Annotated in this window: 48 protein-coding genes (2 of these 48 running past the window's edge); 27 read left to right on the top strand and 21 right to left on the bottom strand. The window is 34.3% G+C overall.

Annotation, left to right across the window (positions count from 1 at the left end; genetic code table 11):
- The 6 genes from J7574_RS15685 to J7574_RS15660 form a co-directional block, all read right to left on the bottom strand.
- A protein-coding gene (locus J7574_RS15685; protein WP_290970427.1) for a DUF5107 domain-containing protein crosses the window boundary here: on the bottom strand, positions 1-2,725 show its 5' portion. The gene continues 371 nt to the left of window position 1, outside the view; only the first 2,725 of its 3,096 coding nucleotides appear in the window; it begins with the start codon at positions 2,723-2,725; the stop codon falls past the left edge of the window.
- 150 nt (positions 2,726-2,875) lie between these two features.
- Positions 2,876-5,878: a glycoside hydrolase domain-containing protein gene (locus J7574_RS15680; protein ID WP_290970424.1), complete on the bottom strand. Its 3,003-nt coding sequence runs from the start codon at positions 5,876-5,878 to the stop codon at positions 2,876-2,878.
- A 35-nt stretch (positions 5,879-5,913) separates the two neighbouring features.
- Complete coding sequence (locus J7574_RS15675; protein ID WP_290970422.1) at positions 5,914-6,915, bottom strand: c-type cytochrome; 1,002 nt, start codon at positions 6,913-6,915, stop codon at positions 5,914-5,916.
- 12 nt (positions 6,916-6,927) lie between these two features.
- On the bottom strand, positions 6,928-8,334 hold the full coding sequence (locus J7574_RS15670; protein ID WP_290970420.1) for an aryl-sulfate sulfotransferase: 1,407 nt from the start codon (positions 8,332-8,334) through the stop codon (positions 6,928-6,930).
- A gap of 92 nt (positions 8,335-8,426) precedes the next feature.
- Positions 8,427-9,938, bottom strand: a complete 1,512-nt coding sequence (locus tag J7574_RS15665) for a RagB/SusD family nutrient uptake outer membrane protein (RefSeq protein WP_290970418.1) — start codon at positions 9,936-9,938, stop codon at positions 8,427-8,429.
- 31 nt (positions 9,939-9,969) lie between these two features.
- Positions 9,970-13,068, bottom strand: a complete 3,099-nt coding sequence (locus J7574_RS15660; RefSeq protein WP_290970415.1) for a TonB-dependent receptor — start codon at positions 13,066-13,068, stop codon at positions 9,970-9,972.
- Between the two features lie 680 nt (positions 13,069-13,748).
- Here J7574_RS15660 and J7574_RS15655 point away from each other — a divergent pair.
- The gene (locus J7574_RS15655; RefSeq protein ID WP_290970412.1) at positions 13,749-14,387 is read left to right on the top strand and encodes a sugar-binding protein; all 639 of its coding nucleotides are present in this window, start codon (positions 13,749-13,751) and stop codon (positions 14,385-14,387) included.
- A 185-nt stretch (positions 14,388-14,572) separates the two neighbouring features.
- Here the strand turns inward: J7574_RS15655 and J7574_RS15650 are convergent, their stop codons facing one another.
- Entirely contained in the window at positions 14,573-15,613 is a 1,041-nt protein-coding gene (locus J7574_RS15650) for a LacI family DNA-binding transcriptional regulator (protein WP_290970410.1), read from the bottom strand.
- 232 nt (positions 15,614-15,845) lie between these two features.
- Between J7574_RS15650 and J7574_RS15645 the strand changes: the two genes are divergently transcribed.
- The 9 genes from J7574_RS15645 (at position 15,846) to J7574_RS15605 (ending at position 27,154) form a co-directional block, all read left to right on the top strand.
- The gene (locus tag J7574_RS15645) at positions 15,846-16,937 is read left to right on the top strand and encodes a galactokinase family protein (RefSeq protein ID WP_290970408.1); all 1,092 of its coding nucleotides are present in this window, start codon (positions 15,846-15,848) and stop codon (positions 16,935-16,937) included.
- A 6-nt stretch (positions 16,938-16,943) separates the two neighbouring features.
- Entirely contained in the window at positions 16,944-17,825 is an 882-nt protein-coding gene (locus tag J7574_RS15640; RefSeq protein ID WP_290970406.1) for a sugar phosphate nucleotidyltransferase, read from the top strand.
- Positions 17,826-17,990: 165 nt separating this feature from the next.
- Positions 17,991-19,367 (top strand): sugar MFS transporter, encoded by a 1,377-nt coding sequence (locus tag J7574_RS15635; protein WP_290970404.1) that lies wholly within the window; start codon positions 17,991-17,993, stop codon positions 19,365-19,367.
- A 29-nt stretch (positions 19,368-19,396) separates the two neighbouring features.
- Complete coding sequence (nagB, locus tag J7574_RS15630; protein WP_290970401.1) at positions 19,397-21,325, top strand: glucosamine-6-phosphate deaminase; 1,929 nt, start codon at positions 19,397-19,399, stop codon at positions 21,323-21,325.
- A 292-nt stretch (positions 21,326-21,617) separates the two neighbouring features.
- Complete coding sequence (locus tag J7574_RS15625; protein ID WP_290970398.1) at positions 21,618-21,848, top strand: DUF3820 family protein; 231 nt, start codon at positions 21,618-21,620, stop codon at positions 21,846-21,848.
- Positions 21,849-22,071: 223 nt separating this feature from the next.
- Positions 22,072-23,688, top strand: coding sequence for a CTP synthase (locus J7574_RS15620; protein ID WP_290970395.1), 1,617 nt, complete (start codon positions 22,072-22,074; stop codon positions 23,686-23,688).
- A 79-nt stretch (positions 23,689-23,767) separates the two neighbouring features.
- Positions 23,768-25,684 (top strand): membrane protein insertase YidC, encoded by a 1,917-nt coding sequence (gene yidC, locus J7574_RS15615; protein ID WP_290970392.1) that lies wholly within the window; start codon positions 23,768-23,770, stop codon positions 25,682-25,684.
- Between the two features lie 97 nt (positions 25,685-25,781).
- Positions 25,782-26,510: a hypothetical protein gene (locus J7574_RS15610; protein ID WP_290970390.1), complete on the top strand. Its 729-nt coding sequence runs from the start codon at positions 25,782-25,784 to the stop codon at positions 26,508-26,510.
- A gap of 86 nt (positions 26,511-26,596) precedes the next feature.
- Complete coding sequence (locus tag J7574_RS15605) at positions 26,597-27,154, top strand: DUF4956 domain-containing protein (protein ID WP_290970388.1); 558 nt, start codon at positions 26,597-26,599, stop codon at positions 27,152-27,154.
- Here J7574_RS15605 and J7574_RS15600 read toward each other — a convergent pair.
- Positions 27,151-29,028: a PEP/pyruvate-binding domain-containing protein gene (locus J7574_RS15600; RefSeq protein WP_290970385.1), complete on the bottom strand. Its 1,878-nt coding sequence runs from the start codon at positions 29,026-29,028 to the stop codon at positions 27,151-27,153. The genes J7574_RS15605 and J7574_RS15600 overlap by 4 nt on opposite strands.
- 127 nt (positions 29,029-29,155) lie before the next feature.
- On the opposite strand from J7574_RS15600, the gene mnmA reads away from it, so the two are divergent.
- Genes mnmA through J7574_RS15580 form a run of 4 tightly spaced genes read left to right on the top strand, consistent with a single transcriptional unit; the run spans position 29,156 to position 33,391 of the window.
- Positions 29,156-30,358, top strand: coding sequence for a tRNA 2-thiouridine(34) synthase MnmA (gene mnmA, locus J7574_RS15595; RefSeq protein WP_290971158.1), 1,203 nt, complete (start codon positions 29,156-29,158; stop codon positions 30,356-30,358).
- A 44-nt stretch (positions 30,359-30,402) separates the two neighbouring features.
- Positions 30,403-32,010, top strand: a complete 1,608-nt coding sequence (locus J7574_RS15590; protein WP_290970382.1) for a S8 family serine peptidase — start codon at positions 30,403-30,405, stop codon at positions 32,008-32,010.
- 5 nt (positions 32,011-32,015) lie between these two features.
- On the top strand, positions 32,016-32,960 hold the full coding sequence (locus J7574_RS15585) for a nitronate monooxygenase (protein WP_290970379.1): 945 nt from the start codon (positions 32,016-32,018) through the stop codon (positions 32,958-32,960).
- A gap of 20 nt (positions 32,961-32,980) precedes the next feature.
- Complete coding sequence (locus J7574_RS15580) at positions 32,981-33,391, top strand: hypothetical protein (RefSeq protein WP_290970376.1); 411 nt, start codon at positions 32,981-32,983, stop codon at positions 33,389-33,391.
- A 166-nt stretch (positions 33,392-33,557) separates the two neighbouring features.
- Here the strand turns inward: J7574_RS15580 and J7574_RS15575 are convergent, their stop codons facing one another.
- The gene (locus J7574_RS15575) at positions 33,558-33,995 is read right to left on the bottom strand and encodes a DUF4268 domain-containing protein (RefSeq protein ID WP_290970374.1); all 438 of its coding nucleotides are present in this window, start codon (positions 33,993-33,995) and stop codon (positions 33,558-33,560) included.
- 92 nt (positions 33,996-34,087) lie between these two features.
- On the opposite strand from J7574_RS15575, the gene J7574_RS15570 reads away from it, so the two are divergent.
- Positions 34,088-34,732: a CoA pyrophosphatase gene (locus J7574_RS15570; RefSeq protein WP_290970371.1), complete on the top strand. Its 645-nt coding sequence runs from the start codon at positions 34,088-34,090 to the stop codon at positions 34,730-34,732.
- A 133-nt stretch (positions 34,733-34,865) separates the two neighbouring features.
- Positions 34,866-35,675 (top strand): 1-acyl-sn-glycerol-3-phosphate acyltransferase, encoded by an 810-nt coding sequence (locus tag J7574_RS15565; RefSeq protein ID WP_111366850.1) that lies wholly within the window; start codon positions 34,866-34,868, stop codon positions 35,673-35,675.
- Between the two features lie 115 nt (positions 35,676-35,790).
- Here the strand turns inward: J7574_RS15565 and J7574_RS15560 are convergent, their stop codons facing one another.
- The 3 genes from J7574_RS15560 to J7574_RS15550 form a co-directional block, all read right to left on the bottom strand.
- Positions 35,791-36,423: a hypothetical protein gene (locus J7574_RS15560; RefSeq protein WP_290970365.1), complete on the bottom strand. Its 633-nt coding sequence runs from the start codon at positions 36,421-36,423 to the stop codon at positions 35,791-35,793.
- An 8-nt stretch (positions 36,424-36,431) separates the two neighbouring features.
- Positions 36,432-36,926, bottom strand: coding sequence for a sigma-70 family RNA polymerase sigma factor (locus J7574_RS15555; RefSeq protein WP_290970362.1), 495 nt, complete (start codon positions 36,924-36,926; stop codon positions 36,432-36,434).
- Between the two features lie 153 nt (positions 36,927-37,079).
- Complete coding sequence (locus J7574_RS15550; RefSeq protein ID WP_290970359.1) at positions 37,080-38,141, bottom strand: DUF3810 domain-containing protein; 1,062 nt, start codon at positions 38,139-38,141, stop codon at positions 37,080-37,082.
- Positions 38,142-38,378: 237 nt separating this feature from the next.
- Between J7574_RS15550 and J7574_RS15545 the strand changes: the two genes are divergently transcribed.
- Complete coding sequence (locus J7574_RS15545; protein ID WP_290970357.1) at positions 38,379-39,839, top strand: aminoacyl-histidine dipeptidase; 1,461 nt, start codon at positions 38,379-38,381, stop codon at positions 39,837-39,839.
- Between the two features lie 73 nt (positions 39,840-39,912).
- Here J7574_RS15545 and J7574_RS15540 read toward each other — a convergent pair whose 3' ends face one another.
- The 5 genes from J7574_RS15540 to J7574_RS15520 form a co-directional block, all read right to left on the bottom strand.
- On the bottom strand, positions 39,913-40,251 hold the full coding sequence (locus tag J7574_RS15540) for a DHCW motif cupin fold protein (protein WP_290970354.1): 339 nt from the start codon (positions 40,249-40,251) through the stop codon (positions 39,913-39,915).
- Between the two features lie 90 nt (positions 40,252-40,341).
- Positions 40,342-41,115 carry a carboxypeptidase-like regulatory domain-containing protein gene (locus J7574_RS15535; RefSeq protein WP_290970351.1) on the bottom strand — a complete coding sequence of 258 codons (774 nt, stop codon included), beginning with the start codon at positions 41,113-41,115 and terminating at the stop codon, positions 40,342-40,344.
- Positions 41,116-41,366: 251 nt separating this feature from the next.
- Entirely contained in the window at positions 41,367-43,283 is a 1,917-nt protein-coding gene (locus tag J7574_RS15530; RefSeq protein WP_290970348.1) for a DEAD/DEAH box helicase, read from the bottom strand.
- Between the two features lie 204 nt (positions 43,284-43,487).
- Positions 43,488-44,066, bottom strand: coding sequence for a non-canonical purine NTP diphosphatase (locus J7574_RS15525; protein ID WP_290970346.1), 579 nt, complete (start codon positions 44,064-44,066; stop codon positions 43,488-43,490).
- Between the two features lie 7 nt (positions 44,067-44,073).
- Complete coding sequence (locus tag J7574_RS15520; RefSeq protein ID WP_290970344.1) at positions 44,074-44,436, bottom strand: DUF2809 domain-containing protein; 363 nt, start codon at positions 44,434-44,436, stop codon at positions 44,074-44,076.
- A 119-nt stretch (positions 44,437-44,555) separates the two neighbouring features.
- On the opposite strand from J7574_RS15520, the gene J7574_RS15515 reads away from it, so the two are divergent.
- From J7574_RS15515 to J7574_RS15505, 3 genes are all read left to right on the top strand, one after another.
- Positions 44,556-45,734, top strand: coding sequence for a glycoside hydrolase family 88 protein (locus tag J7574_RS15515; RefSeq protein ID WP_290970341.1), 1,179 nt, complete (start codon positions 44,556-44,558; stop codon positions 45,732-45,734).
- 6 nt (positions 45,735-45,740) lie between these two features.
- Positions 45,741-46,148 carry a hypothetical protein gene (locus tag J7574_RS15510; protein ID WP_290970338.1) on the top strand — a complete coding sequence of 136 codons (408 nt, stop codon included), beginning with the start codon at positions 45,741-45,743 and terminating at the stop codon, positions 46,146-46,148.
- Between the two features lie 265 nt (positions 46,149-46,413).
- On the top strand, positions 46,414-46,845 hold the full coding sequence (locus J7574_RS15505; protein WP_290970335.1) for a hypothetical protein: 432 nt from the start codon (positions 46,414-46,416) through the stop codon (positions 46,843-46,845).
- Positions 46,846-46,894: 49 nt separating this feature from the next.
- Here J7574_RS15505 and J7574_RS15500 read toward each other — a convergent pair whose 3' ends face one another.
- Both J7574_RS15500 and J7574_RS15495 read right to left on the bottom strand, forming a co-directional pair.
- Entirely contained in the window at positions 46,895-48,409 is a 1,515-nt protein-coding gene (locus tag J7574_RS15500) for an FMN-binding glutamate synthase family protein (RefSeq protein WP_290970332.1), read from the bottom strand.
- Between the two features lie 36 nt (positions 48,410-48,445).
- Positions 48,446-49,225, bottom strand: a complete 780-nt coding sequence (locus J7574_RS15495; protein WP_290970329.1) for an NYN domain-containing protein — start codon at positions 49,223-49,225, stop codon at positions 48,446-48,448.
- Positions 49,226-49,604: 379 nt separating this feature from the next.
- Between J7574_RS15495 and J7574_RS15490 the strand changes: the two genes are divergently transcribed.
- Positions 49,605-50,864 carry an aminotransferase class I/II-fold pyridoxal phosphate-dependent enzyme gene (locus J7574_RS15490; RefSeq protein WP_290970326.1) on the top strand — a complete coding sequence of 420 codons (1,260 nt, stop codon included), beginning with the start codon at positions 49,605-49,607 and terminating at the stop codon, positions 50,862-50,864.
- Between the two features lie 122 nt (positions 50,865-50,986).
- On the top strand, positions 50,987-51,472 hold the full coding sequence (locus tag J7574_RS15485; protein ID WP_290970323.1) for a hypothetical protein: 486 nt from the start codon (positions 50,987-50,989) through the stop codon (positions 51,470-51,472).
- 78 nt (positions 51,473-51,550) lie between these two features.
- On the opposite strand, the gene J7574_RS15480 is transcribed toward J7574_RS15485, so the two are convergent.
- Both J7574_RS15480 and J7574_RS15475 read right to left on the bottom strand, forming a co-directional pair.
- Positions 51,551-52,669, bottom strand: coding sequence for a GTP cyclohydrolase (locus tag J7574_RS15480; protein ID WP_290970321.1), 1,119 nt, complete (start codon positions 52,667-52,669; stop codon positions 51,551-51,553).
- A 46-nt stretch (positions 52,670-52,715) separates the two neighbouring features.
- Positions 52,716-53,684 (bottom strand): transporter, encoded by a 969-nt coding sequence (locus J7574_RS15475; RefSeq protein ID WP_290970318.1) that lies wholly within the window; start codon positions 53,682-53,684, stop codon positions 52,716-52,718.
- Positions 53,685-53,807: 123 nt separating this feature from the next.
- On the opposite strand from J7574_RS15475, the gene J7574_RS15470 reads away from it, so the two are divergent.
- From J7574_RS15470 to J7574_RS15450, 5 genes are all read left to right on the top strand, one after another.
- Positions 53,808-54,101 carry a DUF4834 family protein gene (locus J7574_RS15470; protein ID WP_290970315.1) on the top strand — a complete coding sequence of 98 codons (294 nt, stop codon included), beginning with the start codon at positions 53,808-53,810 and terminating at the stop codon, positions 54,099-54,101.
- Positions 54,102-54,150: 49 nt separating this feature from the next.
- Entirely contained in the window at positions 54,151-56,580 is a 2,430-nt protein-coding gene (locus tag J7574_RS15465) for a YfhO family protein (RefSeq protein ID WP_290970312.1), read from the top strand.
- 75 nt (positions 56,581-56,655) lie between these two features.
- The gene (locus tag J7574_RS15460) at positions 56,656-56,823 is read left to right on the top strand and encodes a hypothetical protein (protein ID WP_290970309.1); all 168 of its coding nucleotides are present in this window, start codon (positions 56,656-56,658) and stop codon (positions 56,821-56,823) included.
- The gene (locus J7574_RS15455; protein WP_290970306.1) at positions 56,820-57,293 is read left to right on the top strand and encodes a nucleotidyltransferase; all 474 of its coding nucleotides are present in this window, start codon (positions 56,820-56,822) and stop codon (positions 57,291-57,293) included. Before J7574_RS15460 ends, J7574_RS15455 begins: the two co-directional genes overlap by 4 nt.
- A gap of 31 nt (positions 57,294-57,324) precedes the next feature.
- A protein-coding gene (locus J7574_RS15450) for a glycosyltransferase family 4 protein (RefSeq protein ID WP_290970304.1) crosses the window boundary here: on the top strand, positions 57,325-57,671 show its beginning. Its footprint extends 940 nt past the window's final position; only the first 347 of its 1,287 coding nucleotides appear in the window; its start codon is at positions 57,325-57,327; its stop codon lies beyond the right edge, outside the window.

The following is a 57,671-nucleotide window of genomic DNA, read 5'->3' as shown; positions in this document are numbered from 1 at the left end:
TCTCTGGAAACAGTTTGGCATCGGCAATAAGCTGTAAAGCTTTTTTATACTGCTTGTTTTTCATTTCAGCCAAAGCTTGCATCAATTTCGCTTCGTGATACAATTGTCGTCCTGCAGTTGCTCCTTCAAAAGGAAGAATCTGCAGTTTGCTTAAAAAGACATCTGCTTCACGATATTTTTTGTTCAGCAATAAAGTTTTAGCGTAAAGCATTCCAATCAAATAATTGTCTGGATGTTTTTTATAGAAAGATTCGGCTGTTGCAAGTGCTTTGTCAAATTGTTTTTGAACGATGTAATATTCTGCTAACATTTTATGGTATCTCCAGCCTTGCGGATCCAATTTAATAGCTTGCTGCAAACTTGCCAATACGATTGCAGCATCATCTTTAAATAATGAAGCTTTGGCTCCATAAAAAGCAGGATCATTTGGTTTTGTGCCACATTGCAAGAACAATTCTTTTGCTTCCGAAATAGCATTTCGATTCCATTCAATCAAACCTAAATGATATTTTAATTGGTATTGATCGTTTGTTTTAATTAATGATTTTAGGATTTCAGCCGTTTCATTTCTAAAAGGAAAACTTGTTCCGGGTTTAATTTTACTTACATCAACCGATTTGTTTTCTAAGAAAGCTTTCCAATAAATGATTTCTGCACTTGGTTCAGCGATGGAGAATACTTTTAAAGCCTCTTCTTTTCGGCTGATATTACTGTACCAAATTCCTAGTTCCAGAAAAGTCTGTTCTGGCATTTCGTTTCGAATTGCAGCAATAAACTCATTTTTCGAATCGTTTGAATTGCTCCAAAGATATTTTTCAAAATCAGCAAAATGATTCAGTGGATCAAGAGCTGTAAGTGTTTTTAAAACCGAATTTGCTTTTTCAGAGTTGTTTTGAAGACGATATAAAACCGCTAATACCTGTAAACTTTCCGTATTGTATTGGTTGTTTACCAAACTTTTTTCAGCATATTCAACAGCTTTTGGCCAATCATTTTCTGCTAAATAAATTTTACTTAATGCGGTATAAGCTGGACTTCTAAATTCAACACTTGCAGTGGCGATATCAAAACCGTCTTTTGCATCGGTGTTATTTCCTAAATGAAAGTTCGCTAAAGCGTAAAAATAATTGGCAGCAGGATCGTAAGTGTCAATCGCCAAAGCTTTGCTTGCTGAAATTACAGCGCCTTTGTAATCTAATTTTCTAATTTGTAAAGAAGCCAATGCGGAAAGAGCAGGAGCGTAGTTAGCATCTAATTTTAAACAGGCATTTAGTTTTTGTTCGGAAAGTACATAATCTTTAAAACTGATGTAATTTTTCCCCTGCAAATACAATCCGTATATCGAATTATGATCGAAATCTTTTGGAATTTCTACAGGACGATTGATGTTTCCGTCTTCTGGAGCAGAATTCCAAACGAGTTTATTTCCGCCCAAAACAAATTTTAATTTATTTGAATCGACTTTTACTTGAATCGAATCTTTGAAAGTTTGCATCGTATTTAATGCAATATCTTTAGAGTATACTTTTTTGTCGTTTTCAAAAACTTCAATTTTTTCGTTCAATTTTTGAAGCGGAGAAAAATAGATTTTCAGCCAGCCGTTTTCGTTTTTAATGTTGACTGAACCGTAATTATTGGCTTTTACAAAACCTTTGGTTTGTTTTACAGGAAACCAGTATTCTGTCCAAGTGTCGGTCTGATATGGTGCAAACGAACGTTGTTTGAAAGGCGTAAGATTACTGCCTTCGCTCGCCTGATTGAATAATCTTCCACTTTGCACTTCTACATATTGTCCATCAGTGTCGGTTAATAATTTTTCCCAAATCATGCCTTGGTGAGACAATCCCCAAATCCAGATTTTTTTACCTGGTTTATCATCGTGATTGCCGTATCTTCCCATTCCGAAATCTTCATCATGGTAATATCCTCCAAAGAAATCATCGTATTTTCCGAAAACGTGATACGATTTGTAACCACCAAAATTGTTGTTTTTGTAGAAAGATAAATCTTTGCCATTTTCTTTATCAATCGGCCACGAATTGTATTCTCCGTTATGGCCAATGTAAGTTTGTCCGGGATAAATAAATTGCAGATTTTCACCTGCTTTTATTCCCGTATTCATCCAAGTATAATAAGGCTGTTCAAATTCGGTTGTGTTAGACCAAAACGAATTTGTAGTAAAATAGGCTTTGTCTTTTGGCAAATTGATGTCTAATTTCCAAGATGTTCTCGTTAATAAATCCAAAACTCCAATAACGCAACTAATACTTCCGTCTTCACGGTTTATGATTTTATAATCTACAGGAGTGGCACAGTTTGGGGTGTGTCCGATGATTCCATAATTGCCTTCAACACCGCCACTTGTCCATGGTCCGCGCATGGCAATATCTCTAAATTTGACAACGTGATTATTGTAAACGATGTCTTTTCCTGTTGATTTTTCGATAGCTGACCAAACTTTTCCGCCAATTTCTGGCAAAATCATCAGTTTGATATAATCATTTTCGATTTCAATTACTTTCCATTCTTTTTGAACTGGTTTGTCTGTAAAACCATCAAAACGGAAATACGGATAAAACTTTGTGTCAGGTTTCGGAATCGGATCAGGATCTGAAAACGGATAGGTGGTAAATACTTTTTTGTATTCTTTTACGGTTGGTTTGTTTTGTGCGGTGACAAAGAGGCTTCCAAGGAGTAGAATCGATAAGAAAGGTTTAAGTTTCATTGGAGAAGCTGTTTTTTGTAGTTATTTTTTTGCGTTTTTTGTCATTGCGAGGAACGAAGCAATCTCACTAACAATAAGACGCAAAGTTTGATTTAGCAAATGTGGTTGCTTCGTTCCTCGCAATGACAAACAGAATGGTTATTTTTTTAATTACTTCACAATCAACAACCAGCCTTTTCCTTTAGAAACTGGAATTTCATCATTTGCGGTAAAAGTCTGTGCAGGTTGGAAATTAAGCACTTCTGGAGCTGTAATTGTAGCTTTTGAAGGATTGATTCCTAATTTTTTCCAGTCAATAGTCAGTTTTACTTTTGTATCTGTATCTGCCCAGCTTGCAATCGAAATTAAAGCCGTTCCGTTCTTTTTGTAAACCGTTGCCAAAACTTTGTCGTTGTTTGTTTTTACAGGACAGTTTGCGCTCCAATATCCAATCATTTCAGAACCTTTGATTCCAAACGAATCCCATAATTTCCAGATTTGTCTTGGGTCTGCACCGTCGCTCCAAGGCAATCTGTTTGTCATTCCGTAAACCATTCCTCTCCACGGATTTCCGCCATCTTGAAGCATTTCTCCCATTAGTCCAAACGGAATTCCGCTTACTTCTGTCAAGAAAAAGTCAGGCTGATTTTTCTCATAATCAAAATATTCACCAAACCATAATTTATTGATGTATGGAAAATGCTCCATGTACAAATTGGCGCTATTGTTAAATCCGTCGCTTTTGTTGTATTGGTTTGCACTGTGCAAATCGATAATTCCAGGGTGACCGTCTTTTGTAAGCACTCGCTTGATACGTTTCATCGTGATTCTGTCGAAAGCAACGTCATCTAAATAGATTCCGTCAATACCAACATTTTGCGTTAGCCAGTTCATTCCTTCTACATAGTAATTGTGCCAACGGTTCATTCCGCTATTTACGATTGCCGCATCTTTGATTTCAGGCACAAACCAAGCTGCGATATAATCGTCGCCAACATGTTCTTGCAACCAAGAGAATCCGCCTCCTTTTCCTGGAGAATAAATTTCGTGACCCAAACTTCTTAAAGCGAAAGTTTCGTACGCTTTGTTTGAAACCTCTCTAACCGTATTGTAGATTTTTACTTTTAAACCTTTTTCATGCGCTTCATCGATATAGGTTTTCATCTTTTTAAATTCAATAAAAGGATAATTGATATAAGGATTGATTGCATTTGCATGGTGAATATTGATTACCGTTGCACCAGTTTTGGCAATAGAATCGATTGGACTGTATTTGTGATAAAACTTGGTATCCCATTGAAAATCGGTATTGATTGTGTGGAACGGCGTGATTAACAAGTTGAAGTTATAGTACAAAACATCGCCTTTTTTCATTGTTCTAGCACCGCTATACGCATTTACAACCACTGATTTTTGGTTTGGCGTTATAGTAATACCGCCCTTATTTTCGTTACCCCATGAAGTTGGCAGTAATAAAGGTTTTTGTAAATAGAAATTAGTATTTAAAGGGCGGCTATATTTTTCGTCTCTTAAAGAAAATTGCAATCCAGAATTTACAGCACCGATCCAAGCGCCGTCTTGGTTTTTATGTGCTACATCCCATTTCCAGTCGAAAGTTGCAGGACGATCGCCACCTTTTTGACCTAATCCCATCATGTATTTTGCAGAGGCCGGCTGCATTGGCATTTGGAAATTGATATCATTAAAAGAAACATCCTCAAGAGCAGTAACTTTTACGGTATAATGAACAAAACCATCAAATTCAACAGAAGCGTTAACCTCCATTTGAACCGATTTTGAAGTTGAGGTACTTTCCCAAGTCACAGTTCCGGCTTCTTTTTTAGTGAATTTTACGCCGTTGTTTTTCCATTGCACTTCTTTTCCTGAAGCATCCACAAAATGAAAATCGATTGGAGAACTTAAAATATCATTAGCTTTTGTTGATACCGAAGTCATTTCTGGAGTAAAATACGTTTGGATTTGAGCAGGAAATCCGTTTGGAGCTACAATCAGTTTTCTTCCTAATAAAGAAATTTCAGAATTGTTTACTGCTAATGGAGCATAAGGCGCAATAACTGTATTTTCTTGTGCTAAAGTGGAATTTAACCATTTTAGGCGTGTCATTTTTTCGGGAGAATCAATTCCGCCGTTTTTGGTTACTTCGTTAGAAACGGTTATCTGCAGTGTAATTTCTTTTGATTTTCCATCAGCGGTAACTGTTGCTTTTCCTGCATAAGTTCCCGCTGCTGCAGTTTGCGGAACGTCAATTCCACACCACATTGCTTGAATTCCTCCTTTTGAAACTGAAACGGTATTACTGAAAGGAGTACCGTCATATTTTGTACCTTCAGTATTAAGACAGTCAATGTCTTTTGCCTCAATTGTTGCTCCTGTTGTGCTTACTAAATTGGTAAACGATACTTTAATATTTTTTAAATCTTCAAGCGCATAAACACCCAATTGAAAAGCTAAATATTCGCCTTTCATTGCTGTATCAGCAAAACTATTTTGAACGCCTTTCTGAATCCATCTTTGAGGCAAATCAGATTTTAGTTTGATAGAATGCAATCTGTCTTCTGGAAAAACTAAGAAAGAATTTCCGCTGTTTTTCGCAATCAAATCTTTGGTTTCTGCAGCAGTTGCAATTACTTCCATAGGGTAGAAGCTATTGAAAGCATTTACACTTTGAATTTCTGTAACCGAACCGTTGTCTTTTATATTAGATTTAATTTTAGAAAGCCATTGCGCATCTGCCTTGTCTTCAGGTTTTGCATAAATTCCTTTTGGGTAATTGGCAGTTCCTTCGTCGATATAAGGCATGTAATAAACGTAGTAGGTTCCTTTTCCTGAAATAGGTTCAAAGAAAATAGTGCCGTTTTCTCTATTGATGTTTTCGGTTTTGATGTTTTGTATTTCTTTTCCGGAGGCATCCTGAACGATAATTTTTTTAAGTTCTGGATTGTTGTCTCTTCTTCGCCATTCGATTGTCGTTTTAGCAACATTTCCTGAACCAGAAAAGGCAATTACAGCACGATGGTTTCCTAATTGGTTCGGATTCCAGCTGTCATTTCCGTCAGAATATTTTATTTGCGCGCTTAACGAAATACTGATAGCGAAAAAACATGTTATCATTATTCGGCTAAAAAGCGCTCTGTTTTTTAAGTTTAGTTTCATTGTATTGTTAATCAGGTTAAATAGTATTTTTTAGTTTAGTAAACTGCTTTCCATCCTTGTTTTTTCCAGTAAGCGATAATCGGTTTGTAAGGCCCATATTTGTGTTGCGCTTCCGAAAAATTATCGTTAAACGGACTGTGTGCATAATCAATAGGTTTGCCTTTTTTATCTGGATAATCAAACGTTTTTGGGTTTGGCCTTGTATGAACAGAATCATCGTTTACATAAGCCGCAATATCAAGCGCTTGTTTATCTGTAAGGTACGGTTTTCCTAAAAGTACTTTATCATACGGCATATTGCTTTTTAACCACTGCGCTTGTTTGATTACGCGGTGCATGCTCGAACCTGGTTGATAGCCGTATTGTCCCCAAAGAGGAGGATAGACATAGCCTGATTTATCAGCATTATAAACTCCTTCACCATTATTTCCGTGGCATCTTGCGCAGTTTTCGGCAAACAATACTTTTCCTCTTTCTGGACTCGCTGCAACATCTGGAAATTCGATTTCTAAATTTTTAGCTCCTTTAAAATTACCATCTTTTGGCACAAATTTGCTAATCCATTTAAAATAAGATAAAAACGCCACCATTTCTTTACTATCCAACGGAAGCGGTTTTCCAGAATGCGGACGCATAATGCAGTTATTAACTCTTTCTGCAAGTGTAAGCACTTTGTTTTCGCGTCCGCGGTATTGTGGATAATTATCGTGTGAAGACATTAAATTAAAGGCATGAGGTTTTGTTCCTGCGTCTTGATGGCAGTTGGTGCAGTTCATTTTATTGCCTAAATATTTTCCATTGATTCCGTTTGGACCAATATAATAAGCGGTTTTCATCATTAATTCTCTCCCGTAGCGAACCGATTCTCCAAACTGATCGTCTGGAATTTCTGAAGTATCAATTGTAATATAGCCTTCTTCATCTTCTTTTTCTTCAGATGCTTTTGAAGCTAAATTTTGAGAATTGGATTTGGTGCACGAATTGAAAACAACAATTGGCATTGCTGAAAAAAGTCCGATAAGAATTAGTTTTTTCATGTTTGCTATTTTTTAATTTAGAAGAAAAGGTTTCATATTTTCTTCTGGAATAAACTGTGTACGATAAGGCGGAATTTCAGATTCTAAAGCCCAAAGCAAAATGCCTTTTCTGTTAGTTAAAACGGTAATATGTCTTTTAGAACAGCAGCATAATATGGCATCTTTATCGATCATATAAGCGCTTCCCATCCTGTCGTTGTATATTTCTTTTGGTAATTTGATATGAAAATCCAGTTTTACCGCATTATTTTTTTCATCCACATTTAAAGCAAAAACAGACGACTGTTTTATATCTACACCATTATCAAAAAAGAGTAAACTTCCTTCTTGATCGATGTGTGCGGCGTGAGCTTGAGAAAAATTAGTTTCTGGAGCCATCTTCATTGTTCCTCCTTTTCCTAATTTCCAGATTACTTTTCCGGTTTTAGCATTTACTTTCCAAATCTGACCATTGTTGTAGAAAGAAATTAAGAAGTTTCCATCTGTATCATAATTCAAACTGTTGGCGTGTGTCCAATCTTTTTTGGTTTTCAATAGATTTTTATCTTTTAGCGGATCTAGATCATCAAATACGCTCCATTTCCAAAGCTGTTTTCCTTTATTATCTAAAATCAGGATTCCGTCTCCGTTGATAGTGTCTTGTTTTTTTCCTCCAATAGAAGTTAAATCCATTATTTTTTGATCGACTGTTATAGTGACAATTTCGTTAGCCGATTTTTTTATGATTTCGTGGTGAATGACTTGTTTTAGATCGCCTTGCCCTTTTTTAATATGTGTTAAAGTATCGCCTTGAAGATTGATTTCTAGAATTTCACTTCCGTAGCTTGTTGGTTCATCGTTTGTGCCAAGAATGGAAATAATAGTCTGCTCTTTTGTAAAATGAGCCACTTTAAAGCCAGTTCCTTCAAGCGTATGATACCATCTTAAATTTCCTTTATAATCTACAATATAAGCTGTTCCAGGAGTTTCTCTTTTGGCTAAAAGCATAAAACCTTTTTTGAAATTTTCTGGCAGTAATTCTGGTTTCGGACAGTTGGCTTTGAATTGTTTTTGAAGCCATTCTGGAAGTTTTCTGGATTTAAAAGTATAAACTTTGCTCGTTGTTTTATTTCCATCTTGAATGGTAACCAATTGAAAACTATAATTGGTTTCTGGAATAATATTGCAAAGCACCAGCGAATGTTTAAGACCAGAATTTGAAATAGGAGAGCTAATTTTATTTTCAATTCCCTTTTTGTCCGACCAATATTCTGCATATACCTGAGCTTGGTCATTCGTAGCAACATCGATCTGAATTTTCAATTCGTTGTTGCCATGAGTGCCAATATTGATATTAGAGATTATTTGGCTTTTAGAACAGCTCACCAATGCAAGTAGAACTAAAATAAAACTTCCTTTTAAAATTATTTTTTTGATCATCTGAAAAGCTTCTTTTGTGAAACAGAAAAGTACTTTTTTATAAATAATCAAGAACAGACAGACCATTTTGCTGTCTGTTCTTGATTACAGTTTTATTGTCGGTCGGCGTTGCTTAATTTTGGATTAAGGTCTACCTGACTTTGTGGATACGTGTAATATTTGTTTTGTGGCATTTTAATTAATGCAGCTTCGCCAACTCTAAGGTGATAGGCATTTACCAAAACATCATATTTGTTCATTCTAATTAAATCTGCACGGCGTTTTCCTTCATAGAAAAGTTCCCAGCCTCTTTCTTGCAAAATAGCATCTCTTAAACTAGATTGAGTAAGACCAGATAAAACTAGAAGTTTTGCATGCGATCTGCCTTTTACCTGATTAATAAGGTCGATGGCTTCTTGAGTTGGACCACTAATTTCGTTTATTGCCTCTGCTCTGCTCAATAAAACATCAGCGTAGCGAAGAATGTTTACACTATGACCATCATAATACGTTGTAGTTTCGTCATCTGCATATTTTCTAGTCGAAACGTCTGGCATATAAAATTCTCCTTTTGGTGGCTGAGCACCCAATGATGGAGCTTGTTTATGCAATAAACCATCTGTTCCTTCAAATTCAGGGAAGAAACATTGTTTTCTTTCGTCTTCATCTCCAAAAGTGTTATAGAAATCCCAGTTTACAGTATAGTACTGCCATCTGTTTTGAACAACAGGGTGATCAATAGGGCCAAAGTGGTTTAATAATTCGGTTCCGTTTGTGTTGGCATCACTCAACGAAGAGAAGATGTTTTCGCTACACCATTTGTTACTTTCTTTAAACAAACCTAAATAAGAAGGATAAAGATGATATTCATTTAAATCCATTACTTGTTGGGTAAGTGTAACCACTTTTTGCCAGTCGTGATTGCGTAAATATAATTTAGCTAATAAAGTAAGAGTCGCACCTTTTGTAGCGCGACCAACATCGTTGCTGTTATAAATTGAATTTACCTTGTAATTTACAGGTAAAATGTTTGCTATTTCTGTAAGGTCTTTGGTAATAAAAGCATCAATATCTTCAACAGATGTTGGAGGTGTTTGAGCTAAATAATTAGGATTTGCGATGTTCTCTTCGGTCATTAAAATAACAGGTCCCCAAGAATCAGTCAGATCCATATAGGCAGATGCTCTCAAGAATTTGGCTTCAGAAATAAATTGTGCTTTTTCAGCATCTGAAATAGAAGTCATTTTTCCGATGTAGTAAATAGCATTATTCGCATTAGAAATTAATTTATACATCGCATTCCAATCTTCTAGCAATAAACCATTTGTAGAACTCCATGCGCCCAAAGACAATTGTCCTGGATCTCCTCCGTATTGACAATGTCCTAAATCTGTAGCAATATCAGTCAATGCAAAATGTCTGGTAGCCCAATACGAAAAGTTATCGCCTACAGCTGGGCCTTTTAGTCTGCCGTAAATAGAATTTACTGCAGCAATAGCATCAGATTTGGTTTGATATCCATTCGTAGTCGTCAAACTGCTATATACCGTAGGATCAAGGTCCTCATTGCAGGAATATTGAAGACCTGCAGCAAGTAAAAGCAATAGAATTGTATATTTTTTCATTTTGATAAATTTAATGTTATTGAAAAAGCTATTAATGAATTGCTATTTTAATCCCTAATATAAACGTTCTAGAAGCTGGGAATGAGTTAAAATCAATTCCTCCGCCAAGATTTTGCGCTCTAGCAGTATTTGTATGTCCATTTATTTCAGGATCATTTCCAGAATATTTTGTAATTGTCAATAAATTTTGACCAATAGCATATAACCTTATATTGTCAATAAATTTTGTTGGTTTTAAAAGACTTTCAGGAATTGAATATCCGATAGATAAATTTTTAAGACGTAAATAAGAAGCATCTTCAACAAATTTTGAATTTACGTAACTTCCGTATGCACTTTTGTAATAACCGTCTCTAGGAATGTCAGTGTTTTCGTTTGTGCCAGCAACCCATCTATTCAAAGCATCTGTGCTTGTACTTGATTCTCCAACCATTCTGGTCATATTATATACAGAGTAATCAAGTGCACCTTGGAAAAACAGATTCACATCAAAATCTCCGAATCTAAAATCATTGTTGAAACCAACAATGTAATGAGGAGTAGAGTTTCCTAAATAAGTTCTGTCTTTAGCTGTAACCAATCCATCACCATCCAAATCTTCATATTTCGGATCTCCAGGTTTAGATCCTGGTTGTGCAGCATAAGTTTCTCCTGTTTTTATTACGCCAGCATACTTAAATCCGTACAGCAATCCCATTTCTTTTCCTGGCTCCAATCTTGTAAATTCACGTCCAGAAACGGTACCGCTTGGGTTAGAGGTGTTTACACTGATTATTTTTACGTTATCAGCAAGCGAAATAACTTCTTGTTTGTTATATGCAAGATTTAAGGACGTTCTCCAGTAAAATTTGTCAGTTTTGAAGTTTTCACTGCTGATGCCTAATTCAATTCCTTTATTGTCAACCGTACCCGAGTTAAGTGTTTGGGTATTAAATCCCCACCATCCTCCAACAGGCACATCCAAAAGAGCATCTGTTGTTCTCTTTTTGTATACATCAATTGTAGCTGTAAGTCTATCATTGAAGAATCCCATATCCAAACCAATATTGGTTTGAGCTTGCTGCTCCCATTTCAAATCTGGATTTGATAAATTGTTAGGTTCTGTACCGCCTACAAAAGAGCCATCAGAAATGGTAACATTCCAAGGAGATAAGTTTGACATGTATTGATAGTCTAAAATTCCATCATTTCCTGTAATACCATAACTTACTCTTAGTTTTAACTCTGAAAGGGTCTCCAAATTTTGCATAAATGCCTCTTTAGATATTCTCCATGCAACTGCTCCAGAAGGGAAAGTTCCATATTTGTTATTTGGACCAAAACGAGAAGAACCATCACGTCTAATCGTAAAAGAAGCTAAATATCTATCGTCAAAAGCGTAACCTAGCCTTCCAAAATACGAAGTCAATTTTGTTTCTTGTTTTTGAGTTTCAGGTCTCAAGTAAACTGCAGCGCTTTCAAGCTTATAATAAGTTAATATATCATTTGAAAAACCAGAACCCGACGCTTTCATTCTTTCATAAGTGTCCTTTTGGTTTGATGTTCCAATCATTGCTGTAAATGAATGCTGCTCTTTGATATTGAATTTATAAGTTAAATATTGTTCTGTACTCCATCTGAAGTAAGTTTTGTTTTCTTCCGATCCAGTACCGTTTAATGCAGCTCCTGCAACAAGAGTTCGCGGAGTATATTTACCTTGAATATTTTCCTGCCATTCTGCTCCAGCTCCAAAATGATAGGTCAAACCTTTTATGATTTCATAATCCATAAACATGTTCCCATTTACCAATCTGTTGATCGTGTGGTCAGTTGGTTCAAGTAAAAGTGCCAAAGCATTATCTTTTCCTTGGTATTTATAGTACGAACCATCGGCATTGTAAATTGGAATTGCAGGTGGTGCCGTTTGGATAGAAAACATTGGAGACAGAATGTTGTCACCAAAGTCGCTATTGTGCCCTTCGCTGGCTGCTCCATACACATTAACACCCACAGTTACTTTGTCGGAGAATTTTTTCTCAGCTCCAATACGAACGCTATATCTTGTGAAGTCAGTATTTTCGATAGCTCCCGTTTGTTTTAAGTAATTTCCAGACAAGAAAAATTTAGATGTTTTATCGCTTCCGCTAAAAGTCAATGTTCTGTTTAGAACTTCTCCTGGACGAGTTGCCGCTTCAAACCAATTGGTGTTGGCAATAGGAAAACTCGAAGGAAAAACCGCTGGTCTACCGTTTTCAGCAGCGATAGCATTTTGAATAGAAGCGTACTGTTGGCCCGTTAGCAATGATGGCTCCTGAATAATGTTTTGGAAACCATCAGAGATTTCCCCTTCAATCTGCATTTTTCCAGATTTTCCTTTTTTAGTCGTAATCATGATAACCCCATTTCCACCTCGAGAACCGTAGATTGCAGTTGAGGCAGCATCTTTTAAAATCTGAATGCTTTCAATATCATTCGGACTAATAGAAGCTCCAGTTGAAGTAATAAAACCGTCAACTACATATAGTGGTGCATTTGATGTTGTAATAGAGTTTCCTCCTCTAACAACTATAGTAGGAGTTGTTCCAGGAGCATAACTGTTCTGTTGAACTTGAACCCCAGACGCACGTCCTTGCAACGCTTGTCCAACGTTTGAAACAGTACCACCTAAGTTTAAGTTGTCTTTTCCAACAGAAGCTACAGAACCAGTAAGGTCTTTTTTCTTTGCTTTTCCGTATCCGATTACTACTTCTTCTAGTTTTTGTCCTGCTTCTTTCATGACAATTTTTAGAGGAGCGCTTCCAATAGTTACTTCTTGATCTTCCATACCAATGTAAGTAATCACCAATTTGGTAGCATTATCTGGAACGGTAATAACAAAACTTCCGTCTACATCAGTCTGAACACCTTTGTTACTGCCTTTTACCAGAACATTGGCGCCAGGAAGAGGCATGCCTTTTTCGTCTGTTACTTTTCCTTTTATTGTTTTTTCAAAATACAGCGCTGTTTTGCTTTTGTCTGAAATATTTATTGAAGAAGCTGCAGAAGCTTGAAATGTAAAAACTAATAACGAGAGAACCGTTATTCCGATTTCTTTACGGGATAAATTGTTAATCCGAAAATCTCTTGGCTTTTTTTGGGTTAATAATTTCATACTGTTAATTGGTTTTGGTTAATGTTTAATTGTTTTTTTCTTGTTTGTAGGTTTTAGATTTCTTTTTTGATCGTGGAATTCATTTTGTTTTTTTTAGTTGTGTGTTGATTGAATTGTTTTTTATACGAATCGGAGACTTCGTTTTTTGCTCTAAACACAGTTTGTTTAGTTTGATTTTCCTCTTTTTTAAAGCTTAAAAATCACCCGATTTTTTGCATAATTAACTTAGTTTTAAGATTAATCTCTGACGAAACTAGAGATTATATTTTTATAAAACAAGAAAAAACACAAAAAATGTGCTCGAACACACAAAATTTATGTTCTCGAGCACATAAAATTGTGCAAAACGTTTTTTTACACTTAAAAAGATGTGATATTTTTAAAATATTTTGCAAATGGGAGAGTCCTTAAAAGAGAAGATATTTTGAATAATAAATGTATATTTTGCAAAAACCTGAGAATTTCGCAAATACTAATTGCAAAACGTAAAAATTAAACAGTCTTTTCTTATGGTGGCTAAGCGAGAAATTTTGGTTTTTATTTTGTAAAAGTGTGCTGTTTCTTATTTAATTTTAGATTAACTTGGCCAATTCAAAAAATGATAAAATCCTCAATTGGATTTGAGAAGATTTTGAGGTTTTTCAAAAATCAAAAATTAACAAATTTTAAGAAGTATTATTTTGAAAGAATATCAAGTAGTTTTAATCGATAAAAGCCATAAAAACGAGAGTGAAATTTTAAATCCAGTTTTTTGGGAAAAAGCATATTGTCTTACTGATTTTTGTTCGCCTTGGAAAAGCGATTCGTTTTCAAAAATTGAATTTCGAGCACTTTGGGATTCGGATTATCTTTATTTTAATTTTCAAGTTTTTGATTCGGAAGTTTACATTGATCGAAAAGATAATTCGACAGATAGTATTTGCAATTCAGATAGAGTGGAGCTGTTTTTTAGAAAAGACGACAAACTTAGTCCGTATTATTGTTTGGAAATGGATGTAGATGCTCGAGTTCTAGATTTTGAAGCGTACCCGAAATGGAATTTTGATTACGATTGGAAATGGCCTGAAGGGCAATTGGAAATACAATCGGTAAAAAAGCAAAATGCGTTTACAGTTCTAGGGAAAATAAGTATTGCCTCTTTGAAAGAGTTGGATTTAATTCATAACAATACTATTGAAACCGGAGTTTACAGAGCCAAATTCTCTAAAGATGAAAAAGGAGAATACCAGCCAACATGGATTACGTGGGTAAATCCAAATACGGAAGAGCCAAATTTTCATATTGCTTCTTCTTTTGGAAAGTTTGTGTTAATGAAGTAGTAGTTTGATCGGATATTTCCTCTCGAAGATTTAGCAGATCTTGCGGATAAAAAAAATCATTTAATCTGCTGAAATCTCTAGGATCTGCGTGAAATATTTTGCATCAAGTACAAAAAAAATCCATTTAATCTGCTAAATCTGCGAGAAAAAAAAACTTTGCTTCTTTGTGTCTTTGCGGCAAACCATTAGTTGGTGTAAAAAGAAGCATTTTCGACATTGATAATATCAATCGGAAGTAAAATAGTCTCCGGAATGTCTTTTCTAAATATAAAATGATCGGCCAAAGTGCTCACTCCCAAATAAGCCTGTCTTTTCTGATTTTGGTGAATTAAGAAATGAACCAGTCCCTGATTTAAAAAGCTGACGTTTTTATCAATTAAGTCGTAGCCAATTAAAGCAATTTTTTTATCAGTAATAGAAGATAGGATAGAAGCAATTTGATACGCTTTGGAAGTCGTAATAAAGATGCCGCTTAAGTCTGGGTTTTCGTCCAAGAAAGCTGTAAGCTTGTTTTCTATGTTCGAATATTTCAGTTTTAATGTAGTCAAAGAGAAGTCAGGAAGATTTTTTTCGTCAAAATAGCTTCTAAAACCACGCTCTTTTTCCTGCATGTGTACAGCGTTTTTCAAACTTTCGTCAATATGGATAATGGCGATTTGTCCTTTTGGCAAAATCAGATTCATTAAGCTCGCCGCTACACGGCCACTTTTGTATAGATCTTGTCCGACAAAACTTTTAATAGATGAAGATTCTACCTGGTTGTTAAAAGTATTCACCATAATTCCCAGCTCGTCATATTGCTTTATGATTTCGATAGTTTCTTTATGGAAAAGCGGAGTCAATAGTACGGCATCTGGCGATTGTGTAATAATAGTCTCGTTTGTTTTTAAAAAAGATTTAGTGCTTTCTGGATTAAAGTAATGTGTCTCTATAACAACATTGTAAGCTTTGAATTCTTTAATCGCATCCTGAATTCCATTAACGCACGGAAGCCAATATGGGTCAAATACAGGATCTGGAAGCAAAACGCAAATGCGATATACTTTTGTGCTTTTTAAATTACGTGCAATTAAGTTCGGTTCGTAGTCAATAACATTTAAAACCTCGTTGATTTTTTCGAGTGCAGCAGGAGAGACTTTTCCTCTATTATGCAGAACACGGTCTACAGTTCCTTTAGAAACTCCAGCCATTTGTGCAATATCCTTAATTGTGTACTTTTTATCCATATAGACAAATATAAAAACTTTGATTAAATAAATGCATTTTTTCTATAAGAATTAATAAATGTGCTCGAGAACACAAAAATGGTGTGTTCGAGCACATTTATTAATTTTTTTCTTGTTTTATAAAAATATAATCTCTAGTTTCGTGAAATCAAAACCAAAAAACTAAAATAAATTTATAACTAAGCAACGTTTTAATTTCTTGAAATTAAGCGTTTTAATACCAAATTCTTAAGTGGAAAAAATTACGTCATTAGCTCCTGGCCGAACCTGTCTTTTTGGAGATCATCAAGATTATTTAGGTTTGCCTGTTATAGCCTGTGCGATAGATCGAAATATTAAATTAATTGCAGAAGAAAATCAGACCGGGACATTTGTTTTGAATATGATTGACATTAATGAAATTAGAGTTATCGATATAAATGAGGCTTTCGAAAAATTAGAACCAAGAGATTATTTTGCTTCCTCGCTTCGTGTATTGCGTAGATATGGCTGTAGGCCAACCTCTGGCTATGATATTACCATTACAGGAGATATTCCAATTAATTCAGGAACATCGAGTTCGTCGGCTTTGTTAATGGCTTGGATTCGTTTTCTGGTAGAAGCTTTCGGAATCGATCATGAAGTTACGCCTGAGTTTCTCTCAAAACTAGGGTATGAATCTGAGGTTTTAGAGCATGGAGAGCCTGGCGGAATGATGGATCATTTTAGTATTGGCGTTGGAAATATCGTATATATCAATACCAAAAAACCATTCTCGTTTAATGTAATTGGGAAAGAGTTAAAAGGTCTTATTACGGGAGTTTCAGGAGTTCCTAAAGAAACAATTGGTTTGCTTGGCGAACTGAAAGGAAATGCTTTAATGGCAATCGATCTGGTAAAACGAAATTATCCGCAGTTCAATTTAAATGCATCTGAAATTGAGGATGTAGACAAATATAAAAACTGTCTTCCAGACCGTCTGGTTCCGTTTTTTGAGGCAGCAGTCAAAAACTTTTATTATACCAAAGAAGCTTTAAAGGAATTTGAAAAGCCAGTTTTAGATCTTAAAAAAATTGGTGCTTTAATGAATGGTCATCATGAAATTTTGCGTGATTTATTGAAAATTACAGTTCCAAGAATTGATGCAATGGTAAATGCTGCACTAAAAGCAGGTGCATACGGAGCTAAAATCGTGGGTTCAGGCGGCGGCGGAAGCATCGTTGTGATTGCCGATCCTAAAAATGAAGATGCAGTTATAAAAGCGATTTTGGATGCTGGTGCGCAAGAAGCTTATGCAGTAAATGTGGATCCTGGAGTACGAATTATTGATAATATTGAAAATTAAAACAAAATGCACGACAGTTTAGTGATTTTAGCAGGTGGTGCTTCTTCTCGTATGAAAAAAGAAGCAGTTACAAATAATCTATCTCAAGAAGAGATTGCGCAGGCTAATGAAAGAAGTAAAGGTTTAATAGGTGTTGGCGCAAGCGGAAGACCATTGATGGATTATCTTTTATGGAATGCGAAAAAAGCAGGTTATAAAAACATCTATATTATAATAGGAGAACAAGGCGAATTGTTTAAAGAGTTTTACGGAAGTAAAATGAAGGATAATGATTTTCATGGATTGAATATTTCATTTGCAATTCAGTACATTCCTGGGGGAAGAGTAAAGCCTTTTGGAACAGCAGATGCTTTGTTTCAGGCAGTAGAACAATATCCTGAATTGAACTCGCAGTTTTATTCGGTTTGCAATAGCGATAATTTGTATTCGGCAGAAGCGTTGCGTGCGTTGAGAGAAACTGAAAGTCCAAACGCTTTTATTAGTTACGATCGCGATGCAATGGATTTTCCATTAGAGCGTATTTCGCGTTTTGCAATTGCTAAATTGGATGCAAATAATCAGCTTTTGGATATTTTAGAAAAACCTTCAGAAGAGGTTTTGGATCAATATAAAGATGCGGAAGGGAAAATACGTGTGAGTATGAATGCTTTTAAATTTAATGGCAAGACCTTATATGTACATCTGAAAAATTGTCCCGTTCATCCAGAGCGTGACGAGAAAGAGTTGCCAACCGTACTTTTGAATTCGGTAAAAGAAAATCCGAATACTACTGTCGGAATTCCATTTTCTGAGCACGTTCCAGACCTAACAGCCAAAGAAGATATTGCCGATGTAAAAACATATTTGGTAAAATATTATCCTGATTTAAATTGGAATAATAAAAATTAACAAAACTTTCATATCTAAATTAGAGAATAAGGAAATTTAATGATGTACTTTTGTTTTGCAAAAAAAATGCAGATATTTGCATAAATTACGCAATCAATAATGTGAGAGTTGATTCTAATTTAGATTTTGAATTAAATAAATCTATAAACTAATCAACCAAAAATTATGACAAACATTCAAAGTACATTACAGGTAGAGAAAAAAAGTGCCATTGTTCCGATGGTCATTTTAACCTTATTGTTTTTTATTCTAGGATTCGTAACCTGGCTTAACGGACCGCTAATTCCGTTTTTTGAATTAGCTTGTGAATTGACTTCTTCGCAAGCTTATTTTGTGACTTTCGCTTTTTACATTGCTTATTTTGTAATGGCAGTTCCTTCTTCTTATATTATTGAAAAAGTAGGATATAAAAACGGAATTTCTTTAGGATTATTGATTATCGCTGCTGGAGCTTTTATGTTTTATCCAGCGGCATCAAGCCGTACTTTTCTTTTGTTCTTATTGGCATTGTTTGTAATGGGGACTGGCTTGGCGGTTTTGCAGACAGCTTCAAATCCGTATGTGGTGGTAATTGGACCAAGAGAAAGTGCTGCGGCCAGAATCAGTGTTTTAGGAATTGCCAATAAACTAGCTGGATTTGTAGCGCCAATCGTGCTTACCATTTTGGTTTTGTCTAATATGCAGGATTTTACAGCAGACAAAATTGCTTTGATGGATGAAGCTGCAAAAACCAATGCATTAAATTCTCTTGCTTTACAATTGCAAACACCGTATCTTTATATGGGGTTGATTATTACTGTTTTAGCTTTGATTGTGAAGTTTTCTCCTCTACCAGAAATTGATTTGGACGAAGAAGGAAATGTGTCGAATCTAAGTGTTTTTCAACAGATTAAAAATGCTTTCAAATACCCGCAGCTGGTTTTAGGAGTAATTACTTTAATGTTGTATTTGTCTGCCGAAGTTTTGGCGGGAGATTCTATCGGAGCTTTCGGGAAACAGCTTGGAGTTTATGGTGAAGAAGGGAATTTCTACCTTAAATTAACCTCATTTACCATGTCGGCAATGGTTATCGGATACGTTCTTGGAATAGTGCTGATTCCTAAATATGTTTCGCAAGTAACTGCTTTAAAAGTGTCTGGAATGCTTGGTTTGGTGCTGGTTTTGGCTATTGTTTTGATTTCGCCAAAAATAACGATCGCTTTGCCTGGAACTCCAAATATACCAGTTGTGATATTTTTAGTGGCGCTTTTAGGATTGGCAAATGCCTTATGCTGGCCGGCAATTTGGCCAATGGCATTGCAGGATTTAGGAGGTTATACAAAGATTGCAAGTGCCATTTTGATTATGGGAATTATCGGTGGAGCAGTTTTTCCACTTTTTTACGGAATGATCACAGAAAGCATCAATTCTGCAAATATTGCAAAAAATATGCAAGATGTTTCGAAAAGCGGAAATCAGTTGGCGTATTTAATGTTATTGCCTTCTTATGCAATGATTTTGTTTTATGCTGTAAAAGGGCATAAGTACAGGAAATGGAATTAGTTGAACAAAAAATAAAAAATTAATATATCATGTTAAAAAGTAAATTCGACAAAGCAACAGGTTTCGAAAAACGATTCGAAAACATCAATACAGTTGTTTTTGAAAACTCAACAGATGCTTCAAAAGAGGTGGCGCAAGAAATTGCAGCTTTAATCAAAGAAAAAGAAAAAGAAGGAAAACCATGTATTTTGGGTTTGGCAACAGGTTCTTCTCCAAAAGGATTGTATGCTGAATTAGTGCGTTTGCACAAAGAAGAAGGTTTGAGTTTCAAGAATGTAATCAGTTTTAACTTGGATGAGTATTATCCAATGGAACCAAATTCAATCAATAGCTACGTTCGTTTCATGAAAGAGCTTTTGTTTGATCATGTCGATATTTTACCTGAAAACGCTCACGTTCCTGACGGACTTTTAACAAAGGAGCAAATTGCAGATTATTGCCACGAATATGAAGCTAAAATTGAAGCTTTAGGCGGAATTGATCTTCAAATTCTTGGAATTGGAGGTAACGGACATATTGGTTTTAATGAATCAGGTTCGCTTCAAAACTCTAAAACACGTTTAGTGGCTTTAGATCACATTACAAGAGTAGCGGCAAGTAAAGATTTCTTTGGGTTGAATAATACGCCAAGAACGGCTATTACACTTGGTGTTAAAAAAATCATGGAAGCAAAAAGAGTAATCTTATTAGCTTGGGGAGAAGGAAAAGCAAGTATTGTAAAAAAATCTGTTGAAGATGAAGTTACAAACAGAGTTCCTGCTTCATTTTTGCAAGAGCACAACAATGCAGTTTTTGTTTTAGATAAAGAAGCGGCTTCTAAACTAACAAGAATCAATAAACCTTGGTTGGTAGAGAAAATCGTTTGGACAGATAAATTAACTCGTAAAGCGGTTTTAGGATTGGCATTGGATCTTAAAAAACCAATTTTGATGCTTACAGATGCAGATTATATCGAAAACGGTATGAGTGATTTGTTGGCAGATTCAGGTCCGGCTTACGATACCAATATTAAAATTTTCAATAAACTGCAAAACACCATTACGGGCTGGCCAGGCGGAAAACCAAATGCAGACGATTCAAACCGTCCAGAAAGAGCTGAGCCGGCTAAAAAACGCGTACTGATTTTCTCTCCGCATCCAGATGATGATATTATCAGCATGGGAGGAACTTTCATGCGTCTGCAAGAGCAAGGACATGAAGTGCACGTGGCTTACCAAACATCTGGAAACATTGCAGTTGCAGATGATGAAGCATTACGTTTTGCAAGATTCGTAATTGATTACAACGAGAAATTCGGAATCAAAAGTCCAGAAGCAGATGATATTTACAAAAAAGCAGAAGCTTTCTTAGAGAATAAAAAGAATAGTGAAATTGATATTCCAGAGGTTCGTTACATTAAAGGTTTAATTAGAAAAGGAGAGGCGAGAGCGACAAGTTATTTCGTAGGTCTTCCAGATTCTCAGATTCACTTTATGGAATTGCCTTTTTATGAAACAGGAACAATTGAGAAAAAACCAATCGGACCAGAAGATGTTCAGCTGACAGTTGATTTAATTGAGAAAATTAAACCACATCAAATATATGCGGCTGGAGATTTAGCAGATCCACACGGAACACACAAAGTTTGTTTGGATGCTATTTTTGAAGCGGTAAAAGTTTTAAAACCAAAAGAATTTATGAACGACTGCTGGTTGTGGTTATACCGTGGAGCTTGGCAAGAATGGGGAATTGACGAAGTTGAAATGGCAGTTCCGATGAGCCCTGATCAGGTTTTAGCAAAACGTCACGGAATCTTTAAACACCAATCTCAAAAAGATGGAGTGGTTTTTCAAGGAACAGACGCAAGAGAGTTCTGGCAGAGAGCTGAAGACAGAAACCGCGAAACAGCCGAATTGTACCATCAATTAGGTCTAGCGACTTATGCGGCTATGGAGGCTTTCGTGAGATGGCATTATTAAGATGCTAAGGTTCTAAGTTGTTAAGACTCTAAGTTTTTTTTAGTTTCTTCGATAATTAGAATAAATAATATTTTTGAAGCAGGAAGAGGGAACGGAAATTGGTTCTTTTTTCTTGCTTCTTTTTTATTTAAGTTCTAAGATGCTAAGATACTAAGGTTCTAAGTTTTTTTATTTTGGTAAATAATCAGTGTGAATCATTTTAATCTGTGGCAAATTAATAATAGCTTTGCATATAATTGAAGCAAGAAGAAGACAGCGTCTTTCTTCTTGCTTCTTTTTTCTTAAAAAAAACATGGATCAAGACAAAAAACAACTCATAAAATTAGCGCACACCAAAATGCCTTTCGGAAAGTATGAAGGAAAATATTTAATTGATCTTCCAGAATATTACGTGGTTTGGTATCATAATAAAGGATTTCCAAAAGGAGAGCTTGGCCAGCAATTGCAGCTTATTTACGAATTAAAACTTAATGGATTAGAGGAATTAATTCGTACGATTAAGAAACAATATCCGAAACCTTAAAATAATTAAGATAATGAGAAAATAAGAAAATTAGATAATGTTTAAGGAGATGACATTAAAATGTTGTTTTAAAGTGAATTTAATTCATTGTTTTCTAATATCACTTATCTATTTCTTAAATTTTCTAATTGACACATTTTCTAATTTTCTAATTAGCAAATTGTCTAATTAAATTTGTACTTTTGCCAAGTTTTTTACACAACTACTTACAAACAACAACAGAATGAATCAAACAAAATATATTTTTGTTACAGGAGGTGTGACCTCTTCATTAGGAAAAGGGATTATCGCGGCATCTTTGGCAAAATTGTTACAAGGAAGAGGGTACCGCACGACTATTCAGAAATTTGATCCATACATTAACGTAGATCCGGGGACACTAAACCCGTACGAACACGGAGAATGTTATGTGACAGATGATGGAGCTGAAACGGACTTAGACTTAGGACACTACGAGCGTTTCTTGAACGTTCCTACTTCTCAAGCTAATAATGTTACTACAGGAAGAGTTTATCTTTCGGTTATTGAAAAAGAAAGAAGAGGAGAATTTTTAGGAAAAACGGTTCAAGTTGTTCCTCATATCACAAACGAAATCAAAGACAGAATGCAATTGCTAGGAAAATCTGGCGATTATGATATTGTTATTACTGAAATTGGTGGTACTGTTGGTGATATCGAATCTCTACCTTATATAGAATCTGTTCGTCAATTGGTTTGGGAATTAGGTGAAAATAACGGAATCGTTATTCATTTGACATTAGTTCCTTATTTGGCTGCAGCAGGTGAATTAAAAACAAAACCAACACAGCACTCTGTTAAAACTTTAATGGAGAGTGGTATTAAAGCCGATATTTTGGTTTGCAGAACAGAGCACGAATTGTCTCAGGAATTGCGCCAAAAATTAGCTTTATTCTGTAATGTAAAGAAAGAAGCAGTTATTCAGTCAATTGATGCTTCTACTATATATGAAGTTCCAAATTTAATGCTTGAAGAAGGATTAGATGTTGTGGCTTTAAAGAAATTAGATCTTCCTAAAAAAGCATCTCCAGATTTAAAAACTTGGAATACTTTCTTAAAAAGATTAAAAAGTCCAAAACAAACGGTAAACATTGGTTTAGTTGGAAAATATGTAGAAATGCAGGATTGCTACAAATCTATTTTAGAGGCGTTTATTCATGCAGGTGCTGCAAATGAGACTAAAGTAAATGTAATTTCTATTCACTCAGAGCATATTAATGCTGAAAATGTAGAAGAGAAATTAGGAACTCTTGATGGAGTTTTAGTTGCTCCAGGTTTTGGAGAAAGAGGTATTGAAGGAAAAATTGAAGCAGTTCGTTTTGTGCGTGAAAACAATATTCCTTTCTTCGGAATTTGTTTAGGAATGCAAATGTCTGTTATCGAATATTCTAGAAATATTTTAGGTTACGCTGAAGCCAATTCTACAGAGATGAACGATAAAACGACTCATCCGGTTGTGAGTTTAATGGAAGAGCAGAAAAATGTGACGGATAAAGGAGGAACAATGCGTTTAGGTGCTTGGAAATGTGATATTAAACCAGACACTTTAGCGTATAGAATTTACGGAGAAAAAACTATTTCGGAGCGTCACCGCCACCGTTATGAGTATAACAATAAATATGCTGATGAATTGCAAAAAGCAGGTTTAAAAGCGTCTGGGGTTAACCCAGATACAGGTTTAGTAGAAATCGTAGAGCTTGAAAACCACCCATTCTTCATTGGTGTACAATACCATCCAGAATACAAGAGTACAGTTGCAAATCCGCACCCTATTTTTGTAAACTTTGTGGCAGCCGCTGTAAATGCGCACAAAAAACAGTAATTAATATTTGGAGAAGTTTGTAACTTTTGAGATAGACTCAGTACTAATAGACTTCAATGAATAACTTTTTTAAATTATAATGGAAGAAAAAAAATTAGACCTTAATTCGATCATCGGTTTTGTATTGATATTCGGAATTTTGATTTGGATTATGTACCAAAATCAGCCTTCTGAAAAAGAAATCGCTGCTGAAAAAGCGAAGAAAGAATTAGTTGCTAAACAAGAAGCACAAGCAAAAGCAGACAAAGCTAAAACTGCGTCATTACCAGCTGCAGCTGTAACTCCTGGAGATACAGTTCAATTGGCACAATTGCAAAAAACTTTAGGAGGATTTGCTTATTCTGCAACGCTTCCTTCTGCAAAAGAAGCTTTTACTACAATCGAAAACGAAAAATTAAGATTGAAGATTGCTAATAAAGGTGGATATATTGTTGAAGCGACTTTAAAAGAATTCGAGAGATTAAAAAAAGGTTCTGGTCAATTAGTTGAGTTAATCAAAAACAACAACTCAAATTTAAATTTACAGCTACTTACTACAGACAATAGAACATTAAATTCTAAAGATTTGTATTTTGAGCCAACATTAGAAAAAATTGGTGCAGACCAAGTTTTGTCTATGCGTTTGAAAGCAGGAGCTAACGAATTTTTAGAATACAAATACATTCTTAAACCAAACGATTATTTAGTTGGTTTTGATATTCGTTCTCAAGGTTTAAGCAGAGTTTTAAATGCTGCTAAACCAGTTGATATGCAATGGGATTTAAAAACATACAGAAACGAAAAAAGCGTTGCGTATGAAAATCGTTATGCGCAAATCGATTACAAATACGAAGAATCTAAATACAATAACGTAAGCTCACACGGGCAAGGAAAAGAAGAAACGCCTACAAAATTAAGTTATGTAGCTTTCAAACAGCACTTCTTTACCACGATTTTATCTACAGATAAACCTTTTGAAACTTCAAAATTACAATCTGATGATTTAGTTAAAGACGATAAAATCGACACTGTTTTTACAAAACAGTTTAGAGCTAATTTGCCTTTAGCATTTTCAAATGGAGAGATCGATTACAAAATGAATTTGTATATGGGTCCTGCAGATTACAAAACATTAAAAGCTTACGATAAAAACTTCGAAAAGATTATCCCACTAGGATGGGGAATCTTCGGATGGATCAATAAATGGATTTTCATTCCTTTATTCGGTTTCTTGAGCTCAACAATCGGATTGTCATTAGGAATCGCGATTATTATTTTTACGATCATTATCAAATTGGCAATGTCGCCAATTACGTATAAATCATTCTTGTCTCAGGCAAAAATGAAAGTTTTAAGACCTGATATTGCAGAGTTGGGAGAAAAATTCAAAAAAGACCCAATGAAGAAACAGCAGGAAACAATGAAACTGTACAATAAAGCAGGTGTAAACCCAATGGCAGGATGTATTCCGGCATTGATTCAGTTGCCTTTTATGTATGCATCGTTCCAGTTCTTCCCTGCAGCGTTTGAACTAAGACAAAAAAGCTTCCTTTGGGCAGACGATTTATCTTCTTTTGACTCGGTAGTAAAACTGCCATTCAACATTCCAATGTACGGAGATCACATCAGTTTGTTCCCAATTTTGGCTGCAATTGCGATTTTCTTCTACATGAAAATGACTTCTGGAGATCAGCAAATGGCCGCTCCTCAGCAAGAAGGAATGCCAGATATGGCAAAAATGATGAAAATCATGATTTATGTTTCGCCATTAATGATGTTAATTTTCTTCAACAACTACGGTTCAGGATTGTCTTTATACAACTTCATTTCGAACTTAATTACGATCGGAATTATGTTTGTGATCAAGAATTATATTGTAGATAGTGATAAAATTCACGCTCAAATTCAAGAAAACAAACAAAGAGAGCCTAAAAAGCCAAGCAAGTTTCAGCAACGTCTTCAAGAAGTGATGGAACAACAAGAGGCAGCAAAAGCTCAGAACAAGAAAAAGAAATAATTCTTAATAAAAAAAATCTCGATTTAATCGGGATTTTTTTATACCATTATACTTTATAATTTAGATTTTCGTTAAGCTTATAAAAATAGAATTTACCATGATCTCAAAAAAAATCACATTTGGAGTATTATTACTAGCAACATTATTTTCGAATGCGCAAACAGATATTAATAAAACAGATGCAACAGGAAAAAAAGACGGACTTTGGAAAGGAACTTATGCCGAATCTAAACGTCCTCGCTACGAAGGAACTTTTGACCATGGAAAAGAAACGGGTGTTTTTAAATTCTTTGATGATACAAAAAAAGGAGATGTTATTGCGACAAGAGATTTTAGTGCAAATGATGGAAGTTCGTACACCATCTTTTTCGATCAAAATAAAAACAAAGTAAGTGAAGGAAAAGAAATTGGAAAAGTTCGCGAAGGAGAATGGAAATATTATCATAAAGCTTCTAAAGTTTTAATGACGGTAGAAAATTATAAAAATGGGAAATTAGAAGGTTTAAAAACGATTTATTATCCAAATGGTCAAACTGCTGAAGAAATGACTTATAAAAACGGTTTAAAAGAAGGACCGTATAAAAAAATAGGTATTGACGGAACGCTTCTAGAAGAATCTTACTTTAAAAATAACGAATACAACGGAGAAACTGTTTTTTATGATTCAGACAAATCAATTGCTTCTAAAGGAAAGTTTGTCAATGGTAAAAAAGCTGGAATGTGGCAGTTTTATCAAAAAGGGAAATTGGTGAAAGAAGTCAATATGAGTGACCCTAAAAACACGAATAAAGCTTCTGAAAAAGTAGGATCAACAAAAAAACAGTAATGTAAAAAGTTGCGAATTGATTCCTTAGAAAAATAAAAAGGTTAAGTATAAATTGTTTACATTTGATTAACCAATTATGCTAACAAATGGATTTAAATGAGCTTTTAGGACGATTTTTATTGCTGTTTTTCTCGATTTTGGTTTTGTATTTTTTCTCTAACAGAAAAGACAACGCCACCATAAATCCGTTGATGGTTATTGTTGGACTTTGTACTTTTTCTCTCTGTTATCTTTTTACGAAAATAGAAATCGGAGTTGGAATTGGTTTTGGACTTTTTGCAATTTTTTCGATACTTCGATTTAGAACGCAATCTTTTACGGTTAACGCTATAATCTTTCTCTTTGCAACGATAACCTTGTCAATTCTAGACATTATGTATCCGTTTGAAAAGATCGAATTATTGTTGTTCTTTCAAATCATAATCATCGGATTTTATATAGCAGCTTCAATTATTGTCAATAAAAAAGCTTCAAAATATCTTAATTCTGTAGATATGAAAATTCCGCTTGACGAAAACTTTTCTTTAAATTCGGAAGTAATTCGAAAGTCAATTCAAGAGAAAATTAAGATTGAAGATTTTGATTTTAGAATTGTTTTAATCAATACATCTGCCAACGAAATAGACTTATTAGTTTTCTATTAATCGTTAAACGGACGAACTTGTTTAATATATAAATCTCTTTTTTCGCCCACAATTTTAAACTCAATATCTACAGGGTGAAATTGATTTTTGCGCCAATAGCGATACATCTTGCTTTCAATTTTTTTACTGACATCATACAAATTGCTCATTTCTTTTCGGGTCAATAACGGTTCGTTATCGTTCAAATTGGAATTGGAGGTATAGTCGATATCAAAATCGGTTTCGTCTTTTCCGTCGTTAAAATGATAGGCAACAAATTGTTCGCAGATTTCTCCTTTTTCTGGTTTTACAACCGAATTTTCTCCTTTTTGAACATTGACTGTAATGCCTGGAAAATTTTCTCTAAAAAGATTTTTAGTGATAATTACGCCATTGGCCAATTCATCTGGAAAAGAACGATGCACGAGAACGCCCATTGCAATATTTTGCTGATCGATTCCAAAAAGTTCTCTTTCATTGTACGAAGCTTCGTTCCAAACGCTTGCCCAAACTTGTTTGATTGCTTTTTCGAAAGTTTTGATGCTGTCTCCCAAAATTCCAGTTTTAGAATCGTACAATCCCGCGCCATTGAAATCATCCAGATCTTCTGCATTGGTAGAAGAACGAAATCTGAAATTTTTGAATTTTGCATTTTTGAAAGCTTCGTTGAGTTTGGCGATCAAGGCTGGATCAACATTTTCTTTTTTAATAGCCTCTCTAATTTTTTTCAATTGTTTGTTAATCCAAACCGTTGAATCTTTGTGGGGATAAGCTAAAAGCTCTGCAATTAAAGGTGAAATAGAAGCTTTCTGAATGTGTTGGGTATAAAAATAAAATGGAATAGCATGCGCATCTTCTGGAGTACGAAACGGAATTTCTTTTGAAATTGCGATTAAATATGACATGTTCTGCGCTTTTGAACCAATATAATTGACTCCTTTTTTAGGTATCGAGGATAAACTTACTAATTCAGTTACCGAATTGTCAATTGTTAGTTTTTTCTTTTTAGCATCCGATTTTACTGGGATTTTCTTGGTTGTTTCTTTAATGAAAAAAGTGTCGACCTGAATTTTTAGTTCTACTTTTTTAGAAAGCAGTTTTTTGATATTGTTATCTTTTTCAATATCGGTATACGCCATAATCGGAATCTTTCTGTTTTTTCCCAAAAGAACCAAATGGCTCAATGGCGTCTGGAGTTCATTCACAATAATTCCTCGCACATTCGGAAGAATATCCGGCGTTCCATCCAAAATAATAATTTCGTCAGAATTAGGTTTTACAGTTTCTAATTCTTTGATTTTGTATTTTTTCAGAATCCCAATGTTAGTACCGCGCACAACTTCCTGATATTTTAATTCACCAAAAATATAATCAGATTTGACGCATGGAATTTTGAATTCCCTTCGCTGATACCAATTCATCATTTCTGGATTGTTGAGATAGAACTTTAGTTTTTCTCCAATAAAAGTGGATTTTTTAACCAAATTGAAGAATCGCTCAATTAATGGAAGTGGCATATGATCGGATGCCGCGAGTTCAAAAATCCATTTGTCGGTTCCTTTAATATGATTCAAATTTCCAAGAAGAAAATCTCGATTTTTTTCGGTATCGCTATAGTTTTCATTGTTGAATACTTCTAGATCTTGGCTGTAGCCTAAATAATTGACAACAAAATCGAAATGAAGCAAAATAACGCTGCTGTTGAAATAATACATTTTTTGTTTTCGGAGATCGTAAATCACTTTTACCGATTCGATATTCGAAAATTTATCAGACAAAGGTTTTCCTCTAAACTCCTTGTACGCTTCATAATTTGGCAAAGATGCAGTAAATCGCTGTGCGCTAAGAGAAGTTAGGGCAAGAAGGAAAAACAGGCTATAAACGTATTTTTTCATACTTTAATAATGGTTGATTAAAAGTACTTAAAAAAGCAATAAGTTTTATCTACTATGAGATTACTTAAAGTAATGCAAACCTTTGTAAAATTTTCTATTATTTGGTGTACCTTTGCAACCTTAAAAAATTAAACATTTCAAAATGAAACGAGTAGTTGTTGGACTTTCAGGTGGAGTAGATTCTAGTGTTGCAGCTTATTTATTGCAACAACAAGGATACGAAGTAATTGGCCTTTTTATGAAGAATTGGCACGATGATTCGGTTACTATCTCAAACGAATGTCCTTGGCTTGAAGACAGTAACGATGCTTTGCTTGTTGCTGAAAAATTGGGTATACCGTTTCAAACTGTTGATTTGAGCGAAGAATACAAAGAAAAAATTGTTGATTATATGTTCAACGAATACGAGAAAGGAAGAACTCCAAATCCTGACGTGCTTTGTAACCGCGAAATCAAATTTGATGTGTTTATGAAAATTGCCTTAAGTCTTGGTGCAGATTATGTGGCTACGGGACATTATTGCCAAAAAAGCGAAATTGAAGTTGACGGAAAGCCAGTTTATCAATTAATTGCCGGAGTTGACAATAATAAAGATCAATCGTATTTCTTATGCCAATTATCGCAAGAACAATTATCTAAAGCATTGTTTCCTATTGGTGCTTTAACCAAACCAGAAGTGCGCGAAATTGCTGCTGAAATGGAATTGGTTACAGCTGAGAAGAAAGATTCACAAGGTTTGTGTTTTATTGGAAAAGTTCGTCTTCCAGAATTTTTACAGCAAAAACTACAGCCAAAGGAAGGTAAAATTGTTCAAGTTGATAAAAACGATCCGATTTATGTTACTGAAAACACAAACGGACTTTCTTTGGAAGAGCGATTAAAACTAGAATCTCGAAAATTAGATTATATCCCAACAATGGGAAAAGTGGTTGGAAAACATCAAGGAGCCCATTATTTTACCGTTGGACAAAGAAAAGGTTTAAATGTGGGAGGAACAACAGATCCTTTATTTGTAATTGCAACTGATGTTGAAACGAATACTATTTACACAGGTTTGTCAAGCCAACACCCAGGTTTGTTTAAAAAAGCACTTTTTGTTGGAAAATCTGAAGTACACTGGATTAGAGAAGATATGACGCTGAAAGCAGGAGAAAAAATGGAAGTAATGGCAAGAATTCGTTACCGTCAGCCTTTGCAAAAAGCCATTTTGTATCAATTTGAAGACGGAATGTATGTAGAGTTTGAAGAGCCGCAGTCTGCTATTACAGAAGGACAATTTGTTGCTTGGTATTTAGAAAATGAATTAGTTGGTTCGGGAGTAATTTCTTAGCTTTATACTTTATTTGGGACTAAATCCCTTAAAGGTATAAATGGATGAGATATAACTTTACTTTTCTTTTATTACTTCTTTCGTTTACGGTATTTGCACAAGAAGATGCATGGGTTTATTTTAACGGAAAACCTAATGCGCAGGCTTTTTATGATAATCCGTTAACCGAGCTTTCGCAAAGAGCTCTGGATCGAAGAACGAACCAAAATATCGCTTTGGATATTACAGATGCCCCATTAGAAACTTCGTATGTAAATCAAATTACGACAAGTACGGGAATTACGGTAAAAGCGCAATCAAAATGGCTGAATGCACTGCATATTCAAGGAAGTCAGGCTAATATTAATGCTTTAAAGTCTTTAGCGTTCGTTCAAAAAGTAGAATTTGCAGATAGAACTTTAAACACTACAGGGAAAAAAGTTTCTGAAACTGCAATCAATCAGACAAAAAAGCAATCACAAACCGCTATTGATTATGCTTACGGTAATTCAGCCAATCAAATTCAGATGTTGAATGGGCAGGTTTTACATCAGCAGAATTATACAGGAGAAGGTAAAGTTATTGCTGTTTTAGATGCTGGATTTCCGGGAGTTAATACTGCTCAGCCGTTTGAAAATCTTCGAAATAATAATAAAATTCTGGGAGGTTACGATTACACTACTCGAAATGCTAATTTCTACGCAGGAGGCGACCACGGAACAAAAGTGCTCTCTACAATGGGCGGTTACAAAGAAAATGCTTTGATAGGAACGGCTCCAAATGCTTCATATTATCTTTTTATTACTGAAATTGATGCTCAAGAAAATCCGCTTGAAGAATCGCTTTGGGTTGAAGCAGCGGAGAAAGCTGACGCTTTGGGTGTCGATATTATCACGACTTCTCTCGGGTATTTTCTTGATCGTGATGAAGCTAGGTATAATCACACTTATAGTGATATGAATGGAGTTACTACTTTTATTTCTCGTGGCGCTGAAAATGCTTTCAGTAAAGGAATTTTGGTTTTAGCTTCAGCAGGAAATGAAGGTACACAAGTAGAAAAACATATTGGAGCTCCGGCTGATGCTGTCTCTGTTTTAGCTATTGGTTCTGTTACTGCAGCTAAAGTAAAAGCGAGCTCTAGTTCAATTGGACCAAGTTATGATGGCAGAATAAAACCAGATGTTATGGCGCAGGGAGCTGCAGCAGTAGTTTCTGATCCGAATGGAAATATTGTAACTGCAAGCGGAACTTCTTTTTCGTGTCCGATAATGGCGGGAATGGCTGCTTCTTTATGGCAGGCTTTTCCAACGAAAACAAATAAGCAAATCAGACAAATGATTTTGGCTTCTGCCGATAGATATACTAATCCAGATAATAATTACGGATATGGGATTCCGAATTTTGGTACAGCATTAAGCGTCGACAGCTTTATTGCAGAAGCTTCGTTTTCTGTATATCCAAATCCAGTTAAAAATGAGGTTTCTTTTTCTTTTTTAAATGAAAATAATACAGTATCGGTAACTATTTATTCTATTTTAGGGCAAAAATTAATCGAAGAAAAAATCAATAATTCAAATCCAGTTCTTTCCTTACAATCTCTGCAAAGCGGACTGTATATTTATAGTTTTGATGCCGATAATCTGCATAAAACAGGGAAGATCATCAAGCAATAATTTTAATGAATAAAATCACCCAGCTTTTCAATATAAAATACCCAATCATTCAAGGCGGAATGATTTGGAACAGTGGTTATAAATTGGCTTCGGCAGTAAGCAATGCCGGAGGTTTAGGACTTATCGGAGCAGGTTCTATGTATCCAGAGGTTTTAAGAGAACATATTCAGAAATGTAAAAAAGCAACCGATAAGCCTTTTGGTGTTAATATTCCGATGTTGTATCCTAACATTGAGGAAATCATGAATATTGTGGTCGATGAAGGTGTAAAAATCGTTTTTACTTCGGCTGGAAATCCGAAAACGTGGACTTCTTTTTTGAAAGAAAAAGGTATTACCGTTGTCCACGTAGTAAGCAGCAGTGTTTTTGCTCTAAAAGCGCAAGATGTTGGAGTTGATGCCGTTGTAGCGGAAGGTTTTGAAGCAGGCGGACACAACGGACGTGAAGAAACTACAACATTGACATTGATTCCGATGGTGAGGGAGAAAATACAAATTCCTTTAATCGCAGCTGGCGGAATTGCAACAGGAAGAGGAATGCTTGCAGCAATGGTCTTAGGAGCAGATGGTGTTCAGGTTGGGAGCCGTTTTGCTGCATCTGTAGAATCTTCGGCACACAATAATTTTAAGGATACGATAGTTAATACTTTAGAAGGAGGTACGCAGCTGACTTTGAAAGAATTGGCTCCTGTAAGATTGGTGAAAAACAAATTCTATCAGGATGTTCAGGATTTGTATCAAAAATGTCCATCGAAAGAAGAATTGGTTCAGCTTTTAGGAAGAGCAAGAGCCAAAAAAGGAATGTTTGAAGGAGATTTGGATGAGGGAGAATTGGAGATTGGGCAAGTCGCAGGACTGATTCATGAGATCTTACCTGTTGAAGAAATTATTCAACAAATGATAGCCGAATTTGAAGTCGCATCCAAAGAAAAGACTACATTTGAGTTTTAATTGACTGCAAGAAATAATTTATGAATTCTATACGCATATATATACTATTACTTTTTTTAGGGTTTGGATTTCAACAGGTTCAAAGTCAGTCATATCATTTTAAAACTTCAGGTTTTAGCGTTCTAGAAAAAAACGAAAGAGGGAAATGGGGCGAATGGTCCAATCTAGATTTAGTAAATCTTTCAGTTGTTTTAGATACCAATAAACATAGAATTGTAGTTTACTCTCAGGAAATCCAGCTTTATAATATTTTAAATTACATCGAAAGAGAAGAAAACGATACCGATATTGTATATTCTTTTATGTGTAAAGACAATGATGGAAAAGAATGCAAACTATCCATCATTACCCGTAAAAAACAAGACTACCGCAAACAGCTTTATATCAATTACGACGATCATATTATTGTGTATAATATTATTACGGTGTAGTTAAGATACTAAGTTTCTAAGATGCTGAGATGCTAAGTTTTTTTAGAACTTGAATTAATAAACCCGACAGGTTTTTAAAACCTGTCGGGTTTGCTATATAAACTCAAAGAGAAGAAGCTTAGGGTCTTAGGATCTCAGTACCTTAGCATCTCAGAACCTCAGAGCCTCAATTCTCCACATCCTTAATAAACTCATCATATTCTAAATAGAACATTTCTAGAGCGTGCATATTTTCGTTGAAAAAATCAAAAATAGTATCCCAAGTATTTCTATTGCTGAAACCTACACCCGATTTTTCAACCCAAATTCTACTGATGTTTTTACCACTTTCTAGCGTATAATTTTTCTCAAAAACTAAATCTTTGATAAATTCTTCTTCCAAAATATTTTTTAAAGCTTCCAATTTTTCGAAGTAAGCGTAGCGTTTCTCGTCACTTCTTTGTTCAATATCAATTAAGACCTGCGCTTTTTTATTGTCAACATAAAATTTAAAAGAAAAATCTTTAATCTTCGTATCGTAAAGCACCCATTTACGAGGATATTTTTCGGCAAATGCTACCCAAAATTCTCTTTTTATTCTTTGCGATTCTTCTCTGCTGTACATTTTTTTAGGCTTTAAGATTAGAAAACTTGCGGTACTGCGTTTTCTGAAGTATATTTATGTTTTATTTGAAAGTACAAAAATAAGCTTTGATTATGAATTTTCAAGACTTTTTGAAATATGTTCCCAATATAATTCCGATAGAATTGCCAGCAGTGACATCACACTTAAAAATGGCTCCAAAAGAGCGTGTGGAGGGATTAAAAAATCTTGATATTGATGCGCTAAACGCTAGAATGGCAGGCGTAATGATGCTGTTTTATCCAAAACAGGAAAAAACACATTTGGTTTTGATTGTTAGAAATGCTTATGATGGAGTTCATTCGGCTCAGATTGCATTTCCAGGAGGAAAGTATGAAAAGGAAGATTTAAATTTTGAAACCACAGCACTTAGAGAAACCCACGAAGAGGTAGGAATTCCAAGAGATAAGATTGATATTGTTAAACATTTCTCTCCTATGTATATTCCGCCAAGTAACTTTTTAGTGCATCCTTTTTTAGGAATTGCAACAGAAGAACTTTCTTTTTATCCTGATATCCGAGAAGTAGCCGGAATTATTGAACTGCCTTTGTCTGTTTTTTTAAATGACGATATTATTATCGAAGCCAGATTATCAACTTCTTACGGAGCAAATGTTTTAGTTCCTGCCTTTAATATTCAAAACCATGTTGTTTGGGGAGCCACAGCAATGATTTTGAGTGAATTGCGAGATGTTTTAAACACTGCTATTGCAAAATAAATTTAATAAAGTTTATTTAATGATTTGATATTCATTTGGATAACTGTTAATTCGAGAAATTGTTTTATAGTGTTGCTAAAAGAATAATTTTTGTATGTTTGCGACCTAACAAAAAAATTAAGATAGATTAGTTATGGGATTGTTTAAACGAAATCCTTTTGGGCATATATTATTCATCAAGAAATGGTTAATCCGAGTTCTAGGTGCGATGACTCATAAGCGATATAGAGGTTTTAATGAATTGCAGATTGAAGGATCTGAAATTATTAAAACACTTCCAGATACTAATGTTTTGTTTATTTCCAATCACCAGACTTATTTTGCAGACGTTGTAGCGATGTTTCATGTCTTTAATGCCAGTTTATCAGGACGTCAGGACACAATTAAGAATATTGGTTATTTGTGGCAGCCAAAGATGAATATCTATTATGTTGCTGCTAAAGAGACGATGCAAGCGGGTTTATTGCCAAGAATTTTAGCTTATGTAGGTGCAATTACCGTCGAAAGAACTTGGCGTGCGAAAGGTGTTGATGTAACAGAAAAACGAGAAGTAAACCCTAACGATACCGAAAACATCAGAATAGCACTTGAAGACGGTTGGGTTATTACTTTTCCGCAAGGAACTACAAAATCGTTTAAACCAGTTCGTAAAGGAACTGCACATATTATCAAGCAGCACAAACCAATCGTTATTCCTATTGTAATTGATGGTTTCAGAAGATCATTCGATAAAAAAGGTCTTCGAATGAAGAAAAAAGGAATCCTGCAATCTTTCATCATCAAAGAACCGCTCGATATTGATTATGAAAACGACACAATCGAACAAATCGTTGAAAAAGTAGAATACGCAATAGAACAGCACCCTTCATTTTTAAAAGTTATTCCAGCCGAAGAAATCAAAGCACAAGAAGAACTTAATAAAATGAGACAATGGGATTACTAATTTAGTTTTTTCTTGTTTCAAGTTTCAGGTTTAAAGTTAGAGAAACTCTGTTACTCTGTTATTTTGTAACTTAAAAAAAAACTTAGAACCTTAGAATCTCAGAATCTTAGCATCTTTAGAAATCTATCTTCTTCAGCTCTTTATAATTCGCATACAATCTGCGTAAAAGCGTTCCATAGATAATTCTGTAGAAACACCAGAACAATCCGAAGAAACCTAAAATTACTAGGAATAATATGCCGATTGTTACGAACATTGCTTTTCCGTTCATGGCCAATTTTTCTCTAAGGAATTCCATATCCGGATTATAGACAAAAGCAATAAAGAAACTCAAGATAGCGGTAATCACAATCATTCCTAAATTGTACCAAACATAGTATTGAACTGTTTTACGAGTCTTTAAAATAGCGCTCATCAAAGATTTTGTGGCTACTATAGTCGAAATGGTTTTATAGTTTTTGTAGAAAATGTAAACAAAAATAAGTACTACAACATAATTGAAGTAGGTAAGAAATTCTAAAGCAGTAACAATCTCAGGATGATTAATTTTATGCAATACATCATCTGTATTGATAAATAAGTTTGAAAACGTCCAGAAAGAAATTTCCAAAATGCTGATAATCAAAATCCATTTTACAATAGATGATGATTTTTTGTGAATCATCTTATAGATTTCAGTTTCAGAAATTTGTTGAAAAGAATCAGAGTTCTTTTGCCAGTCTTTTTTTAGTAAATCCAGTTCTTTCATAATAATTTTTAAGGATTTAGTATTTTTTTAAGTTTCCCCTTAATTCTGTTCATTTTCACGCGCGCATTCACTTCACTGATTCCTAAGGTTTCAGCTATTTCTTGATAATCTTTGTCTTCTAAATACATAAAAACTAATGCCTTTTCGATGTCATTCAATTGATAAACTGCTTTATACATCAGTTTAATCTGTTCTTCTTCTTCATAATTGTAGTCAACATCTTTTACAAAATGCTGATGGTTTTCATAATCTACGGTAGATATAGTTCTTTTGGTTTTTCGGTATAAGGTAATTGCTGTGTTTAAGGCAACACGATACGTCCAGGTCGAAAATTTACTGTCGCCTCTAAATTTTGGATAAGCTTTCCAGAGCTGAATAGTGATTTCTTGAAACAGATCTTTGTGTGCGTCTTCACCATCAGTATATAATCTACAAATCTTGTGGATTATATTCTGATTTGCCTGCAGCTGCGCAACAAATGATTGTTCTAGATTTCCGCTCATATTTATATTAGTACTTATGAAATCATTTTTGTTACAGTTGGTGTTCTATTTTTTTTTTGCCATTGATTAAAAAGATTTAAATGATTTTTATTTTTTGAGAATAATAAGGGAAAGACTTTATTATCCTTTTAATCATTTAAATCTGTGGCCAACTTATAATTTTCTCGTTTTATAATAATTAATCATCAAATCGATAAACTTGCTGTAACTGTCCATTCCGTCTTTCTGATTGTTAGATTTCAAGAAATTGTCATATAAAAATTTGAAAAAAGGTTCTGCGGGACTTTTGTATTTTTTACTGAAATCATAATCTTCCTGATAATTTTTTAAAATACCTGGATTAACGGATTTTATTAATTGTTTGTAAACCTGCTCATTTTTTTGATGCCAAATGCCTAAACAATAGCTAAGAGTCAAAGTATAACCAGAATATTTAAAGTAAGGATTGTCATTTCGTGTAGTTGCCAAGACCCCAATAAAGTTGCATTCACTTTCGCTTGCAAAGCCAATTTGATGCGCCATTTCATGACAAGTCGTTTGTGGAAAATTGTACATTGGTAATAAATGGTTCACCTGAGCTTCATTTGTAAATGGATTTAAATAACCTCCAAAACCCATATAACTCAATGGTAGGCTAAATAATGATTTTTTTACGCTTAAAGTTTGATACTCAAAGTAGGGATAATCTTTGGATAAATTTTTATATCCATTTATATTCATCAGAAAAGCTTCTTGTTGAGAATAAGGAAAAACGATCTTTGAATTATTATTTTTTGTAATTTGAAATTGAATTTCATTCGTTTTTGCAATCAATCTTTTTGTAAAAGCTAATAAATCAGCGTCTGTATATTCTCGTCTTATTTCCATTTTTTGAAAAAGAGGTTCTCGATAATAATTGAAAGCCCAAAGCAAATGAAAGAAAAAGTAATAAACAGAGATTTTGCCTAATATTTTTAAAAGATGATCTTTCCAATCTGTACTCCATGTTTTTCTAATTCTCCAAAACCAGCTAATAATGGAGATCATCAAAACCGCGTAAAAAATATCTCCAACAGAAAATGGAATTTTACCTAAAACTGTTCTCGAAAAATGAGAAATCCTAACGAATAAATTCTTGCTGTAAAAGCCTTCTACAAAATCAGGAAAGTACGGAAGGATTCTATAAAAAATAATCTGAACAAGAAGGAATAAAGGTAAAACGTATTTTGATTTCACAGTACAATTTTTAGATAAGTAAATATAGATACAAATATTAACCGATAAAAAAGTTTAGTAGAAATTCTACTAATTTCCGTTATTTAATAGTTTTCTAATAAATGTAACAAAAAAGTATTTGTGGAATTGTATTTTTATTTCAATAGGATTAGTGCTAATTCGTGGAATTCGTGGCGAAAAGACTTTGAAACTTTGTAACTTTGAGACTTATAATTGTTAAACATCAAACAAAATATAATGAGTCAAGAAATAAGAAATCTGGAACCAAAAGCACTTTGGAACAAATTCGCAGATCTAAATGCCGTTCCGCGTCCATCAAAAAAAGAAGAGCGTGTAATTGAGTTCATGAAGAACTTTGGAAACAGTTTAGGTTTAGAAACTTTCGAAGATGAAATCAGAAATGTAATAATCAGAAAACCAGCTACTCCAGGAATGGAAAATCGCAAGCCAATTGTTATGCAGGGGCATTTAGATATGGTGCATCAAAAAAATGCAGATACTGTTTTCGATTTTGATACGCAAGGAATCGATATGTATGTGGATGGTGACTGGGTTCGTGCACGTGGCACTACACTTGGGGCTGATAATGGGCTAGGAGTAGCAACGATTATGGCTATTCTGGAAAGTAAAGATATTCCGCATCCTGCAATCGAAGCTTTGTTTACTGTTGATGAGGAGACAGGAATGACAGGTGCTTTAAACCTGAAAGGCGGTATTTTGCAAGGTCAGATTTTATTGAATTTAGATACAGAAGAAGACGATGAAATTGATATCGGATGTGCTGGAGGAATTGATGTAACAGCAACTAGAACATATCATGAAGAAGAAGTTCCAGAAGGTTCTGTAGGTTATACCATTACGGTAAAGGGTCTAAACGGAGGACATTCGGGAATGGATATTCATAAAGGTTTAGGAAACGCAAACAAAATAATGAATCGTTTGTTGTTTGATGCATTTGAAAACTTTGGTTTGCAGATTGTAGAAATTAACGGAGGAAGTCTTAGAAATGCAATTCCGAGAGAAAGTGTTGCTAAAGTAATTATTTCTCAAATGTTTGATGAGGCTTACGTATACGATATACAAGAAATTATTTCTGATATCAAAGCAGAATACAAAACAACGGAACCGAATCTAACTATTGAAATCGTAAAAGGTGATTTGCCTGAAAAGGTAATGGACTTAGGAGTTCAAGAAGGAATTATTAGAGCGATTTATGCGGCTCAAAATGGAGTTTATAAAATGAGTGCTGATATGGCTGACTTAGTTGAAACTTCAAATAATATTGCTCGTGTAGTGATTAAAGATGGAGAAATCTTAGTAGGATGTTTGACGCGTTCTTCTGTTGAATCTTCAAAATTTGATTTGGCTAATTCGTTGCGCTCTGCTTTCGAATTGGTTGGATGTGAAGTAGAACTTTCAGGTTCTTATCCAGGATGGACGCCAAACGTAAACTCTGAGATTTTAGAAGTTTTAAAAGAAATTTACGAAAAACAAAATGGCGAACAGCCTAAAGTTGTAGCTTGTCATGCTGGCTTAGAATGTGGAATTTTAGGAACGAATTACCCAGATATGGATATGATTTCTTTTGGGTCAACAATTCACGGAGCACACTCACCGGACGAAAGAGCAAGTATTTCATCTGCACAGAAATATTGGAAATTTGTATTAGAAATTCTTTCTAATATTCCAGTTAAATAATAAGATTTCAGTCGCAGTCTCAGTGTTCAGTTTGTATAAAACTGCAACTGAGACTGTAAACTGAGACTTAGTTTTAAATTAAAAAATCCCCATCTATTATAAGCAGTTCGACTCCTTTTGCTGTAATAGAACGATGAGAACTCATGTCATCAGAAACGATATAAGTCATTCCTTTGGTGAATGTTATTTTTTCGCCGTTTCCTAGTTCGCTTATAAAAGCTCCTTCTAAGCAATGTACAATGTGTCCTTTTTGACACCAATGATCAGCAAGATAATTTTTACTGTAAACCACTTTTCGAACACGCAAACTGCCTAATTGTATGGTTTGCCAGTAAGCAGTTCCAGTTTCTCCAGTGTGTTCTGTTTTTTCGATTTGACTCCAATCAATCGTCTGAAATGGTATTGTAGACATTTTTTTGTGGTTTTGGTTGGTGAGTAGTTACATTTAAAACAAAAAAAATCCTCAATTTTAAAATGAGGATTGATTTTTTATGTTATGATTTTAATTTCGTTTCAAAACTTTATATTGTTCATAACAAGCACTGATTGCATCCATAATCTGGAGGTCGTTTGCAGTTTGAATGAAAGAATCAGAATAATTGCAACGCTGCATAATTTCTGGAATTTCATCCTTGCTAATGCCTAATAATACGGCCACCGTTTCACGATCGTATTTTGATTCTAAAAGCGTTCGTACGGTATCATCCTTTTTCATTTCCTTCAGCTTCTTGAGTTCTTTTCCATTTTTTCCAAAGAAATTATAGAGCATATCGGCAGGGTTGAAGATGGAACCGAGAACTTTTCCAAATGCATTTGGCGCATATTCTCCAGCTTCGTAACCTTGTGTAAGACCAGAAATGCTATAACGATAGTTTTCTTTTGTTGGAATTAATTTAGAGTCAATTTCAAGATATCCGGTCAAAGAAAAAGGAGCAATAACCACTTCTTCCAAAGCAATTGCTTTTTCAGTAAGTTGAATTCTGGTTACTTTATTTTTGATCCAGTCATTTGTTACTCTGATTCTTAGCGATTGAAATCCTAGAATAGAAAAGTGAAGCGTGTCGTTGACCTGCACGTCAATTTCAAAATATCCTTTTTCGTCAGATTTTGCACCACGCACTTTATTGGTGTTAATGATATTTACGCCAGCAAGCGGCTGTTTGCTGTTGTCATTAATAACATAACCTGAAACTCTTTGTGGAACTGTTGGTTGCGTATCTTGCGCAAATCCAAAGTTAGCGAGAAGTGTAAAAAAGAAAACTGCGAAATATTTCATATCCTGATTTAAAGCTCTAAAAGTAGTAAATCGGGATTAAATATCTCGCAGTCTGGGAATTTAATTATAAGAAAATTAACAAAGGCTGCAGTATTGCTTTTTTGAATTAAATAAAAAGGGTAGTAAAGATTAATTGGTATTGTCTTGAGTTACAAAACTCATTTACGGAGTCTGAAATTCAGAGATAAAAAAAATCCCAAGTTCCAGTTATATTTGGAATTTGGGATTTTGTATTTTAAGAAATCGAATTATTAATCTCTTCTAGATCTTCTTGGTCTTGAGCTATCGCCAAAGTTTTCAGAACGTCTTGGAGCTCTATCTGATCCGCCTTCGCTTCTAGGAGCAGAACTTCTAAAACCGCCTTCTCTTCTTGAAGATGAGTTTCTGTCGCTTCTAAAACCTCCGTCACGAGATCCGCCATCGCGTGAACCTCCGTCTCTAGAAGAATTTCTATCGCCTCTGAATCCGCCTTCACGTCTTGGAGCAAAGTTTCCATCTCTTCTGCCAGAATCACGTCTTCCTCCACGGTTGTTGTGGTCACGTCTTCCTCCGCCATCATTTTTAGAAATCTCAACATTAATACGACGACCTTCTAATTGAACGTTGTTTAAAACATCCATTACTTTATCAGTAAATTGAGGATCAGTATTAAAGAAAGAGAATCCTTCTTTTACATCTACTTTAAAGATATCATCACGACCTAAATCTAATGTTTCTTTTAAGTAATCTTTTAATGACATCCAATCGAAGTTGTCTCTAGAACCAATGTTTACGAAATAACGAACTGCGCCATTATTACTGAATTCTCTTGGTTCAGAATCACCTCTTTCGCGTCTTTCGCCACCAGATACAGAAATATCTCTGTTCTTTTTGTAGTATGCGATGAAACGGTTAAATTCTACTGATACCATTTTCTTAATCAATTCTTCTTTAGATAAATCTTCAAGAACATTGTTGATTGCTGGCAAATAGTTGTCAATTTCGTGATCAACCTCAGTATCTTTAATTTTGTTTGCTAAGTGCAATAACTGAATTTCGCAGATTTCAATTCCAGATGGAATAGATTTTTCTTCAAATTTCTGTTTGATGATTCTCTCGATAGAAGAAATTTTACGTAACTCGCTTTTTGTAACGATTACAATAGAAGTACCTAATTTTCCTGCTCTACCAGTACGTCCAGAACGGTGGTTGTACGTTTCGATTTCGTCAGGTAATTGGTAGTTTACAACGTGAGTTACATTATCAACATCAATACCACGTGCAGCAACGTCAGTAGCAACAAGCATCTGAATTTGTCTTCCACGGAATGATTTCATTACACCATCACGTTGCGCCTGAGATAAATCTCCGTGTAACGCAGCAGCGCTATAACCATCTTCAATTAATTTTTCTGCAATAGCTTGCGTGTCTCTTTTTGTACGACAGAAAACTACTGAGAAAATGTCTGGATTAGCATCAGCTAAACGTTTTAAAGCTTCGTAACGATCACGAGCATTTACTAAGTAAAATTCGTGAGATACTGTAGAAGAACCTGAATTTTTAGTTCCTACAGTGATTTCTAATGGTTCGCTCATGAATTGTTTTGCAATTCTAGCAACCTCTTGCGGCATAGTTGCAGAAAACAACCATGTACTTTTTTCATCTGGAGTATCTGATAAGATAGATACGATGTCGTCATAGAATCCCATGTTTAACATCTCATCAGCCTCATCAAGAATACAGTAATCTATATTTTTAATGTTAACTAAACCTCTGTTAATCATGTCTTGCATTCTCCCCGGAGTAGCCACAATGATTTGTGCTCCTCTTTTAATCTCTCTGGCTTGCTCTGTAATACTAGCCCCGCCGTAAACTGCTACCACATTAATACCTTTTTCGTATTTTGAGTAGTTTTTAAGTTCGTTGGTAATCTGTAAACAAAGTTCTCGTGTTGGCGATAAAACTAATGCTTGTGTGTTTCTATTGTCAGCATCAATTTTTTGAATTAGCGGAAAACCGAAAGCTGCCGTTTTCCCTGTCCCTGTTTGAGCCAACGCAACCATATCTGTGTCTTTTTCCAATAATAGGGGAATCGCCTTTTCCTGTACCTCTGACGGATTTTCAAATCCTAGATCTAAAATCGCCTTCAGTAACGATTCATTCAATCCTAATTGTTCAAATTTATTCATATATGTATTTAAAATAGGGTGCAAAATTACAGCTAATTATTCAGATAAACTAATGCAATTTTAAGATTTATGGATTTGTTATGATTTGATTATCAAAAAGTTACTGTTTTGTTGTAATGATTTTTCGTCAGAAACCTCCAAAATGATTAAAAATTACGTCGTGAAATGTAAAATTTAGAGCTTAAAATGTTGTATTTGAAACAATTATTTTGTGGTATTCAGAAAATCAATGAGTTGCTTAACGGCTTTTCCGCGGTGACCTATAGTGTTTTTGGTTTCTAACGGCAGTTCTGCAAAGGTTTCATTAAAATTTTCAGGTTTAAAAATAGGATCATAACCAAAGCCATTTGTTCCTGTTTTGGCATGTGTAATTTCTCCTGCCGCAATTCCCGTAAATAAATATTGTTTTCCTTTTAGGTTTAAAGTGATAACGGTCTTGAACTGGGCGCTACGATTTTCCTCATTTTTTAAAGCGTCCAAAAGCTTATTCATATTATCGTCTGCATTTTTCTGCTCGCCTGCATATCTTGCAGAATATACTCCTGGTTCTCCATTTAGAGCGTGAACTTCCAATCCTGTATCGTCCGCAAAACAATCGTAACCGTATTTCTGAGTTACATAATCGGCTTTTAAAATGGCATTGCCTTCAATTGTATCAGCAGTTTCAGGAATGTCTTCCAAACAATTGATATCTTCTAAGCTTAAGATTTTAATGCTTTCAGGAAGCATGCTTTGAATTTCTGCGATTTTATTTTTGTTGTTGGATGCGAAAACGAGATTCATGATGGTACTATTTTAAAAATGATTTTTCTATTATAAAAGCAAATGTAATTCCGAACGTATAGGCGAGAATATCCGACCATAAAAATCCCTGACCTAATACATATCTGCCAAAAAGTGTTTTTCTAAGTTCAACCATCCATTCGCCTTGGTAAAGTTGTAAAAACTCTATACAATAACAAATAAGAAGAGAAGCTAGTATGATAAAGAAGAACTTTTTTGACGGAAAAAAGACTCGAACCAAAAAGTAAATCATGACAGCATAAAGAAAATCGCCAATCCATAAAGGGACAAAAGAAATTTTTCTTGAAAGTATTCCAAAGAAAATAATACTGAGAAAAACTAAGAAATAGTGGATTCTTGATTTGTTCAAAATTAGTTTTTGCTGTAACAATTGTACGATTTTAGTTAAACAAAAATACAAAGATTCAAATACATTTGGTTTATTTTATAAATTTATCAGTTCAATTAACTCACTATCAAAATAACCGCATGAAGGCAAAAATTTTTACTCTGATGGTAGCTTTGTTTTTTTTAGGAAATCAAAGCTATTCTCAAAAAGACAATTCGTTTAATGTTAAAAAGCAATTGGATTATTGCGCAGAACAAGCTTCAAAAACTTTACAAGTAATTCCGAATGACGGAACTTCTCCACGAACAGTTCCAAACGGAAGTAAAGAATGGAAATTTGTTGGTTACAAAGATTGGACAAGCGGATTCTGGCCTGGCGAATTGTGGTTTTTGTATGAAGCAACAAAAGATAAAAAATGGGAAAAAGAAGCCGACAGGTTTACTCGATTTTTAACGCCTTTATCTGTAACTAAAGCGGCAGATCATGATTTAGGTTTTCAGGTTTTCAATAGCTTCGGAAACGGATATCGATTGACTAAAAACGCGGCATACAAAGAAATCATTCTAAAAACTGCCGATACGCTTGCGACACTTTTTAATCCGAAAGTGGGAACAATCCAATCTTGGCCGCACAATAAAATGGGCGGTCACAATACGATTATTGATAATATGATGAATTTGGAGCTTTTGTTTTGGGCTTCAAAAAATGGAGGCAGCAAAAAACTTTATGATATTGCGGTAAAACATGCCGAAACTACAATGGCAAATCATTTTAGACCGGATAATACTTCTTATCACGTTGTTATCTACGATTTTGAAACTGGAAAAAAAATAAAAGGAAGAACAGCGCAAGGATATAGTGATGAAAGTATGTGGGCACGCGGACAAGCGTGGGCCATTTATGGTTTTACAATGACCTACAGAGAAACAAAAGACACTAAGTTTTTAGATTTTGCTCATAAACTAGCTCGTGTTTATTTGGATAAATTAACAACAGAAGATTTAATTCCGTATTGGGATTTCAATGCGCCAAACATTCCGAATGAGCCAAGAGATGCTTCGGCAGCAGCCATTGTTTCATCTGCCCTTTTAGAATTAAGTTCTTATACAAAAGACAAAAATTTAAAAACAGAATATTTAGCGAAAGCCAAAAAAATGATCGTATCGCTTTCAGATCATTATCAGAGCCACGATGTGAATTCGGCGTTTTTATTGCATTCAACTGGACATAAACCTGCAGGAAGCGAGATAGATTGTTCTATAAATTACGCAGATTATTACTATCTTGAAGCACTTTTAAGACTTCAGAAACTAAAATAAAAGATTATGCTAAAGAAAATAAGCCAAATTGCCTTTGCAATACTGATGGTACTCATGCTTGCGAGCTGTAAAAATACCAAACAAAAACTTCAGGAGTATGTTGTTACGTACAACAAAACCATTGCTCCAAGTTTTAGAAGTGAAAATGTAACGCTTACCACAGCAAGAGGTTACATTAATGACGATAAAATTGAATTGCGATTTGAAACCGATTTAGAACAAAATGAAGTTAACAAATCGGCTGCTGTTATTTCTTTTCCAAAATTGATAAAACAGATGATCGATAAAGATGAGATTCCGAGACAATTGATCGAAGAAGGAGTAAAATTTGATGTTTATTTTCTTGCAAATGATAATACCGTTTTAGACAAAGAAACCTTAACAGGCGAATCATTGAAAGATTTTTTAAAATAATGAATCGAGTTTTGTAGAAAACAAATCATTTTTAATTCTTACATATTAAAAGTCTCTTTAAAACTTATTTAAAGAGACTTTTTTATGTTTAAGGCTAAACTTAAGTGTAAAAGAAACGTTTTTATTCTTACAAAAAATCTCATTTTTAAGATATAATGGGCTTGTTTTCAAAGAATTATAAGTGTGTTTTTTGCAATTGAATATTGTTTTTATGTTATGAATTAGTTATGTTTGAGTTAAAAAATAACTATTAAACCAAAAAATTATGAAAAAAATTACCCAAATCGCATTTGCTATTGCTTTTGCATTGTTTTTAGTAAGCTGTAAAAATACCAAGCAGAAAATCCAAGAACATGTAAGTAACTACAATAATTCTGTTTCTATAAAAGGAAATGGTATTACGAGCACATCAGCAAAAGCCTTCTTAAATGACAATAAAATCGAAATTAGGATTGAAACCAATTTAGAAGAAAACGATGCAAATAAATTAGCCTACAAAGAATCTTTTCCAGATTTATTGAAAGAGATGATTAAAAATGACCAAATTTCAACTTCTCTTATTGCTGAAGGAGTAAAGTTTGATGTTTATTTCTTAGCTTACAATAATGCTATTCTAGCACAAGAAGTAGTAGATCAGGATGAATTGGCGGTTTTAGAGGGAAATCCAAAAGCAGGTAAAGAAACGGCAAAATTATAATCCAAAATTGCAGATAAAAAAAGTCCTCTTCATTTGAAGAGGACTTTTTTTATGAAAACTGAGTAACATTTTTTAAATTGTCTGGGAAGTAAAGTTCCGATAGGTTAGTAAACTCATCTCCACGCATAAAAATGTTGATGTCAACATCAGCAAACGATGTTTTTCCTGCTGCAGCCAAAAGCTCGTTTGCAGCGTGAAGCGTATTTTTATGGAAATGATAGACTCTTTCAGACTTATCTGTAACCACCAAACCTTTCATAAGCATCTTGTTTTGTGTGGCAACTCCCGTTGGACATTCGTTATTGTGACAACGCAAAGCTTGAATGCAGCCTAAAGAAAACATAAATCCTCTCGCGCTGTTGCACATATCTGCACCCAATGCAATAGCATGCAAAATAGAATAGCCAGAAATAATTTTTCCGCTTCCAATAATGCGCATTTTATCGCGAATGCCTAAACGAACCAACGTTTTATTCACAAAAATTAATGCAGGTTCAAAAGGCATTCCTACACCATCTGCAAATTCAAGCGGAGCAGCTCCAGTACCACCTTCCGCGCCATCAACGGTAATGAAATCTGGATAAGTGTCTTCATTAATCATTTCTTGGCAGATGTTTTCAAACTCAGCAGTATTTCCAATGCATAATTTAAATCCGATTGGTTTCCCGTTAGATAAATCACGTAATTGTTTTATGAAATGAATCAATCCCTTTGCATCAGAAAATGCATGATGTCCAGGAGGAGAAAGAATCATAGTATGCGGCACAACACCTCTGATTTTTGCAATTTGTTCCGTATTTTTTTTAGCGGGAAGAACTCCTCCATGTCCTGGTTTTGCGCCTTGAGAAAGCTTAATCTCAATCATTTTTACATTTGGAAGATTGGCCTTTTCTTTAAAGTTTTCGGGGCTGAAATTTCCTTCTGCATCACGGCATCCAAAATATCCGGTTCCAATTTGCCAAGTAATATCTCCGCCGCCCGCTAAATGATATTCTGTCAATCCGCCTTCTCCTGTATTTTGATAGAAATTTCCTTTTTGTGCTCCAATGTTAATTGCACGTACGGCATGTTCGCTTAAAGAACCAAAACTCATTGCCGAAACATTAAATAAAGAAGCAGAATACGGCTGTTTGCAATCTTTTCCGCCCACTAAAACGCGAGGCAATTCTTCATTTACTTTTGCAGGGAAAATGGAATGCTTGATTCCTTCGTAACTTTCAGTATTTAAGTTTAATTGAGTTCCAAACGGAGTACTCGAATCAATATTTTTAGCTCTTTGGTACACTAAAGAACGCTGATTTCTAGAAAAAGGTTTTCCGTCTGTAGATCTTTCAATAAAATACTGTTGGATTTCTGGCGCGATCATTTCAAATAAATATCTGAAATAACCCAAAACAGGAAAGTTTCGTAAAATAGCGTGTTTTTCTTGTGACGCATTATAAACCCCGACTACTAGTAATATAGGTATAATGATCACTAATAAAAATCCGCGCTCGGTATAATAATAGATTGCGGCAACAAGTAGAAACAATAAGAATCCGTAAATAAAGAATTTCTTTCTCATGTTTTTAAAAAATTAAATAGGTAATAAATGCGATAATTAGTTGAATCTCAAACGCACATAAACGTGTTTGATTCCTTTTTTGTCTGACTCTCTTTCGTCGATTTCCAAAATATCAGTTAACGATTTCAGCATCGGAGTGAGTTTTGAATAGCCATAATTTCGAGGGTCAAATTCGGGTTTTTTCTTCACAATCAGATTTCCGACATCGCCCAAGAATGCCCAGCCATCATCATCCTCAATATCTTCGATTGTAGCTTCTATAAGTTCAATAGTTTGTTTGTCAACTTTATGAAGTGCTTTTTCAGCTGGTTTCTCAATTGGTTTTTTGGTGTCGGCAGTCGTTGCTTTTGGTTTTTTCTTTTGAGTTGCTCCGTCCAAAACCTCAATATAAATAAAACGGTCACAGGCCACAATAAACGAATTTGGTGTTTTCTTTTCTCCAATACCAATTACTTTCATGCCCGATTCGCGAAGTCTTACAGCGAGTCTGGTAAAATCGCTATCGCTGGAAACAATACAAAAACCGTCCAATTTTCCGGAGTAAAGCAAATCCATAGCATCGATAATCAAAGCCGAATCTGACGAATTTTTCCCAACTGTATAACTGTATTGCTGAATAGGAGTGATAGCATGTTCCAGTAAAACGCCTTTCCAGCCATTTGCATTTGGTTTTGTCCAGTCGGCATAAATCCTTTTTGTAGTTGGCGTTCCGAGCTTTGCAATTTCTTCCATCATGCCTTTTACATTGCTGTATGGCACATTGTCTGCATCAATTAGAACTGCCAGTTTTAAATCTTTTGAATTGCTTAAAGGCATTATTTTAATATTAAAAATTAAATACTCTCAAAGTTAAAATTAAAATTGGTTTTTATAAGAATTCAATGATGAATAAGTGTTTTTGTAGAGACTAATTAGTTTCATTATAAATAAAGGAAATATGAGGTTTGCTTTTGAAAATACTGATTAATGCAACACTCGAATATGATACAATCTGCTCGCATTTTTTTTAATATTAATCATTTTATAGAGTGATTTGACGCTAAGGAGTTTTGTGAGTAAAATAAATAGATGTAAAATCCTGTTATTTTTTTGTAGTCGAATATTTTTGAATAAAAATAATTGAGGCTCTTCATTTTAAATTAATAATGATTATTTTTGCTCGCTGATTAAGTAAAAAAAATTACTACAATATATTATGGTAAAAGATTTATTCGAAAGAATTCAGGACAATAAGGGACCTTTAGGAAAATGGGCTTCTCAAGCAGAAGGTTATTATGTTTTCCCAAAGTTAGAAGGAGAGTTGGGTCCTAGAATGCAATTTCACGGAAAAAATATTTTAAACTGGAGTTTAAATGATTATTTAGGTCTGGCAAATCATCCGGAAGTTCGTCAAGCAGATACAGATGCGGCAATTCAGTTTGGTGCAGCGTATCCGATGGGAGCTCGTATGATGTCTGGCCACACAACGTACCACGAACAGTTAGAAAATGAATTGGCAGAGTTCGTAATGAAAGAATCTGCTTATTTGCTGAATTTCGGTTACCAAGGAATGGTTTCTATCATTGATGCTTTGGTTACTAAAAATGATATTATTGTTTATGACGTAGATTCACATGCTTGTATCATTGATGGTGTTCGTTTGCACATGGGTAAACGTTTCACATACAAACACAATGATTTGGAGAGTATGGAGAAAAACTTGCAGCGTGCTACTAAAATGGCAGAAGAAACAGGCGGAGGTATTTTATTTATTACTGAAGGTGTTTTCGGAATGCGCGGACAGCAAGGAAAATTAAAAGAAATTGCGGAACTAAAGAAAAAATACAATTTCAGATTATTGGTAGATGATGCTCACGGTTTTGGTACTTTAGGTAAAACTGGTGCTGGAGCAGGTGAGGAGCAAGGAGTTCAAGATCAAATTGATGTTTACTTCTCTACTTTTGCAAAATCTATGGCTAATATTGGTGCTTTCGTAGCGGCTGATAAAACAGTTATCGATTATTTGAAATACAACTTACGTTCTCAAATGTTTGCAAAAGCATTGCCAATGATTCAAACAATTGGTTCTTTGAAACGTTTAGAATTATTGCGTAAATCTTCTGCTATTAAAGACAAACTTTGGGAAAACGTAAATGCTTTGCAAAACGGTCTTAAAGAAAAAGGATTTAATATTGGAGATACAAATACATGTATTACACCAGTTTACTTAGAAGGAAGTATTCCTGAAGCAATGGTGATGGTAAACGATTTAAGAGAAAACTATGGTATTTTCCTTTCTATCGTAGTGTATCCAGTTATTCCAAAAGGAATTATCTTATTGAGAATGATTCCTACAGCTTCTCATACTTTACAAGATATCGATGAAACATTGAAAGCTTTTGAAGCAATCCGTGAGAAATTGACTAACGGAACTTATAAAGAAATTGCTGAACGTACAACTGTTGACGTTTCGTAAATTCTTATAAAATAGATTTCCTTAAGTGGAAATTATGTAAAAAAATCCATTTGTTCTACGAATGGATTTTTTTTATTTAAGGTAACTTTATGATCATAATCAACAAAATAAAAATAAGAATTATGAAAAAAGTACTAACACTTACGGTGATGGCGCTTGCAGTTTTTACTTCTTGTAAAAAAGAAACGACAACGACAGAACCAATACAAATTACACCAAGTCCGCCAAAAGAAGCAGAAATTGTAGAGCCTGCTGGAGATCAATGTTATGCATGGAGATCAAACGGAAATGTGATTGAAATGAGTTTTAATGTTAACTCACATCAGGAAGTCAACGGAAAATTAAGTTATAATTTAGTCGGAAAAGATAAAAACGAAGGAACTTTAATTGGAAATATGAAAGGCGATACCTTAATTGCTGATTATACTTTCAATTCGGAGGGAGTTTCGTCTGTTAGAGAAGTTGTTTTTCTGCAAAAAGACGGGACTTTTATCGAAGGATACGGCGATGTAGCAACTGCCAACAATAAGGTTTCTTTTAAAGATAAATCAAAACTGAAATTTGATCAAAAAAATACTTTGGTTAAAGTAGATTGCAAAGTAGAGTAATAATGTATTTTACAAAATGAAAAATCCATTCGTATGGGGGCGAATGGATTTTTTTTATTTTACATTTTTATTTCACTTTTAAAGATTCTTCAAATAGGTCTTTCTTTGGCAGTGAATAATTGGATCAAAGTTTTTCCAAAGTAAATGAATGGCGTTGTTTTCTAATAATTCTGGAGTTCTAATGCAAGTCTGAATTCCTTTGGCTGAAAACGTTTTATAATATTCATCAAAAATAATAGCGGTTACACCTTTATTCTGGTAATCAGGATGAACTCCGATAAGATAAAATACAACATCTTTACTGTGTTTTCTTGCTTTTAATAATTGCAGAAAACCAAATGGAAATAATTTACCTCTTATTTTCTGTAACGCTTCAACAAAACTAGGCATTACAATACTAAAGGCTACTAAGTTATCATCTTTGTCAACTACAAATTTGATATATTCTGGATTTATAAAACTGATGTATTTCTTTTTAAAGTATTCTTTCTGAACATCAGAAATAGCAACAAACGAAGCTAGTTTTTCGTAAGATTCATTAAACAAATCAAACATTTTGTCTACATGAGGCATAATGTCTTTTGTTTTAGTGAAATTAAGAGGCTTTAATCCGTAACGTTTTTTGATTAGTTCTTGCGCTTTTTGAAAGAATTCTGGTTTTACATTAGAAAAAGGGAATACACTTTCGATATATTGTTTTTCAACTTGAAAGCCTAATTGCTCTAAATGTGTTACATAATAAGGATGATTGTACCAAGTAATCATAGTTCCTACTTGATCGTAACCCTCAGTTAAAACGCCAACTTTATCCAGATTTGAAAATCCCATTGGACCTTCAGCGTGTTCTAAATTATGTTTTCTTCCTAATTCATATACTTTTTCAAGCAGTGCTTTGGTAACTTCAATATCATCAATTACATCAAACCATCCAAAACGAACTTTTCTCTTGTGCTGATTGTTAACTTCAGACCAATTGATAATGGCCGTAATACGCCCCACTATTTTATTGTCTTTATAAGCCAGATAAAAATAAGCTTCGGCATTATCAAACGCAGGATTTTTGGTTTTGTCAAAAGATTCCAATTCATCTGCAATAATGGGCGGTACCCAGTACGGATTATCCTTATACAATGAAAAAGGAAATTTGATGTATTCGGTTAATTCTTTCTTGCTTTTGGCTTCTTTAATTGTAATCATTAAGATGGTGTTGAGAGTCCTTAAAAAAGGGTCTAGTTATGTATGCTTATTCGTATTTTGCTTTACGTTTTCGTTCTCTTTCCTGATAATCTATTGGTTTCTCATTTTCAGGATTCTTTTTTGCTCTAGCGGCTGCTTTGTCTTCTATTACTTTTTCTTTGTACCAGCCGTCATATCGCCATGATACTCCAACTCCGCCATATAAAATAGACGGTGTGTTTTTGAAATTCGTACTTATAGAGGCATCGACTTGCATGTTGGATGAAAGAAGAAAAGCTGCTCCGCCGCGAAGAATAGAATCGCTGTAGAAATCGCTTTTATATCCTTGATTTTCAATAAAACCAGACCATCTATCGTTAAAACCGTGGGTCAAAGTTAATATATATCCGTAACTTGGATAGTCAGTTCCGATATAATCTGCAATAATATTGGTTACAAACACCCATGATCCGCCTCCTAATAAGTTTTGGGTAATCAAGGAAACTTTAGGCGATATAGCACCATCAGGAGAAAAATAGTATGGATTGTTTGCTCCAACAAAATTTGCTCCAGCAAAAACAGAAACAGCCGGAATCAGTTCGCGCCATTGAAAATTACGATTGGCTTTATAGCTGTAAATGTTTACTTCTCTCTTATAATTTTTATAAGGATCGTAAATAAGATATTTAGCTCCTAAAACTGTTTGTCTGAAATTATTCTTTTTATAGCTGGTGTACGGAGTATCAAAATTTTCTGTTTGATATTGCAAATCAGCTATAAACTCTAATTGTTCTAGAAAAGCTCCAAATCTTATGCTAAGATCTGTACCAAATCCGCTGGCATCATAATCCAATAAATCATGTTTTTCTTTAATGCCATAAACGCCAAGTTCGGCTTGAATGACAGATTTTCCGACCGCATAGGCAGACATGGTTTCTCCAGGGCGATTGGAATTAATAACGTCGGTATATTGCGCAAAAAATAGTTGTGGAATAAAAAAAAGTACCGGGGCAAGTAAGTTTTTAATTTGGAACATATGATTTTTTTTGGATTAAAAAATAATAACGCATTTCAAATGTACATATTTTATTATTTATTTAAGATTCATATTTTATTTTTAAGGAATGGATTTATTATTTTTGAAAAAAAATATATAGTTATGCAAGAAGCATCATTTTCAGGTTTGTTTAAAACCATCATGTGGGTTATAGCTTTTTATTACATTTTTAAATTTTTAGGTAGAATCTTTTTGCCAGTATTGGTTAAAAAGGCGGTAGAAAATGCTAGTGAGAATTTTCAAAGACAACAACAGCAGTATAATCAAGGCAATACATATCAAAACAATCGCAATACAAATAATAATGATGAAATAATCATTAATACTGCTAATGCTAAAAAACCTCGCGAAACCAAAAAAGTGGGAGAGTATGTCGATTACGAAGAAATAGATTAGATTTGTGTCCTGAAAATTTAGGATTCATTTTAACCCAAACTAGCCAAAATTGAAAATAGTAAATAAGTTCTATCCGCATGCCCTTGTTATCTTGGGCTTTATTTTTGTTTCATTAATTTATTTTTATCCAGTTCTACAAGGAAAGCAAATTTTCCAGTCAGATATTGCGCAATACACCGGTATGGCAAAAGAGCAGAATGACTTTAGAGCGATGGAAAATGCTGAACCTTATTGGACAAACTCTGCTTTTGGAGGTATGCCAACGTATCAGCTTGGAGCAAATTATCCGAACGATTTTATTGGTAAAGTGGATGACGTATTGCGTTTTCTTCCGCGTCCTGCAGATTACTTATTTCTATATTTCCTTGGTTTTTACGGTTTGTTATTGGTTTTAAAAACAGACCCGCTGAAAGCTTTTATCGGTTCAATTGCTTTTGGTTTTTCAACATACATGATCATCATTTTAGGAGTTGGTCATAATGCCAAAGCACATGCTATTGCTTATATGCCTTTGGTTATTGCCGGTTTTATGCTCGTCTTTCAGAAGAAATACATTAAAGGAGGTTTGCTCACTATGTTTGCAGTGGCATTAGAAATTAGTGCCAATCACTTCCAAATGACCTATTATTTATTGATTTTCTTATTGATACTTTCAGGGTATTTTGCTTTTAATTATATCAAAGAAAAAGACTTTAAAGGTCTTTTAATTTCTTGCGGAGTTTTACTAGTTGCAGGAATTTTTGCTTTAGGCGCTAATGCTGGTAATTTAATGGCTACAAATGAATATGCCAAATACAGTATTAGAGATAAAAGCGAGCTGACTTTTAATCCAGATGGGTCTAAAAACGAAACTACTGCTTCTATGACCACTGATTATATTACAGAATATAGTTATGGTATTGCAGAAAGTTTGAATTTAATTGCTCCAAGAATATTTGGAGGTTCAAGCCATGAAGATGTAGGTACAGACAGTCGTATGTATTCATTTATGTTGGAACAAGGAGTTCCAGCTTCTCAAGCTCAAGATTTTGTTTCTGGAATGCCAACTTATTGGGGAGATCAGCCAATTGTTTCTGCGCCAGCTTATATTGGAGCTGTAGTTTTCTTCTTGGCAGTCTTGGCTTTGTTTATAGACGAAAGAAAAATCAAATATGTTTTCCTTGCTGGAGCACTTTTTACTTTAGTGCTTTCTTGGGGTAAAAACTTCTCTTTATTGACAGACTTTTTTATTAAATATGTTCCGTTATACGATAAATTTAGAGCTGTATCTTCAATTCAAGTAATTCTAGAATTATGCTTCCCTGTTTTGGCTGTTATGGGATTACAGTCTTTCTTTAAAGCAAAAGAGGAACCAAAATTACAGCAGAAAGCCTTAGTGCAGACAGGAGTTTTTGGTTTAGGAGTTCTTGTTATTTTATTAATTGCAAAAAGCTTCTTCCATTTTACAGGAATGAACGATAATGCTTATCTGGAAAGCTACGGGCCAGGTTTCGTTGATGCTTTAAAAGAAGACAGAATGACGATGTATTATGCAGATATATTACGTTCTGGATTCTTAATCATAATTACTTTTGGGGTATTGTGGCTGTTTATTAAAAACAAATTCTCGCAAACCACCACTTTAATCGTTATCGGAATTGTAATGATTTTTGATTTGTTTTTTGTGGATAAAAAATACGTTTCTGCTAAAGATTTTGTAAGCCCAGTTCAAATTGCGGCGCCTTTCCAAGAAACGCAGGCAGATGCTCAAATATTAAAAGATACTTCTGTTTACCGTGTATTCGATCTTCAAGGACAATTGCAGGGTAGATCTTCATATTTCCATAAAACAATTGGAGGTTATAGTGCTGTAAGACCTAGAAGAATGCAGCAATTGTATGATTATCAAATTGCTAAAAATAATTTGGAAGTGCTTAATATGTTGAATGTTAAGTATGTTATTCAAGTGGATAAAGATGGAAATCAGATTCCTGCTGTTAATCCAGATGCTAACGGAAATGCTTGGTTTGTAGGTGCAGTAAAACTGGTTAACAAACCAGATGATGTAATGAAAGCATTGAATACTTTAGATACTAAAAAAGTTGCCGTTTTCAATGTTCACGAACATGAAAGCAAATTCCAAAATGCGAGATTAAAGAAAGCTTTTGATACAACAGGAACAATAAAAGTGGTTACTTATAAACCAAATTATATCAAATACAAATCGGAAAACAATGGAGACGGTTTAGCTGTTTTCTCTGAAATGTATTATAAAAATGGTTGGAACGCTTACATAGACGGAAAATTAACAGATCATTTCCCTGTCGATTATGTTCTAAGAGCCATGGAAATTCCTGCTGGAAAACATACTATCGAATTTAAATTTGAACCTCAGATTATCAAAACAGGAGGAACAATTACTTTAATAAGTTCAATCGGAATGTTATTACTTTTGGCTGGAGGAGTTTATTTTGAAAGTAGAAGAACTAAAAAAGAATAATTGCTGATATTTTCTTAATTATATATTCGTAAATCGTTTTGTATCTTTGTTTTAGTTTATTTTAAAAATTAAGTGATGAAGAATATTGTGTTGAATTTTGGTTCTCCAAAGGAATTGGAAGCTAAAAGAATTGCGGAAATTAAGTCACTTTCTTATTTAGAAAGATTGGAACGATTAATGGCTATTATTGAAGTTTCTCATACATTGAAAAGTGCTAAGATAATTCAATCTAAGAAACGATGAATGAGCAAATAATTGCCATTTGGAATAGTTTTTTCGAAAACAAGGTTAAGTATATAACTATTGGAGGATTTGCTGTAAATATTTATGGCTATAATAGAAATACTGGAGATATCGATATTTATTTAGAAGATACTCTTGAAAATAGACTTAATTTAAGAAAGGCACTAAAATCAATAAACTTAGGAGATTTTGAAACTATTGAAACAATGCAGTTTATTCCTGGCTGGACTGATTTTACATTAAATTATGGTTTGAGACTGGATATCATGACTGCTGTTAAAGGATTAGAAGATAAAACTTTTTCATCTTTGTTAGATGATGCGACAATAGTTATGATCGGGGAAACTCCTGTTTATTTTATTGATTATGAAAATTTAATTATTGCTAAAAAAGCTTCTAATCGACCAAAAGATATTTTAGATATTGAAGAATTAGAAAAAGTAAATAACGAAAACGAAGAAAGAGCTTAATTAAGCTACTTTAAGAATAGAACAATAAAAATTGGAACAAAAAAAACTTTTAATAATCACCTATTATTTTCCGCCTGCGGGTGGACCAGGAGTACAGCGTTGGCTGAAGTTTGTAAAATATTTGCCAGAATTTGATGTACAACCCATTGTTTATGTTCCAGAAAACCCAACTTATCCAATTGTTGATGAAGGATTGGTAAGCGAAATATCAGACAAAGTAATTATATTAAAGAATAAAATTTGGGAGCCTTACCAATTGGCTTCCATTTTTTCGAAAAATAAAACCAAGAAAATCAGTTCGGGGATTTTTCCGCAAAAGAAAAAACAGACCTTTTTGGATAAAACGTTTCTTTGGGTTCGAGGAAATCTTTTTATTCC

The sequence above is a fragment of the Flavobacterium sp. genome, from assembly GCF_017744675.1.
In the GTDB taxonomy this organism is placed as follows: Bacteria; Bacteroidota; Bacteroidia; order Flavobacteriales; family Flavobacteriaceae; genus Flavobacterium.
The sequence above is the reverse complement of the archived record's forward strand: the minus strand, read 5'-3'. Positions and strand labels throughout refer to the sequence as shown.

Coding starts and splice junctions, on each gene's coding strand:
- J7574_RS15680 (WP_290970424.1), bottom strand. CDS start 5,878: ATGAAACTAAACTTAAAAAACAGAGCGCTTTTTAGCCGAATAATGATA.
- J7574_RS15675 (WP_290970422.1), bottom strand. CDS start 6,915: ATGAAAAAACTAATTCTTATCGGACTTTTTTCAGCAATGCCAATTGTT.
- J7574_RS15670 (WP_290970420.1), bottom strand. CDS start 8,334: ATGATCAAAAAAATAATTTTAAAAGGAAGTTTTATTTTAGTTCTACTT.
- J7574_RS15665 (WP_290970418.1), bottom strand. CDS start 9,938: ATGAAAAAATATACAATTCTATTGCTTTTACTTGCTGCAGGTCTTCAA.
- J7574_RS15660 (WP_290970415.1), bottom strand. CDS start 13,068: ATGAAATTATTAACCCAAAAAAAGCCAAGAGATTTTCGGATTAACAAT.
- J7574_RS15650 (WP_290970410.1), bottom strand. CDS start 15,613: ATGGATAAAAAGTACACAATTAAGGATATTGCACAAATGGCTGGAGTT.
- J7574_RS15640 (WP_290970406.1), top strand. CDS start 16,944: ATGCACGACAGTTTAGTGATTTTAGCAGGTGGTGCTTCTTCTCGTATG.
- J7574_RS15635 (WP_290970404.1), top strand. CDS start 17,991: ATGACAAACATTCAAAGTACATTACAGGTAGAGAAAAAAAGTGCCATT.
- nagB (WP_290970401.1), top strand. CDS start 19,397: ATGTTAAAAAGTAAATTCGACAAAGCAACAGGTTTCGAAAAACGATTC.
- J7574_RS15625 (WP_290970398.1), top strand. CDS start 21,618: ATGGATCAAGACAAAAAACAACTCATAAAATTAGCGCACACCAAAATG.
- J7574_RS15620 (WP_290970395.1), top strand. CDS start 22,072: ATGAATCAAACAAAATATATTTTTGTTACAGGAGGTGTGACCTCTTCA.
- yidC (WP_290970392.1), top strand. CDS start 23,768: ATGGAAGAAAAAAAATTAGACCTTAATTCGATCATCGGTTTTGTATTG.
- J7574_RS15610 (WP_290970390.1), top strand. CDS start 25,782: ATGATCTCAAAAAAAATCACATTTGGAGTATTATTACTAGCAACATTA.
- J7574_RS15605 (WP_290970388.1), top strand. CDS start 26,597: ATGGATTTAAATGAGCTTTTAGGACGATTTTTATTGCTGTTTTTCTCG.
- J7574_RS15600 (WP_290970385.1), bottom strand. CDS start 29,028: ATGAAAAAATACGTTTATAGCCTGTTTTTCCTTCTTGCCCTAACTTCT.
- J7574_RS15590 (WP_290970382.1), top strand. CDS start 30,403: ATGAGATATAACTTTACTTTTCTTTTATTACTTCTTTCGTTTACGGTA.
- J7574_RS15585 (WP_290970379.1), top strand. CDS start 32,016: ATGAATAAAATCACCCAGCTTTTCAATATAAAATACCCAATCATTCAA.
- J7574_RS15580 (WP_290970376.1), top strand. CDS start 32,981: ATGAATTCTATACGCATATATATACTATTACTTTTTTTAGGGTTTGGA.
- J7574_RS15575 (WP_290970374.1), bottom strand. CDS start 33,995: ATGTACAGCAGAGAAGAATCGCAAAGAATAAAAAGAGAATTTTGGGTA.
- J7574_RS15570 (WP_290970371.1), top strand. CDS start 34,088: ATGAATTTTCAAGACTTTTTGAAATATGTTCCCAATATAATTCCGATA.
- J7574_RS15565 (WP_111366850.1), top strand. CDS start 34,866: ATGGGATTGTTTAAACGAAATCCTTTTGGGCATATATTATTCATCAAG.
- J7574_RS15560 (WP_290970365.1), bottom strand. CDS start 36,423: ATGAAAGAACTGGATTTACTAAAAAAAGACTGGCAAAAGAACTCTGAT.
- J7574_RS15555 (WP_290970362.1), bottom strand. CDS start 36,926: ATGAGCGGAAATCTAGAACAATCATTTGTTGCGCAGCTGCAGGCAAAT.
- J7574_RS15545 (WP_290970357.1), top strand. CDS start 38,379: ATGAGTCAAGAAATAAGAAATCTGGAACCAAAAGCACTTTGGAACAAA.
- J7574_RS15540 (WP_290970354.1), bottom strand. CDS start 40,251: ATGTCTACAATACCATTTCAGACGATTGATTGGAGTCAAATCGAAAAA.
- J7574_RS15535 (WP_290970351.1), bottom strand. CDS start 41,115: ATGAAATATTTCGCAGTTTTCTTTTTTACACTTCTCGCTAACTTTGGA.
- J7574_RS15530 (WP_290970348.1), bottom strand. CDS start 43,283: ATGAATAAATTTGAACAATTAGGATTGAATGAATCGTTACTGAAGGCG.
- J7574_RS15525 (WP_290970346.1), bottom strand. CDS start 44,066: ATGAATCTCGTTTTCGCATCCAACAACAAAAATAAAATCGCAGAAATT.
- J7574_RS15515 (WP_290970341.1), top strand. CDS start 44,556: ATGAAGGCAAAAATTTTTACTCTGATGGTAGCTTTGTTTTTTTTAGGA.
- J7574_RS15510 (WP_290970338.1), top strand. CDS start 45,741: ATGCTAAAGAAAATAAGCCAAATTGCCTTTGCAATACTGATGGTACTC.
- J7574_RS15505 (WP_290970335.1), top strand. CDS start 46,414: ATGAAAAAAATTACCCAAATCGCATTTGCTATTGCTTTTGCATTGTTT.
- J7574_RS15500 (WP_290970332.1), bottom strand. CDS start 48,409: ATGAGAAAGAAATTCTTTATTTACGGATTCTTATTGTTTCTACTTGTT.
- J7574_RS15495 (WP_290970329.1), bottom strand. CDS start 49,225: ATGCCTTTAAGCAATTCAAAAGATTTAAAACTGGCAGTTCTAATTGAT.
- J7574_RS15490 (WP_290970326.1), top strand. CDS start 49,605: ATGGTAAAAGATTTATTCGAAAGAATTCAGGACAATAAGGGACCTTTA.
- J7574_RS15485 (WP_290970323.1), top strand. CDS start 50,987: ATGAAAAAAGTACTAACACTTACGGTGATGGCGCTTGCAGTTTTTACT.
- J7574_RS15480 (WP_290970321.1), bottom strand. CDS start 52,669: ATGATTACAATTAAAGAAGCCAAAAGCAAGAAAGAATTAACCGAATAC.
- J7574_RS15475 (WP_290970318.1), bottom strand. CDS start 53,684: ATGTTCCAAATTAAAAACTTACTTGCCCCGGTACTTTTTTTTATTCCA.
- J7574_RS15470 (WP_290970315.1), top strand. CDS start 53,808: ATGCAAGAAGCATCATTTTCAGGTTTGTTTAAAACCATCATGTGGGTT.
- J7574_RS15460 (WP_290970309.1), top strand. CDS start 56,656: ATGAAGAATATTGTGTTGAATTTTGGTTCTCCAAAGGAATTGGAAGCT.
- J7574_RS15455 (WP_290970306.1), top strand. CDS start 56,820: ATGAATGAGCAAATAATTGCCATTTGGAATAGTTTTTTCGAAAACAAG.